Origin of the sequence: Streptomyces sp. NPDC059743, assembly GCF_042732975.1 — a bacterium.
Lineage (GTDB): Bacteria > Actinomycetota > Actinomycetes > Streptomycetales > Streptomycetaceae > Streptomyces.
The window spans coordinates 1299-58969 of sequence record NZ_JBHWGS010000008.1; the positions used below are offsets into that span (position 1 = coordinate 1299).

39 protein-coding genes and 1 pseudogene (1 of these 40 only partly in view) are annotated in these 57671 nt (G+C 68.6%); 21 read left to right on the forward strand and 19 right to left on the reverse strand.

Annotated elements, in window-relative coordinates:
• Window positions 1–51 precede the first annotated feature (51 nt).
• From ACFV6H_RS16310 to ACFV6H_RS16335, 6 genes are all read right to left on the reverse strand, one after another.
• A complete protein-coding gene (locus tag ACFV6H_RS16310) occupies window positions 52–3171 on the reverse strand; it encodes a ThuA domain-containing protein (RefSeq protein ID WP_385542157.1) in 3120 nt (1039 codons plus the stop codon).
• A gap of 112 nt (window positions 3172–3283) precedes the next feature.
• Entirely contained in the window at window positions 3284–4150 is an 867-nt protein-coding gene (locus ACFV6H_RS16315) for a sugar phosphate isomerase/epimerase family protein (protein WP_385542159.1), read from the reverse strand.
• Window positions 4147–5391, reverse strand: coding sequence for an ABC transporter substrate-binding protein (locus ACFV6H_RS16320; RefSeq protein WP_385542161.1), 1245 nt, complete (start codon window positions 5389–5391; stop codon window positions 4147–4149). The genes ACFV6H_RS16315 and ACFV6H_RS16320 overlap by 4 nt, the downstream gene beginning before the upstream one ends.
• Entirely contained in the window at window positions 5388–6395 is a 1008-nt protein-coding gene (locus tag ACFV6H_RS16325; RefSeq protein WP_385542163.1) for an ABC transporter permease, read from the reverse strand. The genes ACFV6H_RS16320 and ACFV6H_RS16325 overlap by 4 nt, the downstream gene beginning before the upstream one ends.
• On the reverse strand, window positions 6392–7408 hold the full coding sequence (locus ACFV6H_RS16330) for an ABC transporter permease (RefSeq protein WP_385542165.1): 1017 nt from the start codon (window positions 7406–7408) through the stop codon (window positions 6392–6394). The genes ACFV6H_RS16325 and ACFV6H_RS16330 overlap by 4 nt, the downstream gene beginning before the upstream one ends.
• Window positions 7405–8895 carry a sugar ABC transporter ATP-binding protein gene (locus tag ACFV6H_RS16335; protein ID WP_385542167.1) on the reverse strand — a complete coding sequence of 497 codons (1491 nt, stop codon included), beginning with the start codon at window positions 8893–8895 and terminating at the stop codon, window positions 7405–7407. The genes ACFV6H_RS16330 and ACFV6H_RS16335 overlap by 4 nt, the downstream gene beginning before the upstream one ends.
• A gap of 165 nt (window positions 8896–9060) precedes the next feature.
• On the opposite strand from ACFV6H_RS16335, the gene ACFV6H_RS16340 reads away from it, so the two are divergent.
• Window positions 9061–10275, forward strand: coding sequence for an ROK family transcriptional regulator (locus tag ACFV6H_RS16340; RefSeq protein ID WP_385542169.1), 1215 nt, complete (start codon window positions 9061–9063; stop codon window positions 10273–10275).
• 72 nt (window positions 10276–10347) lie between these two features.
• Here the strand turns inward: ACFV6H_RS16340 and ACFV6H_RS16345 are convergent, their stop codons facing one another.
• Window positions 10348–13407, reverse strand: coding sequence for a family 16 glycoside hydrolase (locus ACFV6H_RS16345; RefSeq protein ID WP_385542171.1), 3060 nt, complete (start codon window positions 13405–13407; stop codon window positions 10348–10350).
• 336 nt (window positions 13408–13743) lie between these two features.
• Between ACFV6H_RS16345 and ACFV6H_RS16350 the strand changes: the two genes are divergently transcribed.
• The 6 genes from ACFV6H_RS16350 (at window position 13744) to ACFV6H_RS16375 (ending at window position 29342) form a co-directional block, all read left to right on the forward strand.
• On the forward strand, window positions 13744–14826 hold the full coding sequence (locus ACFV6H_RS16350) for a pyridoxal phosphate-dependent aminotransferase (protein WP_385542173.1): 1083 nt from the start codon (window positions 13744–13746) through the stop codon (window positions 14824–14826).
• Entirely contained in the window at window positions 14823–15896 is a 1074-nt protein-coding gene (locus ACFV6H_RS16355; RefSeq protein WP_385542175.1) for a methyltransferase domain-containing protein, read from the forward strand. The genes ACFV6H_RS16350 and ACFV6H_RS16355 overlap by 4 nt, the downstream gene beginning before the upstream one ends.
• 154 nt (window positions 15897–16050) lie before the next feature.
• Entirely contained in the window at window positions 16051–25047 is an 8997-nt protein-coding gene (locus tag ACFV6H_RS16360; RefSeq protein ID WP_385542177.1) for an amino acid adenylation domain-containing protein, read from the forward strand.
• A 431-nt stretch (window positions 25048–25478) separates the two neighbouring features.
• Window positions 25479–26681: a 3-deoxy-7-phosphoheptulonate synthase gene (locus ACFV6H_RS16365; RefSeq protein ID WP_384977774.1), complete on the forward strand. Its 1203-nt coding sequence runs from the start codon at window positions 25479–25481 to the stop codon at window positions 26679–26681.
• A gap of 58 nt (window positions 26682–26739) precedes the next feature.
• A complete protein-coding gene (locus ACFV6H_RS16370; RefSeq protein ID WP_385542179.1) occupies window positions 26740–27417 on the forward strand; it encodes an isochorismatase family protein in 678 nt (225 codons plus the stop codon).
• Window positions 27414–29342 carry an anthranilate synthase family protein gene (locus ACFV6H_RS16375; protein ID WP_385542181.1) on the forward strand — a complete coding sequence of 643 codons (1929 nt, stop codon included), beginning with the start codon at window positions 27414–27416 and terminating at the stop codon, window positions 29340–29342. The genes ACFV6H_RS16370 and ACFV6H_RS16375 overlap by 4 nt, the downstream gene beginning before the upstream one ends.
• A gap of 84 nt (window positions 29343–29426) precedes the next feature.
• Here ACFV6H_RS16375 and ACFV6H_RS16380 read toward each other — a convergent pair whose 3' ends face one another.
• On the reverse strand, window positions 29427–30818 hold the full coding sequence (locus tag ACFV6H_RS16380; RefSeq protein WP_384977783.1) for an MFS transporter: 1392 nt from the start codon (window positions 30816–30818) through the stop codon (window positions 29427–29429).
• Window positions 30819–30999: 181 nt separating this feature from the next.
• Here ACFV6H_RS16380 and ACFV6H_RS16385 point away from each other — a divergent pair, with 181 nt between their 5' ends.
• Complete coding sequence (locus tag ACFV6H_RS16385; RefSeq protein WP_385542183.1) at window positions 31000–31449, forward strand: MarR family winged helix-turn-helix transcriptional regulator; 450 nt, start codon at window positions 31000–31002, stop codon at window positions 31447–31449.
• Window positions 31450–31516: 67 nt separating this feature from the next.
• On the opposite strand, the gene ACFV6H_RS16390 is transcribed toward ACFV6H_RS16385, so the two are convergent.
• Window positions 31517–32227 carry a methyltransferase domain-containing protein gene (locus tag ACFV6H_RS16390; protein ID WP_385542185.1) on the reverse strand — a complete coding sequence of 237 codons (711 nt, stop codon included), beginning with the start codon at window positions 32225–32227 and terminating at the stop codon, window positions 31517–31519.
• Window positions 32228–32287: 60 nt separating this feature from the next.
• Window positions 32288–35710 (reverse strand): carboxylic acid reductase, encoded by a 3423-nt coding sequence (gene car / locus ACFV6H_RS16395; protein WP_385542187.1) that lies wholly within the window; start codon window positions 35708–35710, stop codon window positions 32288–32290.
• A 620-nt stretch (window positions 35711–36330) separates the two neighbouring features.
• Here car and ACFV6H_RS16400 point away from each other — a divergent pair.
• Window positions 36331–37038, forward strand: a complete 708-nt coding sequence (locus tag ACFV6H_RS16400; RefSeq protein WP_385542189.1) for a ScbR family autoregulator-binding transcription factor — start codon at window positions 36331–36333, stop codon at window positions 37036–37038.
• 118 nt (window positions 37039–37156) lie between these two features.
• Complete coding sequence (locus ACFV6H_RS16405) at window positions 37157–37921, forward strand: SDR family NAD(P)-dependent oxidoreductase (protein ID WP_384977793.1); 765 nt, start codon at window positions 37157–37159, stop codon at window positions 37919–37921.
• A gap of 101 nt (window positions 37922–38022) precedes the next feature.
• On the opposite strand, the gene ACFV6H_RS16410 is transcribed toward ACFV6H_RS16405, so the two are convergent.
• Entirely contained in the window at window positions 38023–38958 is a 936-nt protein-coding gene (locus tag ACFV6H_RS16410; RefSeq protein ID WP_385542191.1) for a ScbA/BarX family gamma-butyrolactone biosynthesis protein, read from the reverse strand.
• A gap of 134 nt (window positions 38959–39092) precedes the next feature.
• Here ACFV6H_RS16410 and ACFV6H_RS16415 point away from each other — a divergent pair, with 134 nt between their 5' ends.
• The 4 genes from ACFV6H_RS16415 to ACFV6H_RS16430 all read left to right on the forward strand — a co-directional run bounded on the left by ACFV6H_RS16415 (window position 39093) and on the right by ACFV6H_RS16430 (window position 44492).
• Window positions 39093–39746 (forward strand): ScbR family autoregulator-binding transcription factor, encoded by a 654-nt coding sequence (locus ACFV6H_RS16415; RefSeq protein WP_385542193.1) that lies wholly within the window; start codon window positions 39093–39095, stop codon window positions 39744–39746.
• 314 nt (window positions 39747–40060) lie between these two features.
• The gene (locus tag ACFV6H_RS16420) at window positions 40061–41197 is read left to right on the forward strand and encodes an IS701 family transposase (protein WP_385542195.1); all 1137 of its coding nucleotides are present in this window, start codon (window positions 40061–40063) and stop codon (window positions 41195–41197) included.
• Between the two features lie 214 nt (window positions 41198–41411).
• Window positions 41412–42617 carry an IS701 family transposase gene (locus ACFV6H_RS16425; RefSeq protein WP_385542197.1) on the forward strand — a complete coding sequence of 402 codons (1206 nt, stop codon included), beginning with the start codon at window positions 41412–41414 and terminating at the stop codon, window positions 42615–42617.
• A 213-nt stretch (window positions 42618–42830) separates the two neighbouring features.
• Window positions 42831–44492 carry a phosphodiester glycosidase family protein gene (locus tag ACFV6H_RS16430; protein ID WP_385542199.1) on the forward strand — a complete coding sequence of 554 codons (1662 nt, stop codon included), beginning with the start codon at window positions 42831–42833 and terminating at the stop codon, window positions 44490–44492.
• Between the two features lie 77 nt (window positions 44493–44569).
• Here the strand turns inward: ACFV6H_RS16430 and ACFV6H_RS16435 are convergent, their stop codons facing one another.
• Complete coding sequence (locus tag ACFV6H_RS16435; protein ID WP_385542201.1) at window positions 44570–45505, reverse strand: ion transporter; 936 nt, start codon at window positions 45503–45505, stop codon at window positions 44570–44572.
• Window positions 45506–45741: 236 nt separating this feature from the next.
• Here ACFV6H_RS16435 and ACFV6H_RS16440 point away from each other — a divergent pair, with 236 nt between their 5' ends.
• From ACFV6H_RS16440 to ACFV6H_RS16455, 4 genes are all read left to right on the forward strand, one after another.
• Entirely contained in the window at window positions 45742–46821 is a 1080-nt protein-coding gene (locus ACFV6H_RS16440; protein ID WP_385542203.1) for a sporulation protein, read from the forward strand.
• 119 nt (window positions 46822–46940) lie between these two features.
• Window positions 46941–47396, forward strand: a complete 456-nt coding sequence (locus ACFV6H_RS16445; RefSeq protein ID WP_093595679.1) for a tellurite resistance TerB family protein — start codon at window positions 46941–46943, stop codon at window positions 47394–47396.
• A gap of 242 nt (window positions 47397–47638) precedes the next feature.
• Window positions 47639–48214 carry a TerD family protein gene (locus tag ACFV6H_RS16450; protein WP_093595682.1) on the forward strand — a complete coding sequence of 192 codons (576 nt, stop codon included), beginning with the start codon at window positions 47639–47641 and terminating at the stop codon, window positions 48212–48214.
• Between the two features lie 95 nt (window positions 48215–48309).
• Window positions 48310–49083, forward strand: a complete 774-nt coding sequence (locus tag ACFV6H_RS16455; RefSeq protein ID WP_385542205.1) for a methyltransferase domain-containing protein — start codon at window positions 48310–48312, stop codon at window positions 49081–49083.
• A gap of 63 nt (window positions 49084–49146) precedes the next feature.
• Here the strand turns inward: ACFV6H_RS16455 and ACFV6H_RS16460 are convergent, their stop codons facing one another.
• Together ACFV6H_RS16460 and ACFV6H_RS16465 are read right to left on the reverse strand one after the other, a co-directional pair.
• The gene (locus ACFV6H_RS16460) at window positions 49147–49425 is read right to left on the reverse strand and encodes a hypothetical protein (RefSeq protein WP_385542594.1); all 279 of its coding nucleotides are present in this window, start codon (window positions 49423–49425) and stop codon (window positions 49147–49149) included.
• Window positions 49426–49477: 52 nt separating this feature from the next.
• Window positions 49478–49717 (reverse strand): annotated as a pseudogene (locus ACFV6H_RS16465) (SDR family NAD(P)-dependent oxidoreductase); the annotation flags it as partial.
• On the opposite strand from ACFV6H_RS16465, the gene ACFV6H_RS16470 reads away from it, so the two are divergent.
• Entirely contained in the window at window positions 49652–50227 is a 576-nt protein-coding gene (locus tag ACFV6H_RS16470) for a hypothetical protein (protein ID WP_385542207.1), read from the forward strand. The pseudogene ACFV6H_RS16465 and the gene ACFV6H_RS16470 overlap by 66 nt on opposite strands.
• Here the strand turns inward: ACFV6H_RS16470 and ACFV6H_RS16475 are convergent.
• The 3 genes from ACFV6H_RS16475 to ACFV6H_RS16485 all read right to left on the reverse strand — a co-directional run bounded on the left by ACFV6H_RS16475 (window position 50178) and on the right by ACFV6H_RS16485 (window position 53296).
• Window positions 50178–50873 (reverse strand): epimerase, encoded by a 696-nt coding sequence (locus ACFV6H_RS16475; RefSeq protein WP_385542209.1) that lies wholly within the window; start codon window positions 50871–50873, stop codon window positions 50178–50180. The two genes, ACFV6H_RS16470 and ACFV6H_RS16475, sit on opposite strands and share 50 nt — an antisense overlap.
• Window positions 50874–50952: 79 nt before the next feature.
• Entirely contained in the window at window positions 50953–51507 is a 555-nt protein-coding gene (locus ACFV6H_RS16480) for a TetR family transcriptional regulator (RefSeq protein WP_093595693.1), read from the reverse strand.
• 139 nt (window positions 51508–51646) lie between these two features.
• Window positions 51647–53296: a thiamine pyrophosphate-binding protein gene (locus tag ACFV6H_RS16485; RefSeq protein ID WP_385542211.1), complete on the reverse strand. Its 1650-nt coding sequence runs from the start codon at window positions 53294–53296 to the stop codon at window positions 51647–51649.
• A 596-nt stretch (window positions 53297–53892) separates the two neighbouring features.
• Between ACFV6H_RS16485 and ACFV6H_RS16490 the strand changes: the two genes are divergently transcribed.
• Together ACFV6H_RS16490 and ACFV6H_RS16495 are read left to right on the forward strand one after the other, a co-directional pair.
• A complete protein-coding gene (locus ACFV6H_RS16490) occupies window positions 53893–55227 on the forward strand; it encodes an FAD-dependent oxidoreductase (protein ID WP_385542213.1) in 1335 nt (444 codons plus the stop codon).
• Window positions 55228–55352: 125 nt separating this feature from the next.
• Window positions 55353–56192 carry an alpha/beta fold hydrolase gene (locus tag ACFV6H_RS16495; protein WP_385542215.1) on the forward strand — a complete coding sequence of 280 codons (840 nt, stop codon included), beginning with the start codon at window positions 55353–55355 and terminating at the stop codon, window positions 56190–56192.
• Between the two features lie 70 nt (window positions 56193–56262).
• Here the strand turns inward: ACFV6H_RS16495 and ACFV6H_RS16500 are convergent, their stop codons facing one another.
• A complete protein-coding gene (locus ACFV6H_RS16500; RefSeq protein WP_385542217.1) occupies window positions 56263–57108 on the reverse strand; it encodes an NAD(P)H-binding protein in 846 nt (281 codons plus the stop codon).
• Window positions 57109–57294: 186 nt separating this feature from the next.
• Window positions 57295–57671: the final stretch of a BTAD domain-containing putative transcriptional regulator gene (locus tag ACFV6H_RS16505; RefSeq protein WP_385542219.1), read on the reverse strand. Its footprint extends 2890 nt past the window's final position; the window shows 377 of its 3267 coding nt (coding positions 2891–3267); the start codon falls outside the window, past its right edge; it ends in the stop codon at window positions 57295–57297.

Genomic DNA, 57671 nt, shown 5'->3' on the forward strand with positions numbered 1-57671 from the left:
CGCCCGGTGTGCTCACCGGGCGCGCGACGCGTGCGGTACCGCTGTGCGGGGCTACGAGGTGGTGAACTCGATCGCGTCCACGTCGAACGAATTGTTCTGCGAGGAGGTGAAGACCAGATACAGCTTGTGAGTGCCCGCGAGGGCCTCGACCGGGACGGGCGGCGTGGGCCGGTAGGTGTCCCAGCCACCGGTGTTGGGGACGGGTGTGGTGGCGAGGAGTGCGCCGTCGGGAGCGTCCGCGCGGAGTTCGATCGCGCCGACGCCGTACGGGGACGACAGTGTGTAGCTGACGCCGCCGATGCCCTCGACGCTCATCGGATCGAAGGCGATCCAGTCGCCGTCGCTGATGTCGCCGATGCGCTTGCCGTTCTCGGCGCCGGCCTGCGAGACCACCCGGGTGCCGGACTGCGCGTCGTAGTACTCGGCCTGCTTGTGCCTGGGCTGGAGGACGGCGCGGCCGTAGCCGGTGAGAGCGGAGGCTCCCGCGGCTCCCTTGTCCGTGTACTTGGCGTTGAGTACGTAGGTGAGGTCCGCGCCTTCGGGATGGCCGCCCAGATCACCGGTGTCGACGGTGCCTTCGCAGCCCGGGATGTCGGTGGTCGGATGCTCGTGGTCGTCGTGTCCGAGAGCCGGATTGACCGTGACCTTGGAGCAGTCGACCGGCCCGTCCTCCGGATCGGTGACCGTGACCTTGTAGGGAATCCTGTCCCCGAAGGTGATGAGCTTGCCGTTGACCGGGAAGTCGATGGTCACCTCCGGCGCGGTGTTGCCCGCGGTGACCGGGATATTGGCGTAGCCCGATCTGCCGGTGGAGTCGGTGACCTTGAGCTGGGCGGTGAAGTCCCCGGCGGTGGTGTACGTATGAGTGGGCGCCGCCTCGGTGGAGTCATAGGTGCCGTCACCGTCGAAGTCCCACGCGTAGCTCAGCGCGTCACCGTCCGGGTCCGTGCTGCCCTCGCTGGAGAAGGCGACTTCTAGCGGAAGTGGCCCGTTCGTGGCGGAGGCCGTGGCCTTGGCGACCGGGATGCGCTGCCCTTGGGCGTAGTCGACGCGGTACAGGCCCGAGTCGTTGTTGCCGCCGCCGAAGGAGCTGCCCCATTCGAGGACGTACAGCGAGCCGTCGGGCCCGAAGGTCATGTCCATCGGCTTGTTGAACGGCACCGAGGACAGAAAGTCGTTGATCTTGAGGAGCTTTCCGTCGGTGTCGAACCGGATCTCCTTGACATAGTTGCGCGACCACTCGTAGAAGAAGCTCGCTCCCTCGAAGTAGGCGGGAAACTTCGTCGTGGACGGGTTCGCGGGGTCGTAGTGGTAGACCGGGCCGCTCATCGGGGCCGAGCCGCCCGAGCCCATCTCCGGGAACTCCTCGGAGGCGCCGTAGCCGTACCAGAGCTCCGGCAGTGTCAGATCCGGCAGATCGGTGAGCCCGGTGTTGTTGGGCGAGGGATTCGTCGGGTTCGCGCAGTCGAACTTGGCGCCGACCTCACCGGTGTCCGGGTTGTACGGGGCGTACGCCTGGTTGTCGCCATGACAGAACGGCCAGCCGAAATTGCCCGGCTTCTTGATGACGTTGTACTCGACGAGGCCCTCGGGCCCTCTGTCGGTGGCCGGGGCTCCTCGGTCGGGGCCGTAGTCGGACACATGGACGTATCCGGTCTTCTGGTCGACGGTGAAGCGGAACGGATTGCGGAAGCCCATCGCGTAGATCTCCGGGCGGGTCTTCTTGGTGCCCGGCTTGAAGAGGTTGCCCTTGGGGATGGTGTAACCGCCGCTCCGTGTGGGCTTGATACGCAGGATCTTGCCGCGCAGATCGTTGGTGTTGCCCGCGGTACGCGCGGCGTCGAGCATCTGCTTGCCCGGGCGCCAGTCGATCGGCGCGTAGCCCTGCCAGTCGGGATCGAGGTTGGGCGGAACATCGTCGCCGACACCGAGATAGAGGGTGCCGTCCGGGCCGAACTCGACGGCGCCGCCGGTGTGTCCGGGTTCGGGGAAGGTACGGTCCCGGTACGCCGGAACATCGAGGAGCTTCTTCTCGCTGGCCGGATCGAGTGTGCCGTTCTTGATGGTGAAGCGGGAGAGACGGTTGATGTCCTGTGTGGCTCCGGCCGGCGAGTGGTACAGGTAGATCCAGCCGTTCCTGGCGAAGTCCGGATCGAGCTCCATGCCGATCAGACCGTCCTCGCCGCCGGTGTAGACGTCGAGCGTGCCCGCGGTGACGGTGGAGTGGGCCTCGGGATCGAAGATCTTCACTTCGCCGCTGCGCTGGATGTAGAGGACACGGTCGTCCTCGGCGACGTCGAGCTCCATCGGATCGGCGGTGTTGTCATCGAGGGTGACCTTCTCGTAGCCGCTCCAGACGGTGCCGCCGCAGTCGCCCGCCTCGTTGCCCGCCGCCCACTTCAGTCCGCCGATCACATGGTCCCGGAAGAAGGCCTCGCTGTAGGCCGGAGTGTCATGGCCCATCGCGGTGGCCCAGACCTTGCCGCCCTGGGTGGTGCGGCACCAGGAGATGGGATGGTCGGCGCCCATCGCGGAGCCGCCCGGATCGTACGTAGTCTCGTCGGCGGTGACCAGGACATGCACATCGCCACGGGGATTGCGGTCGAAGTTGTACCACTCCTCCGGGCGCTCCCAGCGCTCGGGCAGGCCCTTGGTGGACGGGTGGACACGGTCGGCGACCTTGGCCGTTCCCTGGAGCACGCCGGGGGAGTGGGCCGGCATATGCACACCGCCGTTGATGGTCTCGTCCCACCACGGGAACTGTTCCTCGACGCCCATGTCGAGTGTGTTGTGGATGGCGACGACGCCCTTCCCACTGCGTACGTAGCTCTCCATCGCGTCGCGCTGTGCGTCGGTGTCCCAGACCATGCCGGAGTTCTGCAGCATGACGATGGCGTCGAAGTCCTTCAGCGTCTCGTCGTCGAAGACGGCCGGATCGGCACTCTGGACGATCTCGAAGCCGTTCTCGGCCGCTTCCTCCTCGAACATCTCGATGCCCGCGGGGATGGAACCGTGGACGTATCCCACGGCGCGGGTGAAGAGCAGAGCACGGAAGGCGGGTTCGTCGCTGTCGGCGGTGGCGGCGCCGGCGGGAATCGCGGCGAGCGCGAGGAGTAACGCGCTCGCCGAGGCGACGACCGCCCTTCTTATGCCGCGAGCATGACGGCTCATTACCGGTCCTCTCTGGAGGGAGTTCGGTGTGCGGGTGCGGGTGCGGGTGCGGGTACGGCAGAGGCCAAGGCGGCTACCGGCCAAGGCAGTTACCGATCAAGGCAGTTACCGATCAGTGGGCGTCGAGAGCCCGTCGGAGGAAGGCGAGGCCCTCGGTGGCGATCCCGTCCTGAGTGGGAGCGAGAGGGCGCCAGACGGACGCGGCGACGGCGATCGCGTCGTTGTGCGCGGTGAACGACTCGATGCACAGAGCACCTCGGTAGTCGCTCACGTCCAGCGCGGTGAGAAAGCCGGCCCAGTCGAGATGGTCGGCACCGGGAGTGCCACGGTCGTTGGCACACACCTGGACGTGGACGATACGGGAGCCGGCCTCGTGGACGGCGGCGGGCAGACCGCGCTCCTCGATGTTCTGGTGGTACGTGTCGAGAGCGATACCGATGACCGAGGCGTCGAGGCCGTCGAGGGCCGCGAGAGTCTGGCCGACGGTGTTGAACAGGGAGGTCTCGTACCGGTTGAGCGGTTCGACGCCGATCCGTACTCCCGCGGCGCGCGCGTGGCCGACGACGGGCGCGAGGTTCTCCCTCAACTCTGCGCAGGCGCCAGCCCGTTCCGCGGCGGTCATCCGCCACGTACGCCCGACGGCCGTGTACACCGGGCCGGCGACGACCGGAGCCGCCACCGCGTGAGCCGCGTCGACACACCGCAGCAGATAGTCCTGGGTGGCCCGTACGGTGCCGGGATCGGTCCGTACGAGATTCCGTCCGGGCGGCATGACCGCGATCACGGCCGCCGGAGCGAGCCCGGTCGTCTCCAGCAGTTTGGCGGTGGCCGCGGGATCCCAGTCGTCGGCCTGCTCCAGCGGCAGTTCCACACAGTCGAAACCCCAGCCGGCCAGCCTCGGCAGGACCTCGGCGAGGGCGGCGTTCCCGACGGGAGAGTGCCAGATCCACGGATTGGCGCCGAGCGGGAACCGCGTCATCCCTTGCCTCCCCATGCCTCGGGGAACCCGGGCAGACCGGCACAGCCGCACATCGCGTAGTGCAGTGGCGGCATGCCTGGCTGGAGATACTCGTCAAGATTGTCCTCGGTGACGGAGGGCTGCGGGAGCTTCCACTCCTTGGGGACCTGCTGCCCTTGAAGGATCTTCAGAGCGGCTATGACCGGTGTACGCCACTGGAAGGTCGGATACGCCGGAGCGATCGCGGTGAGCTTCTTGTCCTTCCACGCCTGGAGGAAGTCCTGCTGGTCCTCACCGGTGATGGGCGGTACGTCCTGGCCCGCGTCCTCGAACGCCTCCACCGCGGCCACGGCGGTCGCGCCGGAGTCCATCCACACACCGTCGACGGAGCCGTGCCGCGTCAGCGCGTCGCTGACGACCGCCTTGGTCCTGGCCGGATCACCATCGGTGAACTTCACGTCCACGACGTCGAGTTCACTCTTGTCGAAGGCGACCTCCGCGGCCGACCAGCGGGTCTCCAGCACATCCACACCGGGCGAGATACGCAGGGCGAGGATCTTGCCTCCGGGCCTGACCTTCTCGACGAGGAAGTCGGCGGCGACCGCGCCGTACGCGTAGCCGCCGACCGGATTGATGAAGGTGACCGCGCAGTCCGTCTCCACACCGCGGTCGAAGACGATGACCGGCACCTCGGCGCAGGCCTGCTCGACGGCGGGAGTGAGCGTGGCGGTGGTGTTCGGGGAGACGATCAGGGCGTCGCAGCCCTTGCCGGTGAGCTCCTGGATGTCGGAGATCTGCTTGTCGTCCTTGCCCTGCGCGTCGAGGACGGTGAACTCGGTGATCTCCTCGTGCAGCCCGACCTCCGCCTTCATGTTCTTCAGGCCGACCTGGCGCCAGGGATTGAAGACACCGGCGTTGGAGAAGCAGAGGTGGACACCGCCCGCCTTCTCCTTCTTGTATCGCGCGGTGTCGATGAACTCCGGGCTGAGCATCTGTTCCCACGGCTTGTCGGCGGGTCCCTGCGGCTTCTCCTTCGCGAGGGCCAACTGACGCTCGTACTCGGCCTGTTCGAAGAACTCCGACCGCTTTCCGCCGCCCGATCCGTCCGCCGTGGCGGAAGAGCCGCCGGTGGCGGCTGGTGTGTCCGGTGGTGTGTCGCTCGTACAGGACGCGAGGAGGCCCGTCGCGAGCAGGGCGGCGGCGGCCGAGGTGAGGGCGCGGACGCGGAGCGGCCTTCCGCGCGGAGGGCGGGACGCTGTCATAACGGTTGTCCTTCCGAGGGGTTCGTACGTCGGCGGCGCAGCCGGGACCAGTCGGCGGCTCCCAGCCCGACGGCGGCGATGACGATGCATCCTTGGACGGTGGACTCCAGCGCGCCGGAGACGCCCTGGAGATTGAGCAGGGTGAACAGCGCCTGCAACGAGAAGGCGCCGGCCATGGCGGCGACGATGGAGCCGCGCCCGCCGCCGAGTACGACTCCGCCGAGGACCACGGCCGTGATGGCCTCGAACTCATAGCCTCTGCCGGCCTGGGCGGAGACGCCCGAGAAGCCGCCGACGAGGACCGCGGCGGTCGCCGCGGCGATCCCGGAGAGGACGAAGGCGATGATCCGGGCCCGGGCGACACGCACTCCGGCGAGGGCCGCGGCGCGTTCGCTGTCGCCGGTGGCGAGGAGCGTACGGCCGAAGTCCGAGCGCATCAGCAGCACGGCGGCGGCGCCGGCGACAAGACAGACGATCACCGCCCAGGGCAGCCAGCCGAACGCGGAGCCGCGCCCGAGCTGGCGGAAGGCGGCCGGCAGGGCGCCCTGCGGAGAGCCGCCGGTCCAGAAGAAGACCGCGCCTTCGAGGATCAGCATCATGCCGAGCGTGGTGATGAACGACGGCACACGCAGGGCCGTGGTGATCAGCCCGTTGACAAGGCCGGCCGCTCCGCCCGCGACGAGCAGCAGGGCGGTGACGAGCGGCCAGGGCGCATCCGGGAACGAGGCGTACAGTTCGGCGGCGACCACGACACCCGCGGTGACGACCGCTCCCACGGACAGGTCGAACTCGCCGCAGACGATGACCAGATACTGGCCGGCGGCGAGGATCACGAGAGGCGCGGCGCGTTTGACGAAGGAGAGGAAGCGGTCGGGCTCGTAGAAGCCCGGATCGGTGAAAGCCAGCGCGGCCAGTAGCACGGCGAGGAGTACGTAGACGGGGGCGCCGGTGCCCAGCGCCCGTACGACACGCCTGCCGTGGTGGGTGACGGTTGCCGTGGTCATGCGGTCGGCGCTCCCTTCGTGGCACGGCGGGGCCGGGCGTAGACGGCCACGGCCGCGATGATGACGACACCGCGGAGCACGTTCTTGAAGAACGGGTCGACGGCGAGCTGGTTGAAGACACTGTCGAGAACGGCGAGGACGAGAACACCGCCGAGCGTTCCCGCCACTCCGCCGCGACCGCCGGCCAGCGCGGTGCCGCCGAGGACCACCGCGGCGATCGATTCGAGGTCGTAGCGGGCTTCCGTACCCGCCCAGGGCGCTCCCGCGCCGAGGCGCGCCGCGAGGAAGAGCGCCGCCGCGCCGACGCACAGCGAGCAGATGACATGCGCGACGACGACGGTACGGCGGGTGCGGACGCCCGAGAGCCGGGCGGTGTGCTCGTCGCCGCCGGTCGCGTACATGTGATGGCCCAGACGGGTACGGCGGGTGATGAACCACACCGCGCCGGCCACCGCCGCGAGGAGGAACACCGAGACGGGCACCGGACCGACGCGGTCGTAGCCGAGATGCTGGAAGGAGGCCGGTACCTTCCCGGCGGGCCCGGTGTAGTTGTCCTCGATCCAGCCGCGCAGGATGAACGCCGTGCCCAGCGTCGCGATGAACGCGTTGACCTTCAAGCCGGTGACGACAAGTCCGTTGGCAAGCCCGACGGCGGCCGACAGGGCGAGGACGGCGATCACGGCCGTCACGACGCCGCCGCTCGCCATGGTCTCGGCGGCGACGAGTGTGCCGAGGCTGATGAGATAGGCGACCGACAGGTCCAGCGAGCCGGTGAGGATGACGGCGGACTGGCCGACGGCGACGAGGCCGAGCGCGACGCTGTTCTGGAGGATCGTGACCACATTGGTGGTGGTGAGGAAGTCTCCGCCGCGGGCGGCGACGACGATCCAGCCGAGGACGGTGACGGACAGCGCCGCGAGCCAGACTCCGACGACGGGATCGCCGAGCCGTGACCGGCGCGGGCGGGCGGCGGCTCGGGGCGCGGCGAGCGGCCTGGGATCGGTCGCGGTCACGCGGCGTCCTCCTGTCCGCCGCGGCGGCCACCGGTGGCGAGCCGCATGATGCTCTCCTCGTCCGCGCCGGCGGGTAACTCGCCCACGAGACGGCCCTCGGACATCACCAGGATCCGGTCGCTCATACCGATCAGCTCGGGGAGTTCGGAGGAGATGATCAGTACGGCGAGTCCTTCACGGGCGAGTTCCCGTACGAGCGTGTGGATGGCGGCCTTGGCGCCGATGTCGACACCGCGTGTCGGCTCGTCGAACAGGAGTACCTGGGGCCGGGCCGCGAGCCACTTGGCGATGACGACCTTCTGCTGGTTGCCGCCCGAGAGATACAGCGCCTGCTGGTCCTCGCCACGGGCCTGGAGGCGTACGCGTTCGAGGAGCGCCGTGATCTCCCGGCCTGTCGGCGGTCCGCCGCGCGGAGGGACGGCCCGGGTGACGAGCAGCGCGTTGTCCCGCACGGACTGGTGCAGCGCGAGGCCCTCCGTCTTGCGGTCCTCGGTGACCAGCGCGACACCGGCGCGGATGGCCTGGCGCGGGCGGCGGGGCCGCAGCGGGCTGCCGCCGACGGTCATGGTGCCCGTGGTGAAGGGAGCCGCGCCGAACAGGGCGCGCGCCAGTGACGTCCGTCCGGATCCCTGGAGGCCGGCGACGCCGACGACCTCTCCCGCCCGCAGGGTCAGGTCGATGTCATGGATGCGGGCATTGCCGCCGCCGGTGACCGTGAGCCGCTCCGCTCCGATCTCCTCCGGGCGGGCACGCGGCGGATAGTAGGCGGTCAGCTCCCGCCCGACCATGCTCCGTACCACCTGGCCGGCGTCGGTGTCGGCGGTACGCAGTGTGGTGACGCGGTGGCCGTCCTTGAGGATGGTGATACGCCGCGCGAGGCCGAAGACCTCCGGCAGGCGGTGCGAGATATAGAGAACGCCGAGGCCGCGCGCGGTGAGTCGGCGTACGAGCGCCGCGAGGAGTTCGCTCTCGTGGTCGGCGAGAGGCGCGGTGGGTTCGTCCATGACAAGGATCCGGACATCGGAGGCGAGGGCCTTGGCGATCTCGACGGTCTGCCTGCGTGCAACTGTCAGGTCCCTGACAAGCATACGCGCGGTGATACCGGTTTCGTCGATCTCGGCGAGGAGCTCACCGGTGCGGCGCTCCATGGCCTTGCGGTCCACGAGTCCACGGCGGACCGGTTCACGGCCGAGGAAGACGTTCTCGGCGACGGTGCGGTGCGGAAGGAGCGCGAACTCCTGGTGGATGATGCCGATTCCGGCGGCCTGCGCCTGCGCCGGGTGCGTGAAGGTGTGCGCGGTGCCGTCGATCGTGATGGCGCCGGAGTCGGGGACGTGCTCGCCGGCGAGGATCTTCATCAAGGTGGACTTGCCGGCGCCGTTCTCGCCCACCAGGGCGTGGACTTCACCCGGTTCGAGGTCGAGGTCCACATCGTGGAGCACCCGTACTCCCAGGAAGCTCTTGGACACGCCTTGCATGGTCAGCATCGGCCGGCTCCTCGGTCAGCGGTCTGCTGTGCAGAGTTGTGACTCACCTTTGGCCTGTCAAGAGTCCAAGAGGCAGTATTCCCAAGGGAGTTGACGGTGACTTAGGACGGCAGACGAACAGCGGACGCCTTGTGAGCAGCGAAAGTCGTCCCTAGGGTGACTGTCATGCCTGTGCCGTCGGATCACAGCGGTTCCGCTCACAGCGGTTCCGCCGCCCACTCGCCCGGCGAGGTGCTGGCGCTGATCAGTTCCGGAGCCGTGACGACGCGCGCGGACATCGCGCGGATCACCGGGCTGGCCCGCTCCACGGTCTCCCAGCGGGTGGACGCCCTGATCGCGCACGGCCTGGTCGATGAATCGGCCCCGGCGCCCGGCGACTCGACCGGAGGCCGCCCGCCGCGCCGGCTCCAACTGCGCACCGCCGGACACCTGGTGGCCGGTGTGGACCTCGGTGCCTCGCACTGCGCGGTGGCTCTGACGGACATCGCGGGAGCGATGCTGGCCACGCACAAGGAGCCGCTGTCGATCGCGGACGGTCCGGAATCGGTACTGCGCCGGGTGGAGCGGGCGCTCCAGGCGCTGCTGAAGGAGACGGGACGGGATCCGCGGACGCTGCGCTCGATCGGTGTCGGCGTACCGGGACCTGTCGAGTTCTCGACCGGCCGTCCCATCGATCCGCCGATCATGCCGGGCTGGCACCAGTATCCGATCCCGGACTTCTTCGCCTCGCGCTTCGGAGTGCGGGCGCTGGTCGACAACGATGTGAATGTGATGGCGCTGGCCGAGCAGCGCCGCGCGTTTCCCGACACCCGCTTTCTCCTCTACATCAAGGTCGGTACGGGCATCGGCTGCGGCATCGTGGCCGACGGCCGGCTCCACCGCGGCGCCCAGGGCAGCGCCGGCGACATCGGACATATCCAGGTCGGGGACCAGACGGAGCCGTGCCGGTGCGGCAATACCGGCTGTCTGGAGGCGGTGGCGGGCGGGGCCGCGCTCGCGGCGAAACTGGCCGGTCTCGGGCTGGACGCGGCCTCGGGCAGCGATGTGGTGCGGCTGGTGACCTCCGGCAACCGGGACGCCGTACGCATGGTGCGTGAAGCGGGCCGGGCCGTCGGCGAGGTCCTGGCGGGACTGGTGAACTTCTTCAATCCGGACACGGTGGTGCTCGGCGGCGCCCTGGCCGCCGTGCACGACCAACTCCTCGCCGGAGTACGGGAGGCGGTGTACCGGCGCTCGCATCCGCTGGCCACCCGGGTGCTGCGGATCGAGCCGAGCCGTACGGGCGAGAACGCCGCGGTCATCGGCGCCGGGATACTCGCGGCCGAGCAGGCCATGTCACCGTCCCAGGTGGACCGCAGACTGGCGCGGGCGATGGCCTGACCGGGCCGGCCATCGCCCACGCGACGGTCGGCCCAGGTCAGGTCGGTCCGAGCCGGTTCAGGTCAGTCCACGTCAGTCCAGCGGTTCGATCCACAGGTTCCTGAAGCGGACCTTGTTGCCGTGGTCCTGGAGCCGGATCGCTCCCGTCGCGGCCGATTCGGCGTCACCGCTGCCGGTCGGGCCGTCCACGGCCACGTTGTCGTGAACCTTTGTGCCGTTCCACACCACGGTGATTCTGGCGTCCTCCGTCTTGTTCCCCGCGGCGTCGAAACGGGCCGCGCGGAAGACGATGTCGTACGTCTGCCAGGTCTCGGGCGCGGTGCCGGCGTTCAGGTCCGCGGCCTTCTTGTTGTAGATCGACGCGGCCTCGTTCGCGGCGAGTTTTTCCACACCGAACGAGTCCAGGATCTGGATCTCGTACCGCTCCTGGAGATAGATACCGCTGTTGCCGCGGTCCTGGCCGGTGACGTCCGGCGGCAGCTTCGGCACCCGGAACTCGGCGTGCAGCCTGAAGTCGCCGAAGGACTGCTTGGTGCGGATGTCGCCGCAGCACACCTCGACGGAGTTCTCGGCGGTGCGCGGCCATTCGACACCGCGGCCGTCGGTGTGCTGCCAGGCGGAGGAGATGCTGCCGCCGGAGAACAGGTCGATACGGCTGCCGAGCCGGCGTACCTCGATCATGTCGAGGTTGACATGGCCGGTGTCCTCGGGCCGGTAGGTGTACGTGATGGTGTTACGGCCTTTGCGCAGGTCGAACCGTTCAGTCTGCGTGGACCAGCGGTTCCAGGCGCCGGTGGAAGGAAGGCTGATCTGCCGCGTCTGCTCGCCGTTGACGCCTGCGCCGATCGTCTTGGTGCCGGTGAAGGGATGAGGGCCGTTGGCGTAGCGCAGACCCACGTCGTAGGTGCCCTTGGCCGGGACCTCTACCTCGAAGGTGGCGGTGGCGCCCTGGGTGCCGAAGCCGTCGACAAAGCCGCCGCCCGTGTAGCCGGCGTGCTCGGTGTCGATGTCCGCGCCGCCGGAAAGACGCGCGGACTCGGCGTCGTACGACGTGACGGGCTCCTCGGGTCCTGGCCGCGCGTTCAGGGTGTACCAGGCCTCGGTGGACCACAGTTGCTCGCCGTCGGCCGAGGCGAACGGGCGCGGCGAGCGCACATGCACCACCCGGTCGGTCTTCAGCCCGGGGATGGAGAGCCGGACCGTACGGCGGTCCTTGGAAATCCGGGCGTTCGCTACGGGCAGGCTCTCCTCGTCCACCTTGGGACCGCCGTACGCCGGCGTGGGAACGTAGCGCCACTGCTCCACGGAGTAGCCTCCGCTCGTCAAGGTGGCGGCGGTCTCCTCCGACAGAGGCTTCGTATAGGTGAGTTCGAAGCCGTCGCGGGTGGCGCGCATGGTCTTGATGTCGAAGACGTTCGTGCCGTTCGGAGCGAGTTTCTGAAGGCCGAAGCGGAGTTTCCCTTCCTGGCCCCAGTTCCCGTCCGCGCCGAGGCCGCCGGCGTAGATCGCACCGTCCGGTCCCGTGCTGATACGGGTGATACCGGCCTCCAGGCCCTGCGTATGGCGGAACACCGCGCCCTGGTACTCGCCGTCCACCTTCTCCAGATCGGCGCGCTGGATTCCGCCGTAGGTGACATCGCCGAAGAGCATCTGACCGGCGAAGATGCCCTTCTTGACCACCATCGGTGTGCTCGGCGAGTTCGCGATCTCGTTCTGCGGCAGCCAGAGCACCGGCTTGGTGGCCGCGCGGTCGTCGAACGGCCCGTCCGGATTGGTGTAGTGGTTGAAGAACCGGCCCTGTTTCACCTGGACGAGCTTGGAGGCGGGCAGCCAGCCGCCCTGGTTGTCGGTGACGAAGAGCTCGCCCTCCGGGCCCCACCCGATCCCGTTCGGCGTACGGAGACCGCCCGCCAGATAAGTGACCTTTCCGGTCTTCCTGTTGACCTTGAGGGTGGTGCCACGGTTCGCGGCCGGCTGCGGATCGGTCGTCGCGCCACCGTAGTTGATGGCGACCGAGAGATTCAGATAGAAGTCTCCGCCTTTGTAGAGCAGCCCGAAGGCGAATTCATGGAAGTTGCCTCCGTACGGCCAGGACGCGACCTTGCGGGTGGTGTCGGTGATGTCGTCGCCATCGGTGTCGGTCAGCTCGGTCAGCTGGTGTTTCTCCGACACATACAGCTTTCCGTCGACGTATTTGATGCCCATCGGCTCTTTCAGCCCGTCGGCGATCTTCTTGTACGTGACCTTCTCCGGTCCGGTGTCACCCGTGACACCGTCGAGGAGGTAGACCTCTCCTACGGTGTTGTCACTGCCGCCCCAGGTCGTGACGGCGAGCCGGCCGTCCGGCAGCCAGTCCATGGCGGAGACCTGCGGCTCGAAGCCCTCGGGACGCAGATCGCTCAGCGTGTAGCCGGGATTGACGGATGTCAGCGGGAGGCCGTCGCCCGGCGTGTCGTAGCGGCCCTCGCACTCCTTGCGGCCGGGAGCGGTGACACGGACCACGCCGGCGTCGGTGCTGAGCACGGAGTTCGGGACGAGAGTGAATTCGGTGGCGCCCGGCGGCTTCCACTGGAGCGTCACCTGCTGCTCGCCGCCACGGTCGAAGTGATCGATGTGGAGCGCGTGGTAGCCGGAGGTGAGAGTGATCTCGCCGTCCTTGGGCTCGGCGCCGTGCAGTCCGTCGTGGTCGATGACCTGCTGGTCGCCGATGAGGAGACGGGAGCCGTCATCGCTGATCAGACGGAAGGCGTATGTGCCGTCGGCGGGGATCTCGACGTTGCCGATGATCTGCGACATGAAGTTGTCGGTGAAGCCGAAGCCCTCGGTGGAGGACCAGTCGACCGTGGGAATCAGCTTGTCGACATTGGGCGTCTGGGCCGGCTTCAGGTCGCAGAGCTCGCTGAGCGGCGACTGGACGTCGAAGACGCGGAGGGTGACGCCGGGTTCCTGAGGCGGCAGTTCCGCGGGAGCCCTCGACTCCGCCGCGGCTCTCGTCTCCGCGGAGGCGCTCGTCCCGGCGCCGGCCGCGGGCGCGGCGAGACCTCCGGTGATGAGGGCGGCGAGGAGTAAACCGGTGATGGTCCGTGGTCCGCGTCGGCTGTGTCGGGCGCTCTGGTACTCGTGTGGCTGCACTCGTCCTCCTGCTGGTGTGCTGCGAGTGGGCGGGGCCTGGGCGGCCCGCGTCCGCGGAGTGGAGTTCGTACACGTACCGGCGGTGCGGTGGCGGAGTTCCGCCGCGCTCCACGCAGACTTCTGCGCGAGAACGACGACCAGAGTAGGGACGGCGCACCGGACCGTCCATACTTTGTCCTCAACGAGGAAAAACTGACCGGGCGTTGACACCGGCACTCGGCCGAAACATTTGATCTTCGTGCCGTGGTCGTCAATTCATCCGTCCCCGCAGGGGAGTTCACCTGGAGCCGAAACTCTCCGGTGGCTGCGGAAATACCCCCATGGGACGGAATGAGTATGCAAAGCGCTGTTCACGGAGGGACCTCCGGTCTCCGTCTCGACTGGAACGAGTGCGCCACAGGTCCCTCTCCGGCGGCGGTCGCCCGTGTCGTCGCGGGCGCGGGCGAACTGCACCGGTATCCGCGCGGGCTGCTGGGTGAGGTGACCGAGGCCGTTGCCCGGGAGAACGGCGTGGAGGCGGAGTCCGTACTCCTGACGAACGGTGTGGACGAGGCCGTCGACCTCGCGCTGTCCCTGGTCGACACCGCGTATTTCGTCTCGCCCGGCTTCGACGGCTATCTGGACCGGGCCCTGGTGCTCGGTCGTACGGCTCGGGCGATCCCGCTGGACGAGCAGTGGGAACCCGTACTCGATCCCGCCGAACTCGGCCATGGGAGCGCGCTGTTCCTCGCCCAGCCGCACAACCCGACCGGCCATCTGTTCCGTTCCGAGTGGGTCGACGCGGCGGTCGCCGGCGCGGAGGTGGCCTTCCTCGACACGACATACGCCGACTTCGCCGCACCGGACGTACGCGGTGTGCTGACCGATCCGTATCCACTCGGCAGCCATCCCGGGCTGCTGCTGTTCCGCAGCTTCTCCAAGAGCCACGGCCTGGCCGGTGTACGGCTCGGCGCGCTGATCGGCGCGCCCGGGCTCATCTCCCGGCTGCGGTCCCGGCAGCGCTTCCACTCCGTCAACTCCATCGCTCTGCACGCCCTGGCCGGTTCCCTCGAAGATCCCGGGCACCGGCTGCGGCTGTGTGCCCAGGTGCTGGCGGACCGTCCTCGGTACGTCGAAGTGCTCGGCGCGCACCCGGTGTTCGCCGAGGTGCGCGACACGCACACCAACTTCGTCGTCGCCCGCTGCCGGGACGGACTGTCCTCGGCCGACGTCGCCGGGCGACTGGCCGACCGGGACGTATGGATAAAGGACTGCGGGCCGCTCGGCCTGCCCGGATGGCTGCGTATCTCCGTCGGCACCCTCGATGACCTCGATCGGCTCGTCCACGAGCTGAGCGCGATCGATCCCGCGCACACACCGCCGCACACCACGTCCCCCGCTCCCGACCTCGCCACCAGCACGTTGGAGAACGTTTCATGAACGACGCCACCGCCGTACCGACCGACTTCGAGCACCGGCTGGTCGAGGCGATCCAGCCCATCCGCCAACTCGCGCTCGCCCACGCGCTGTACACCGTGATGGACAGCGGAGTGTACGAGACGCTCACCGCGGAGCCCGGCCTCACCTCCGCCGCCCTCGCCGAACGGCACGGATTCGACGCCGAGCGGTTCGCCGGTCTCTGCCTCTACCTCGCCAACGAGGGCTATCTCGCCCGGCGGACCGGAGGCGCGGACGAAGGCTGGCATCTCACCGACAAGGCGGCGGCCCTCGCGCCGTTCCAGCCCTGGTACACGCTTCTGGTCGGCGGGTACGCGCAGACGTTCGGCCAGCTCGGCGACGTACTGAAGAAGGGCGCTCCGTTCGCGAGCCGTGACGGCGCCAAGGTGGGCGCCGGATCGTGCGGGATGAGCATGTTCGACGCGCTGCCGCTGGCCGACCGGCTGCTGGACACACTGCCCGGCGAAGGCCTCACCGTGGTCGACCTCGGCTGCGGGGACGCGGCGTTCCTGACCGAGCTGGTCCGCCGGCGTCCCGGCCTGCGCGGTGTGGGCATCGAGCCCGACGAGGTGGGCAGCCGGCTGGCGGCCGAGCGCGTCGAGGCCGAGGGACTGTCCGACCGGATCACCATCCACCGGGGCCGGGCGGCCGACGCCGCGAGCCTCGAACTGCCCACCGACGGCGCCATCTGCTTCCTGACCGCCTTCGTACTGCAGGAGATGCTGGAGCAGGAGAGCGAGGCGGCGGTCGAGGAGCTGCTGCGCAAGACCATGGAGAACCACCCGGGCGCCCACTGGCTGGTCATCGAGGTGGACCACCAGCTTGACGATCCGGGCACCATGGCCCACGCGCTCGGGCTCTCGTACTACAACCCGTACTTCCTGCTGCATGTCATCACCGAACAGCGGCTGGAGAAGCGCGCGTTCTGGGACGAGCTCTTCGGCCGGGCGCAGCTGGCGGTGGTCGACTTCGCGCATCCGGACCGGCGCGTCGATTCCACCGCGCTCGAACTGGGCTATCTGCTGGCCGCCCGGAACACCGACGCCGGCTGACGGCTGAGCCCTGCCCGCCGGGCATTGGCCGTTGGCCTTTGACGCCGGCCGCTTGTTGCGGCGTCCGCCCGCCTGCCTGGCCGCGCCCCGCACCGTCCCACCTCGCGTTTCGAGCCCTGCTCCGCCCATCACGTCCCGAAGCCAAGGAACCGCCGTGCCCGTCCCACCGTCCTCCACCCTGCTGCCTCCTCCCGGACCTGTTCCTCCTCCTCCCGGACCTGATGGCCCGTCGGCCGTTCCCGGCGTGCTGGCGGCCGTCGCCCGGCACGCGCACGGTCGTCCCGACGACATAGCGGTCACCGACGGTACGGACGAGCTCTCGTACGGGCGGCTGTACGCACTGGTCCGCCGCTACGCCGAGGAGCTGCGGCGCTCGGGCGTCCGGCCGGGCGACAGCGTCGGTCTGTGTGCCCGGCGCGGCCCGGCCACCGTGGTGGCCATGCTGGCTCTGCTGCGGGCCGGCGCCGCGTTCGTACCGCTCGATCCGGACGACCCGGCCGAGCGGCTGCGGTCGATCGCCGAGCGTGGCGGTGTCGGCGCGGCCGTCTCTCCCGGGCGCTGGGCGGCGGAGTTCGAGCGGGCCGGGCTGCGTGTGCTGCCGCCCGTACCGCCGCTCGGTACGGACACGGCGCGGCCGGACGACGACGGCGGCGGTGGGCCGGGAGACGGCGGCGGTGGGCCGGGAGACGGCGGCGGGCCCGCGGTCGTGGCGGACGCCGATCCGGACGATCTCGCGTACATCATCCACACCTCGGGAAGCACCGGACAGCCCAAGGGCGTCGCGATCCCGCGACGGGCCCTGGACCACTTCAGCCGGGAGATCGCCGCCGGGTACGGTCTGTCGCCCGGTGACCGGGTGCTCCAGTTCTCCTCGATCTCCTTCGACGGCAGCATCGAGGAGATCTTCCCGCCGCTGTACGCGGGCGCCACCGTCGTCGTACGGGACGAAGGGACGCTCGCGTCGCCGGGCGCGTTCCTCGACCGGTGCGGTGAACTGGGCCTCACCGTCCTGCACATACCGACCGCGTACTGGCACGAGGTTGTCGACGCCATGGTCCACGACGGTCTGCGGCTGCCCGGCCCGGCCCGTATCGTCAGTGTCGGCGGTGAGGAGATCCGGCAGGACCGCGTTGCCGACTGGCGGCGGCTGCACGCCGGCTCTCCGGTACGCCTCGTCAATGTCTACGGTCCGACCGAGACCACCGTCGTCGCGACCTGGGACGATCTGGCCGGACCGCTCGCGGCGGTCCGCGCCGTGGACGCGTCGGCGACGATCGGCCGCCCGCTGCCGGGCGTGCGGATACGGATCGTCGGAAGCGACGGTCCCGTCGCCCAGGGCGAGGAGGGCGAGCTGCACATCGGCGGCCCGACCGTCGCCGCCGGATATGTGAATCTGCCCGAGCTGACCGCCGAGCGGTTCGGCACCGGCCCGGACGGCGTCCGTTACTACCACACCGGTGACCGGGTACGGCAGTTGTCCGACGGCAGCCTTGTCTATCTGGGCCGGATGGACCGGCAGATCAAGGTGCGCGGCTTCCGCGTCGAGCCCACCGAGGTCGAGCAGGTGCTTCTCGCGGATTCCCGGGTCCGCGACGCCGTCGTACGGTACGACGCCCGACGGGCCACGCTCGTCGGCTATCTGCTGCCCGCCGCAGAAGCCTCGCCCGTGCCGTCCGCCTCGTCCGCGTCGTCCGCGCTGACGGATCTGGATCTGGCCGAGCTGACCGCGTACCTCTCGGACCGGCTGCCCGCGTACGCGGTCCCGTCCCGGCTCGTACCGGTCGAGGCGTTCCCGCTCAACTCCCGTGGGAAGGTGGACGCCGAGGCGCTGGCCGCGCTTCCTTTCCGCCCAGCCGGTGCCGCCTCCGGCTCCGGGACGCCGGAGGCCCTGACCGGTACCGAAGGGACGCTCGCGGACCTGATCGCCGATGTGCTGGGCGTGGAGTCGGTCGGTGCGGACGACTCCGTGTTCTCGCTCGGCGCGAACTCGCTGACCGCGATCCGTATCGTCACCAGGATCGAGCGCGCGTTCCGCGTCCGGTTCACTCTCGCGGACCTGTACGCGAATCCCACGGTGGCGGCGCTGTCGGCCCTTCTGGCGGAGGCCGAGCCGAACACCGCTCCGGACCTCGGGGAGTCCGGCACCGGCACCGGAGCGGACACTGACGACCGGCTGCCGCTCACGCCGTTCCAGCAGGACGCCTGGCTCGCCGAACAACTGCACCCGGGCACGCCCATGCACACGCTCGGGCTGCGCTACCGCGTCACCGGCCCCGTGGACGCCGCCGCCGTCACCGCCGCACTTCGGCAACTGGCCGAGCGGCACGAGGCGTTGCGCGCGGTCTTCGACCAGTCGGACGACAGACCGCTGATGGCGTTCGGCGGACGGACGCCGGACATCGAGGTCTCCGTCCACGATCTGAGGGAACTGCCCGCCGGTCAGCGCGAGATCCGGCGCGGCGAACTCGCCGGCGCGCGCGGCCGTACCGTACTGGACCTCGCTACCGGCCCGCTGCTGGCGGCCACTTTGCTGCGGCTGGACAACGATGTCTGGGAACTCGTCGTCGCCGTGCACCACTTGGTCTTCGACGGCTGGTCCGCCTCCGTCCTCGCCGACGACCTCGCACACCTCCTCGCCGGTGCCCGGCCCGCCCCGGCCGGCCGCTTCTCGCCGCATCTGCGCCGGGCACGGCGGTCCGCGTCGGACCCGGCCCGGCGGGCCGCCCTGCTGAGCCACTGGACCGACCGGCTCGACGGGATCGACACGGACGTGGAGGTACCGGCCGACCGGCCTCGTCCCGCCGTGCGGTCCTTCACCGGTGCCAAGATCGAACACCGGCTGGACCCGGCACTGCTGAGCCGCGTGGACGAAGCGGCCCGCGCGTCCGGGACCACGACGCACACCTTCGTCCTTGCCGCTCTCCAGACGCTCGTCGCCCGGCTGACGGGCCGCACCGACATCACCGTGCTCGCGCCGGTCGCACACCGCGACGATCCGGACAGCGAGCGCGGTGTGGGCGCCTTCATCAACATCCTTCCGCTGCGCACCGATCTCTCCGGTGATCCCGACTTCCGGACGGCGCTGCGCCGCGCGACCGAAACGGTCGTGGACGCGCTCAGCCATCCGGACCAGTCACTGTCCGAGCTGGTACGCGCCCTGCCGGTGACGCCTCGCGCCGACCGCGGACCGCTCACCCAGGTGATGCTGATCGTCGTCAACACACCCGCCTCGGTGGCCCGGCACGGCGCGATGACCGTGGAACACCTCGGCGACACCTTCCCGGGAACCACGAAGCTCGACCTCACCGTCACCCTGGACTTTCCGGCCTCCGGCCCGGTGCTGTCGGTGGAATACGCCACCGAGCTGTTCGACCGCACCACCGCACAGCGGCTGCTCGAAAACCTGCTGACGCTGCTGGCGAGCGCGCTGGACGAGCCCACCGCCGCGATCAGCCGCCTTACGCTGCTGTCGCCGGAGCGGCGCCAGGAGGTGCTGGCCGCGGGCCACGCGGCGACGGCCTCGGCGGACGGGCGGCAGGGCGCTTCGGCCGTACCCGGGCAGGGCGGTGTGCACACCTTGTTCGAGGAACACGCCCGCCGCACTCCGGACGCACCGGCCGTCACCCACGGCGGTCCGCACTGGAGCTACGCCCGGCTGGACCGGGAGGCCGACCGGCTCGCCCGCCGGCTGCGCGCCGCCGGAGTCACCACCCGCGACCGGGTCGGTATCCATCTGCCACAGGGCCCGGCGGTGTACGCGGCGGTGCTCGCGGTCTGGAAGGCGGGCGCGGCGTACGTACCGCTCGATCCCCGCTATCCGGCCGAGCGACTACGCCACATGTTCACGGACAGCGGTGCGCGCGCCCTGCTCACCGACGGGCCGGGCGATCCGGCCGGATTCGCCGCACCGGACGGCGTCCCGGTCATCCTCACCACTGGAGCCGAAACCGAAACCGAAACCGAAACCGGAGCCGAGGCCGAGGCCGACGCCAGAGCTGGAGCCGAGGCCGCCGACCTGGACGCCGACGTGGACACGGACGCCCCGGGGACACCGGCCGCCCTGGCCGGACAGCAGGTCACGGCAGCCGACCCGGCGTACGTCCTCTACACCTCCGGCACCACCGGCCTGCCCAAGGGTGTCGTCGTCTCGCACGGCAACCTCCACCACGCCGTCGCCATGTGGCGGGAGGCGTACGGGCTGACGCCCGGGATGTCCCATCTCCAGGCCGCCAACTCCTCGTTCGACGTCTTCGTCGGCGAGACTTTGCGCGCCCTCGGCACCGGCGGCCGGATCGTCGTCTGCCCGCACGAGACACTGCTCGACCCGGACGCGCTGTACGGGCTGCTGCGCGACGAGAAGGTCAATGTCGCCGAGCTCGTACCGACCGTGCTGCGCGGCCTCCTCGATCACGCCGAGTCCCGGCCGGGCGCCGGGCAAGGAGCGCCGGAACCGCTGCCCGAGCTGCGGCTGCTCGCCGGCGGCGCCGAGAAGTGGTACGTCCACGAGTACCGTCGCGCCCTCGCCCTGGTCGGCCCGGGCGGACGGGTCGTCAACTCGTACGGTGTCACCGAGGCCACCGTCGACAACGCCTACTTCGAGGGCGACGTCAGCGGCGAACCGGCGCAGGCGCCGCTGCCGATCGGCCGTCCGTACCCGGGCAACCGGCTGTACGTCCTCGACGCGCACGGCCGTCCGCTGCCCTTCGGCGTCCCGGGCGAGCTGTGGATCGGCGGCCCGGGTGTGGCCACCGGCTACCACGACCGGCCCGGCCTCACCGAGGAGCGCTTCCGTCCCGACCCGTTCGATCCGGTTCCCGGCAGCCGGATGTACCGGACCGGTGACGGCGCGCGGCTGCGCGCCGACGGCGTGATGGCGTTCCTCGGCCGCCTGGACGACCAGGTCAAGATCAACGGTCATCGCATCGAACTGGACGAGGTGGAAGCGGCGCTGGCCGCCCAGCCCGGTGTGCGCGCGGCGGCGGTCGCGGTCCGTCCCGACAGCCGGGGCATCGCCCGGCTCGTGGGCTACGCCGTCCCGGTGGACCCGGCGCAGCCGCCGACCGCGGAGGCGCTGCGCCGAGGAGTCCAGGAGATCCTTCCGCACTACGCGATACCCGCCAGGACGGTGATCCTGTCCGCGCTGCCGCTCAGCGCGAACGGCAAGGTGGACCGCAAGGCGCTGCCGCAGCCTCCCGAGGAGCTCGACAGCGGCGCCCGGACCGAGCCGCGTACCGGCACCGAGAAGGAACTCGCCGCCCTCTGGGGCGAGGTGCTGGGCCGCGAGCGGATCGCGTTGAACGACGGCTTCTTCGATCTCGGCGGCGACTCCTTCGCCGCCCTGCGCCTGGTCCGCCTGGTCGAGCAGCGGTGCGGTGTCCGGGTCGCGCTGCTGGACCTGTACCGCAACGCGACGGTCGAGCGGCTCGCCGAGCACATCGCTCAGCGCACCGGCGCCATGACCGGCGCCATGAACCCGGTGGATCCGACGCGGGCCGGGACAGCCGGCGTCGGCGGCGAGGGATCGCTGCTCCAGCGGCTCACGCCGGACCGCGCACGCCCAGCGACGGCCACTCTCGTCTGTATCCCGTACTCGGGCGGCCAGGCGCTCGCCTTCGAGCCGGTCGCCAAGGCGCTGCCGGACGACTGGTCGCTGTACGCGCTCCAGAGCCCGGGCCGCGACTGGAGCCGTCCGGACGAGGAGGCGCTGCCGTTCGACGAACTGATCGACCGCTGTCTGGACGAGATGCGTGAACTGCCGGGCCCGGTCTATCTGTACGGGCACTGTCACGGCTCGGCGATCACTCTCGAACTGGGTATGCGGGCCGAGGCCGCCGGCCTGCCGCTGGCGGGTGTGGCGATCGGCGCGATGTTCCCGATGGCCCGGCTGCCCGGACGGTTCTTCGACTGGGTGTACCGGCACTTCCCGGTCGACCGGCTGGTGTCGGACCGCGCCATCCTGGAGGAGATCCGCGCGCTGGGCGGCGGGATGTCGGAATTCGAGGATCCGGCGGAGTACGCCTTCGCGATGCGCTCGGTACGTCACGACGAGCGCGGCTCCGAGCACTACTACGCCCGGACGCTCAGCCGGGGCCGGGACCAGGTGCTGAAGGCTCCGCTGCTGAGCGTGGTCGGCTCCAAGGACCGTGTCACCGAGCTGTACACCGAACGCTTCCGCGAGTGGGAGCACTACGCGGACGACGTCGAACTGGCGGTGATCCCGAAGGCGGGCCACGGCTTCCTCAAGCACCAGGCGGTGGAACTGGCGGAGGAGCTGGCGACCTGGGCCGGGCGCAGAGCCGAACCGGACGTCTCTTCGGAGGCTCCCGCAGATCCCGACTCAGGGACGCAGGACCTCGCGGATCCCGGCTCACGGACGCAGGACCCCGCAGCGGTGGAGACCGCGCGGATGCCGCGTACCGCGCGGATGCCGCGTACCTCACGGATGCCGCGTACCTCACGGACAGCACCGCTTCCGGCCGCCGCCCGTCCGGAGCCGGCCGGGCCCGAACCGAGCCTCGGCCGGTTCTCGGCCGTCGCGGCCGGGCAGTTCGTGTCGACCGTCGGCAGCGCGCTGAGCCAGCTCGTCATGAGCCTGTGGGTGTATCAACGGACCGGCCAGGTAACCGCCTTCGCGTTTGTCGCCGCGGTCTCGCTGCTGCCCGGCCTGCTGGTCGGACCGCTCGCCGGTGTGGTGGCCGACCGCTACGACCGCCGGAAGGTGATGCTCTTCAGCGATCTGGCCGCCGGACTCTCCGTACTGGCGATGATCGGGCTGATCACCGGTGACCGCGTGAGCATGCCCTATGTGTATCTGCTCTGCGGACTGACCTCCGTCACCAGCGCCTTCCAACGGCCCGCGTATCTGGCCGCCGTGGCCCAGCTCGTACCGAAACCGTTCCTCGGACACGCGGGCGGTATCACCCAGCTCGGTACGGGAGCGGGCGCGCTGTTCGCGCCGATGCTCGGCGCCGGTCTGCTGAGCGTCGTCTCGTTGCCCGTGATCCTCCTGATCGACCTGGCCACCTTTGTGGTGGCCGTGGCCACGCTGCTGCTGGTCCGCTTCCCGGACCGGCTGTTCCGCCGCCGCGAGGAGCCCGTTCGCTCGGAGATGCTGAACGGCTGGCGCTACATCACCCGGCGGCCCGGACTGAAGTCCGTCCTCTGGTACTTCGTGGTCGACCACTCCCTGTACGCCGTCGGGTTCGCGCTGATCACTCCGCTGGTGCTGATCGAGTACGACACCGCCACTCTCGGCGTGGTGCTCAGCGGCGGCGGCCTCGGCGCGCTGCTCGGCTCCCTCGCCATGAGCGTGTGGGGCGGTACGCGCCGCCGTACCGACGGCATGCTCCTGTTCATGGGCGCCAACAACCTCGGGCTGCTGGTGATCGGGCTGGCCGGCCGGCCGTGGCTGCTGGTCGCGGGCATGTTCGGCATGGCGTTCACCGAGTCGCTCATCAACGGCCACTGGATCGCGCTGCTCCAGCGGAAGGTCGGCCTTGAACTCCAGGGCCGGGTACTGGCGATCTTCATCACGGTCGTCACGGCCACCATGCCGCTCGGCTATCTGGTCGTCGGGCCGCTGGCCGACCATGTCTTCCGTCCGATGCTCATGCCGGACGGCGCGCTGGCCGGCTCCTTCGGAACCGTGCTGGGCACGGGCCCGGGCCGTGGCCTCGCCCTGGTCATCGTCGTCAGCGGTCTGCTGCTCACGCTCTGGACCGTACGGGCCTGGTTCAACCGCAAGCTGCGCTTTGTCGAGGACGTTCTGCCGGACGCGGTCCCGGACCCGGAGATCGAGGACCGCGACACCGAGCAACGGCGCGCGGACGAGAGGCTGCTGCGGGCGGTCGGCGGCCTTCCGCCGACCGGGCCGACTGCCGTAACGGCTCCCGCTGCCGCTTCGACGACGGCGGAGGAGGAGTGGCTCGACACCTGGCGTACGGTGTACGACACCTCGTACGCCGGCTCTTGGGACGCGATGGGAGAGGACTTCACCGGCTGGGACAGCAGCTACGACGGATCGGCCATCCCCGTCGCGGAGATGCGTGAGTGGCGGGACGCCACCGTCGACCGCATCCTGGAGACCCGCCCGCGCCGGGTGCTGGAGATCGGCGTCGGCAGTGGAGTGTTCCTGGCGCGTATCGCGCCGCACTGCGAGAAGTACGTGGGCACCGACCTGTCGCCGGTCGCCGTCGAGACTCTCGACAGACAGCTCGAAGCGCATCCCGCGCTCCAGCAGCGCGTGGAGCTGCGAGCCCAGCCCGCGCATATCACCACCGGGCTGCCGGACGGCTACTTCGACACCGTGGTCATCAACTCGGTGGTCCAGTACTTCCCGAGCGGCGACTATCTGACCGGTGTGCTGACGGGCGTGCTGCGCCTGCTGGCTCCGGGCGGCCGGGTCTTCATCGGCGATGTCCGCAATCTGCGGCTCCAGGAGTGCTTCACCAGCGCGGTGCAGCAGCGGCGGGCACTGGCAGGAACGGACGCGGCGACGCGGCGCGCCCTGGTCGACCAGGCGATGGAGACGGAGAACGAACTGCTCCTGGATCCCGCGTACTTCACGGCCTTCGCCGAGCGCTCCGGCGGTGTGGTCGCCGTTGACGTACGCACCAAGCGAGGCGCGGCCCACAACGAACTGAACCGCTACCGCTACGACGTACTGCTGGCCACGGCCCCGGCCGATGTCGTCCCGATGGCCTCCGTGCCGACGCTCGCCTGGGGCACCGAGGTGACGAGCCTGGACGACCTCGCGGCTTGTCTCGCGCGGACGCTTCCGCTCCGTGTCACGGGAGTGCCCAATGCCCGCCTGCGGGAGGACCTCGCCGCGCTGGACGAGCTGTCCGCCACCGGCACCGGCACCGACATCGGGACCGGCGCCAGGACCAGGCCGTCGGCCCCGGATCCGGAGGAGTTCCACCGCCTGGGCGACCGCCTCGGCCACTGGTCGGCGACCACCTGGTCGCCGACGGACGACGACTGCCTGGACGTGGTGTTCGCACCGCGCGCCGACATCGAGGGCCGCTGCGTCACGGGCCTCTTCACGCCGTCGTTCACAGCGTCGTCCACGCCGTCGACGGAGACGGACCGGGCAAGCCGCCCGCTCACCAACATCCCAGGCGGCACACCGGTTCCGGCGGGAGCCCGCTAGGCCGTGTCTGACAAATAGCGTCGTCCGCCCGCAGGGCGGGGCTCACGGCGTCTGGTGCGTGCGATCGCAAGGCGGAGGGTCATCCTCGTACTGGACGTACTTGGATGAGCCCGACAACGCGGCGAGCGTGCGTGCCAGGCGTCGTGAGCCAGACGGGATTTGTCAGACACGGCCTAGAGCCTCAACGTTGCGCCGCCCTTGCGGCAACTTGATGGAGTGAGTGGTCACCTGACGAAGTATTCGTCACCTGACGGAGTACGCCGCCGAATGTTGGCGGCGTACTCGTTTCGTCACATGATTTAGGCCGCTGCGGAGATCCGCCGGTGTGTGGGCGCGATTCGGTCCGGCGCTGCGGGCGATTACTTTTTTGTCTATGCGGATTTAACTTTTCGCTTCGATTGCTCATCGCCCATTCGCGATTGGAGAAGTCAGTGGACAACGCTCTGGTCGATATTCGACTGAGAAGGGCGCTCCAGCAGCCACCGTGGGAAGACCCGTTACAGGTTGAGCAGGTCAGGAAGGAACTGGCGGCTCGTCCCGCGCTCGTCGACGCCCGGGACGTACGTACGCTGCGGTCCCTGCTGGCCCGGGTCGCCGCGGGTAAGGCTCATGTGGTGCAGGCGGGCGACTGCGCGGAGGATCCCGCGGAGTGCACTCCGGGCTATGTCGCGCGCAAGGCGGGACTGCTGGACATGCTCGCGGGCGCGCTCCAGATGGACACCTGCAAGCCGGTGGTGCGCGCCGGGCGGATGGCCGGTCAGTTCGCCAAGCCACGCTCCAAGCCCACCGAATGGATCGGCGACCTCGAACTGCCCGTCTATCGCGGTCATATGGTCAACAGCCCGGAACCCGATCCCGAGCTCCGACGCGCCGATCCGGAGCGGCTGCTGGCGGGCTATCGGTCCGCCCGTGACGTCATAGGTCATCTGGGCTGGCCGAACCAGGGCGGACGGACACGTATGGGCGCGCCCATCTGGACAAGCCACGAGGCGCTGCTGCTCGACTACGAACTCCCCATGGTGCGCCGGGACGAACAGGGCCGGCTGCTGCTCACCTCCACACACTGGCCCTGGATCGGCGAGCGGACACGGCAGGTCGACGGCGCCCATGTCGCTCTGCTCGCCGAGGTCGGCAACCCGGTGGCCTGCAAGGTCGGCCCGAGCATGACGGCCGACGAGCTGCTGGCCCTGTGCGAACGGCTCGATCCCGGGCGGGAGAAGGGCAGGCTCACCCTGATCGCCCGGATGGGCGCCGAGGCGGTGACCGAGCGGTTGCCCGCGCTTGTCGAGGCCGTCCGCGCCGCGGGACATCCGGTGATCTGGCTCACCGACCCGATGCACGGCAACACCGTCAGCACTCCGGACGGGCTCAAGACCCGTTTTCTGCAAGCGATCACGCGAGAGGTCACGGAATTCCAGTACGCGGTCAGGAACGCAGGCGGAATAGCAGGTGGACTGCATCTGGAGACCACTCCCGACGATGTGACGGAATGCGTCCGGAGCGAGTCCCAGATCGATCAGGTCGGGGCCAAATACACGACCTTCTGTGATCCTCGGCTGAACCCGGGCCAGGCCCTTTCTGTGATATCGGCCTGGTGGATGACCGGCCGGTCGACGCCGGTGGGCGCCGCATAGCTTCGACGCTTCGATCCATTCGCCACACTTGATCCATTCGATACAGGAGAGGAAGGTCATGGCGGGGATACCCCCGATCGAGCCGTATCCGATGCCGGCAGCGGGCGACTTGCCCGGCAACACCGCTCAGTGGACCGTGGACCCGGACCGCGCGGTGCTGCTCGTGCATGACATGCAGCGCTACTTCTTACGGCCGCTCCCCGGGACCGTCCGCGATCAGCTCGTACGGAACGCCGTCCTGCTCCGCGAGCGCGCCGTCGCGCTGGGCATGCCCGTGGCGTACACGGCGCAGCCCGGCGGTATGACCGACGAACAACGCGGTCTGCTCAAGGACTTCTGGGGACCGGGCATGCGTGTGGACCCGGCGGACCGGCAGGTTGTCGAGCCGCTGGCCCCGGCGCCGGACGACGGTGTGTTCACCAAATGGCGCTACAGCGCCTTCTTCCGTTCCGGTCTGCTCGAATGGATGCGTGAGCGCGGGCGCGATCAGCTCGTCATCTGCGGTGTGTACGCCCATGTCGGTGTACTGATGAGCGCGGTCGAGGCGTTCACCAACGACATCCAGCCCTTCCTGGTGGCCGACGCCGTCGCGGACTTCTCCGAGGAGTACCACCGGCTGGCCGTCGAGTACGCGGCGCAGCGCTGCGCCGTGGTCGCCACCACGGACGGAATCCTCGCCCAACTCGACACGTCCACCAGCCTGGCCGGCCTCGGCGCACACGAGGCCGGCGGATGACCGGGACCGAGAGAACCGAAGCGCCCGAGGCAGCGGTGCCGGTGGCCGCGGATCTCCTCGACCGGGTGCTGGCGCCGAGGCCTCCCGCCTTCGCTCTGCTCCACCGCCCGGAGGCGACCGGCCCGGGAGCGCTGGATGTCCTGGTCGGTGAGATCTCGACGCCGAAGACGCTGGCGGACCTTCCCGTACCCGAGGAGTTCCCGCACACCGGCGGCCCTCGCCACGAGGTGCTGGCGATCGTTCCCTACCGGCAGATCGCCGAGCGCGGCTTCACCTGCGCCGACGACGGTGAGCCACTGATCGCGATGACCGTCACCGGCCAGAGCCTGCTGCCGGTGGCCGAGGCGCTGCGGCGGCTACCGGACGTACCGATCGCCCTGGCCGACGGCCACTTCGACGTGGACGACGACACCTACGCCGATACGGTCCGCAGTGTCATCGCCGACGAGATCGGTGAGGGCGAGGGCGCGAACTTCGTCATCAAGCGCTCGTTCGTCGCCGACATCACCGGCTACACACCGCACAGCGCGCTGTCGTTCTTCCGGCGCCTCATGCGAGGAGAGTCGGGCGCCTACTGGACGTTCATCGTCCACACCGGCACCCGTACCTTCGTCGGCGCCACACCCGAGCGGCACATCAGTCTCTCCGGCGGCAACGCCGTCATGAATCCCATCAGCGGCACCTACCGTTATCCGCCGTCCGGGCCCACTCTGCCGGAGGTGATGGACTTCCTCGCCGACCGCAAGGAAGCCGACGAGCTGTACATGGTCGTCGACGAGGAACTCAAGATGATGGCCCGGATCTGCGACTCCGGCGGCCGGGTGGTGGGCCCTTATCTCAAGGAGATGGCCCGGCTCGCGCACACCGAGTACTTCATCGAGGGACGCAGCACCCGTGATCCGCGTGAGATCCTGCACGAGACGATGTTCGCGCCGACCGTCACCGGGAGCCCGCTGGAGAGCGCCTGCCGGGTCATCAACAAGTACGAGCCGCAGGGCCGTGGTTACTACAGCGGAGTGGTGGCCCTCATCGGCCGTGACGCACACGGCGGTTCCACACTGGACTCGTCCATTCTCATCCGTACGGCCGACATCGACAGCGGCGGGCGGGTACGGATCGGTGTGGGCGCCACGCTCGTACGCCACTCCGATCCCGCCTCCGAGGTCTACGAGACCCGGGCGAAGGCGGCCGGGCTGCTCGCGGCGCTGGAAGCGGACGGTCCCGTACGGTTCGGTGAGCATCCGAACGTACGGGCCGCCCTGGAGCGGCGCAACGCGACCATCGCCGGCTTCTGGCTGGCGGAGGACGCGGCGCGGCTCCGGCCGGAGCCGGTGCTGGCGGGCCGCCGCGTGCTCGTCGTGGACGCCGAGGACACCTTCACCTCGATGATCGGCCACCAACTCCGCTCCATGGGACTGACGGTGACGGTCCGTCGCTTTGACGAGCCGTACGTCCTGGACGGTTACGATCTCGTCATCATGGGCCCGGGACCGGGCGATCCGCGCGAGACGAGCCACCCGAAGATCGCCCATCTGCGGTCCACGATCGGCACACTGCTCGAAGAGCGGCGGCCGTTCCTCGCGGTGTGTCTGAGCCACCAGGTGCTCAGCACGCGGCTTGGCTTCCCGCTGGTCCGCAGGGAGGTTCCGAACCAGGGCGTACAGCGGGAGATCGACCTCTTCGGGGCCCGGGAGCGGGTCGGCTTCTACAACACGTTCGCCGCCCGCAGCGCCGAGGACCGGGCCGAGTGCGAGAGCGTGGGCACCGTGGAGGTGAGCCGGGATCCGGAGACCGGTGAGGTGCACGCGCTGCGCGGCCCGCACTTCGCCTCGCTGCAATTCCACGCCGAGTCGGTGCTCACCGAGGACGGTGTACGCCTTGTCGGCGCACTCATGACCGAGGTGCTGGGCGGACGAAGGCCCTGAGCGCGGCAGCACAGCAACAGCACACCAACAGCACAGAACGAAACGGTCGCCATCGTGATCACGATGGCGACCGTTCCTTTGTGGTCAGCTCTGCTTGGGTGCGAGCTGTGCCAGGAGCGTCAGCACCGCGAAGGCCAGGATGACCACCAGACCCGGATAGAGCATGGACAACTCCGTACCGGGCAGGATCGCCGCGGTGACCACGGCGAGACCGAAGGCACCGCCCACCTGGAGCGAGCTGTTGAGCAGCCCGGCGGCGAGGCCCTGCTCGTCGTCGGACACCCCGTTGGTGCCGGCGACCATCAGTGTGGCGATGCTGAGCGCGAAGCCCACGCCCCACAGCACCGAGGCGGGCAGCAGAATCAACCACAGATTCGGTTCGGGGCCGATGAGCAGCATCAGCAAGTAGCACGGAAGGAAGGCCACGAGACCGACCATCAGCACCTTGGTCACACCGAACCGGTCCATCAAGGCGCCGAGTTTGGGCCCGATGATGACCACCATGAGTCCCGCCGGCAGCAGCACCAGCGCCATCTGCCACGGCTGCCAGCCTTCCAGGTCCTGCAAGTACAGGGCGAGCAGGAACTGGAAGCCCATGGCGCCGCCGTACAGCAGGCCGATGCTGATGTTGGCGGTCACCAGGCCGCGGTTACGGAACACGCCCAGCCGGATCAGCGGGTCCTTCACGGTGCGCTCGATCACCACGAAAGCGGCGAGCAGCAGCACGGACAGGACGTATCCGCCGATCGTCCGCAGCGAACTCCAGCCGACCTCCGCCGCGGAGACCGTGGTGAAGACGAGGAGCAGCATGCCGGCGAGCAGGGTCGCGGCGCCGCCGATGTCGAGCCGCGGCCGTTCGGTGCGCGGTGGATCCGGCGGCAGGAAGCGCAGTGCGCCGAACAGCAGCAGCAAGGAGAGCGGGATCGGCAGGATGAAGATGGACCGCCAGTTCAGCCCTGCGAGCAGGCCGCCCACCAGCAGCCCGGAGGAGTATCCCGAGGCTTCGAAGACATTGAAGATTCCGAACGCCTTGTTCCGCTGCGGGCCTTCGGGGAATGTCGTGGTCAGCAGCGACATGGCCGCCGGTGCGGCGAAGCCCGCCGCCATGCCCTTGACGAAGCGCGAGATGATCAGCAGGACCGCGTCATCGGCGATCGCGCCGAACAGCGACACGATCGCGAACGCGGCCATGGCGATCACCAGGACGCGCCGTCGGCCGAACAGGTCGGCGACCCGGCCGCCCAGCAGCAGGAAACTGCCGAACGCCAGGATATAGGCGCCCACCAGCCACTGCCCGGTGGCGGCGGTCATCCCGAGCTCGTTCTGGATCTCCGGAATCGCCACGACGATCATCGAGACGTCGAGCCCGTCGAGCAGGATCACGCCGCTGAAGATGAGGATCGATACCCATAATCGCGCTGACCAACGCAGCGGATCCTTCTGCACCTCGGGTGCCGGCGCCTCGGGCGCTGCCAAGGCGTCGCCTCCCGGCCGGTGTTCACTCGGAGTCGAGCTGCCTGACATGAGGCACGTCCCCTCCCAATAGACTGTCTGAAGCGCGTTCAACCAGCGTCCGCGATAGTTGTACACGCGCTATATTGCACGAGCCTGATAGTGCCTCAAGCAAGCAGCCGTTCGCAAGGGGGGTGTGGTGCCCGTGTCGATCAGTGACGACTCCGCCGAGGCCCGCGCGCAGGGTTGGCGCACTCTGGCCGCTCTGTACGCGCGGATCGAGGACGCGCTCGAACGGGCGCTGCAACGTGAACACGGCCTGTCGGTGAGCGAGTACGGCGTGCTCGACGTGCTCTCCCGGGAGGGCGGCTCCTGTCTGAGGATGAATCAGCTCTCCAGGGCCGTGGTGCTGAGCCAGTCGGCCACCACCCGGCTGGTGGGCCGACTGGAACAGCGCGGGCTGCTCCAGCGCTATCTCTGTCCCGACGACCGACGAGGCGTGTACACGGAGGTCACCGCCGAAGGCCGGGCCGCGCTGGAACGGGCGCGGCCGACCCACGACGACTCGCTCGCCGGCGCGCTGCGAGAGGCGGAGGAGCAGTTGGAACTGGCGCCTCTGGTCGACGCGCTCGGCGCTCTTCCTCCTGCGGGCTAGCGTGCCTATCAGTCCCATCCGGTCCGATCCGGTACGGTCCCGTTCTCGGCTCCGGGACGGTCCTCGGTCAGCGGCCGTTCCGGACAATCTCGAAGACCTTGTAGGTGACGTCCACGCCCTCCAGCCGCCGGTCGGCGCTGTCCAGCAGCGTCAGCGAGGTGCCGGCCTCGGCGGCGAGCTGGGCGATACGGTCGGCGTCACCGAGGGTGTTGAAGGTGACCAGGGCGCGCCCGCCGGGCAGCAGCCAGTTGTGCACCTCGGCGAGATAGCGGCCGAGGGCGGTGTAGCCGCGGTCGAAGATCGCCCACTCGAAGTCCTGAGTGAACTCGAAGTTCGGCGGCGCCTCGATGACACTGCAGTTCCAGAAGACCGTGTCGAAGCGGTCGTCCGGGTCGAGCTGCGCGAACACATCGCTGCGCAGCACGCGGACCCGGTCTTCGACACCATGCCGTTTGGCGTTGCGGACGGCGCTGTCGACCGCGGTGTCGGTGATGTCGGTCGCGGTCACCTGCGCACAGCCGTGCAGCGCCGCCCAGACGGCGGTGACGCCCGCTCCGCAGCCGATCTCCAGGAAACGGCCGCCCGACGGATAGGGAATGGCGCCGGTGTACCACTCGGTGCCGGTGCCCGGGCGGGGAGCGTAGGTCCCTGGGACCAAGTCCCACTCCTTGCCGAGGAGTTCGAAGGTGGAGGGATCGGTCCCGACGGTGCCCAGCTGCTCGACGAGTTTCTGCCCGAGGCGGTAGCGCTCCTCGAACTTCTCGGATGTCTGATCCATGATTCTCCTTGGGCAGGTGTCGGTGTCGGTGTTCGTGTCGGTGGTCGCGGTGGTTGCGGTTCACACGGACATGAGCCGCTTCAGGTCGGTGGCGTACTTCCTGATGAGGGACGGCGAGAGCCGCGGAATGTCCTCGGCCGGGCCGATCTTGGCCGCCTGAACCGCGGCACGGAATCGACCGGACGGTATGAAGGATCCGCGGATCACGTTCTCCGGCTGCTCGAATCCATGGATGAGCGGCAGTGCGGAATGCTGCCGCTGTCCTTCAGGCAGTGCGCGCATGGCCGCCTCGAACCGGGCGAGCCAGTCTCCGTAGTCGTCCACCCGCTCGATCCGATGGCCCGTGTCGTTCAGCCAGTCGACGAAGACATCGAGCGATATTCCGTCGTCGTGCGGATTCACCAGGCTGAAGGTCCGGTATCCGTCCGTGGTCTGTCCGCCCAGTGCCACGACGGACGCGGCGGTGAAATCCACGGGCAGGCCGTCGTAGTGAGCCCGCTGACGGTTTCCTTCGCTGTCGGTGCGGTAGAAGGAATACGGCGCGATACCGGTGGCGATGACGCTGAACAGCAGGCGGGTGAAGAGATCGGGAACGTTGAGCTGGCCGCCGTACCGGCTGTGCGCGAGAATCATGTTCGACCGGAAGGCGGTGACCGGGAGGCCGCATGTGTCGTGCGCTTCCCGGAGCAGAACTTCCCCGGCCCACTTACTCGTCGCGTAACCGCCGGCATAGCCTTCGTCGGTCTGCTGGACGGGAATGGCGACTCGTACGTCGGAGTCCTCGTCCAGGGCCGGCTGTCCGGCGCGGGAGGTGGCGACGGCCACGCTGGAGATATACGTGAACGGCTTGATCCGGCTGGTGAGTCCCAGCCGGATGAGCTCGGCGGTTCCCACGACATTGGCTTCGAAGAGATGGTTGTACGGAAGGACATGGTTCACCAGGGCGCCGGCGTGGACGATCAGATCCACATCGTCGGACAGCCGCTTCCAGGTCGTGTCGTCCAGTCCCAACTGCGGCTCCGCGATATCGCCCGCCACGACTTCCAGATGACCGGCGGCCAGCTCCTGGAATGTGCGGACCAGGTCGGCATCGCCACTGCTGAACGCCTCGTCCAGTCGCTTTCTGGCCGCTGCCGTATCTCTTCCGCGTACTACACAGATCAGTTTCCCGCCCGCCGGAGCCAGCTTCTCCAGCCATTCCAGGCACAGGAAGCGGCCGAGATAGCCGCTCGCGCCCGTCAGCAGCACGGTCCTGGGTGCTCCGTCCGGACGGGGAAGTGACCGGGCGTCGGCGATCGTCTGCGGATCGATGAATTTGCCCAGAGTGAGGTCCTTGGCATGGACCTCGGTACTGTCCTGGCCGTGTACCGAAGCGAAGCTGGGCTGATTCAGTCCGCTCGCACGCTTCGCCTCGATGTAGTCGGCCACATGTTGCAGGTCGTACGCCGGGCTGATGACCATGTCCACAGGAACGCGGATTCCGAAGATGTCATGGAGCAGATTGGAGAAAGAGACCGCGGACAGGGAGTCTCCGCCCAGATCCCTGAAGTGTGCGGTGGGGCTCACCTCGACCATGGAGCCTGCGAGCAGCGCCCGGGTGGCCCGCTGGATTGTCTCCAGCACCGGCCCGTCATTACCCGTGCGGCGCACTTCGAGCAATTCCTCGGTCTCTCGTGCGGTGATGTCGGAGTACAGCTCTTCGAGGCGCTTGCCGTACCGGTCCAGGAGCTGAGGCCACAGCAGCTTTCGATGGTCCGAGAGCAGGCCGTTCGCCTGGCTGAAGGGCTCGGTCTCGATCAGGAAGTCACGCGGAATCTCATAGGAGTTGAGCTCCGCTTCTTTCGCGATCTCCTGGAAGGACTCGCTGAGAAGCTGCTTCAGGGTCTCCGTCCGATGACCGAACTGCTCAAGAGCGTCCGGAGTGGGCACGACCACGGCGAGCAGGTAGGACCGTTCGCTGTTGCCGTACACGAAGATCTGCCGGACCAGCGGACTGACGGCGAGGATGGCTTCCAGACGCGAGGTCGCCACGAACTCGCCCTGCGACAGCTTGAGGACGCTCTTACGGCGGTTCAGGATGATCAGCTCGTCCGGTCCGAGCTCCGCGACGATGTCGCCCGTCTTGTAGAAGCCGTCCTCGTCCATGATCTCTGTCGTCAGCTCGGGCTGTTTGTAGTACCCGGGAATGATGGCTTCGGTCTTCAGCAGAAGCTCTCCTCGCGGATGAGGAGAGTCGGTCCGGTAGTAGCCGAGCTCAGGCACATCAACGAGCTTGTAATCGATCACCGGCGGGCGCAGCAGCTTGTTCTCGACCGAGATGGCCGCGGCCTCCGTGGAACCGTAGATGATATGCAGCTTGAAATCCAGCAAGGACTCCACGAACGCGCGCAGTTCGGCGGACAGCGGCGCGGAACCGCAACTGGCCCAGGTGAGTCGGCCGCCGAGGAGATTCTTGCGCATCTCCGCCTTGACTTCGGACTCGATGGTATTCCGGTCGACACCGTCCGTCGCACGCCGGTCGAGTTCGCTCTGGTACTTCTGGAAAAGCATTTCGCATACGCGTGGCACCAGCGACAGTTCCGTAGGACGCGCCAGTGCGATGTCCTCGAAGAAGGTCGACAGATCGCTGCTCGCCGTGAAGTAGCTGATCCCGCCGCGCGCCAGCGTGTTCTTCAGCGAGGAGTGGCCGGCGACATGGCTCATCGGCATGTAATTGATGTTGATCGCATGCGTGTCGGAGAACAGCTTCGACCAGGCGCCGCCCCACATCGCACTCGTCAGCCGCTCGGTGTACATGGCGCCCTTCGGCGTCCCGGTACTTCCCGACGTATAGATGAGCATGGCCAGCGGATCTTCATCGTCGCCGGCCGTGAACAACGGCGCTCTGGGCAGCGCGGATCCTCGTTCGAGAATCTCGGACAAGGACTCGAAAACCACATCGCGGCCGACCTGTGCCAGACGATCGCGGGCGGATATGAAAGTCTCAAGCTGACCGCTGACTTCCGGATGGTAGTCGAAGACCACCAGACGCCGGGCCGAAGAATTCCGCAGTATCAATTCGACTGCGACATCAAGACGTTCAATGCTCGCGGCGACCGTGAACGGCTCCGTCTCGCTGACGATCGACTCCAGTTGAGAGACCGGAGAGCTGGTCTGGAGCGGTACGCTGACCGCGCCGAGATGGGCGCAGGCCAGATCGACCGTCGCGTAGTCACGGCTTGCGAAACCGAGGATGGCGACCCGCTCGCCCGCGCTCAACGCATGTGCTGGATTGTGGTGCCATTCATTCGCCACCGCACGGACGCGATCCCACAGTTCGCTGAAGCTGGTCGTCTCGTATCGTGGCAGCAGACGGAGTGAAACGCGGCCCGTGTCCGGGTCCCGTGTGAATTCCTTTGCGCGCTCGCCGACGGCGGGCCGGTCCGCGTAGCGTTCCATGACATGTGCCAACGTTTGCGCAAGCCGCATTCTGGGTCTCCGCATCGCATCACTGGCCGACTTTTATGGCAGGGAATGACGGACTGGCGCGTCGGCATACACGCCGACGACGGCACGCTCTTCTTCAGGACGGTCCGTTTCAGGACCGCCCTTTCCTTCCCGCCAACTTTTCGCCCGATGCTACCCAGAGCCCAACCAGGTTCCGGAATAAACAATCGACGATCTGTCATGTCGGCCGGATGAGGCCCACCGCTCCTCAACCGTCCAGGGCCGCCGCAAACTCCTTTGATCTTGGTGTAGTCGCTGGTCGGACCGGTCGGCCCAGGACAAGGACCGCCGCATACGGCGGCGCGGTCGTCAAAGGCCGGTGCGCCGGGCGCGATATCGCGCCAGGATCGGTAATGGTCCGTACCGATTAGTTGGTGCCGTGGTAACATTTGCACGATGCATGTGCATATGCCTATGCCGATTTCAAGGCCGAGTGTGTAGGCCGCGGTGGCCTCGGCGGCGCCCTCCGCGGCGCCGGTCCGTGCAGGGCGCGATCCAGCCAGGCCGTGTGGCGGCCGACCCGGAGTCAGGTTCCTCCGTCGTCTCTCTGTGGCATTTTCTTGTGGGCATGTTCTCGTGCGTTTCACCCATCGCTCACCACCCTCCCGGAGCGCCTCATGGCCAAGCAGGACCGTGCCGTACGTACGCGTCGAGAACTGATCCGTTCCGCCGCGGAGGTTTTCGACCGGGCCGGATTCGCGGATTCCTCCGTCACGCAGATCTGCGCCCGGGCCGGTGTCAGCCACGGTGCGTTGCACTTCCACTTCGGGAACAAGCGGGCGCTGGGGGAGGCGGTCGAGTCCGCCGCGGCACAGACACTGCTGTACATCACCGGAAACGTTCCGCTCAGGCACCCGGCGCCGCTCCAGCTGCTGGTCGACACCTCGCACACGCTGGCACAGCGGCTCTCCTGCGATCCGGTGCTGAGGGCCGGGTTCGGCCTCGGCAGCGACGCGACCTGGCAGGGCGGTGTGAATCTGTGGCAGCAGTGGCAGGACTGGGTCCAGCTCATGCTGACCGTCGCCAGGGACCAGGGCAGTCTGGCCGCCGATGTCGTGCTCGACGATGCCGTTTCCGCCATTACGGCCGTGATAGCGGGGCTTGAGGTGCTGGGACGCAGCGACGCCCAGTGGCACTCACGCCAGGCGGTCACACCGTTCTGGCGGCTGATGCTGCCTCAGCTGTCGGCGGAGGCAGTACGGGCCCAGATCGACGCGACGGGCAGCGGCGCGGCGCCCTTGAGGAAGCGCGAGTGGCCCATGGACGAAGTCCGGGCCGGTGGCAAGGACATGGCGCGGACCTGCGACGCACTGTCGGGCTGCTGACAGCCGGCACGGTCCTCGCGGACGACGTGGCGGGCGACGCGACGTACAACGTGGCGGACGACGCGGCGGGCGGACCGAATCCCGCTTGTGCCGGGAACGGGCCTGCCACACTTCGCCCATGAGTAAAGATCTCCTCTCCGGCAAAGTCGCCCTCATCACGGGCGCGAGCAGCGGCATAGGTGCCGCAGCGGCACGAGTGTTCGCCGAGGAAGGCGCCGCGGTGGTCCTCACCGCCCGCCGGAAAGACCGCCTGGCCGACCTGACCGATGAGTTACGGGACAAGGGAGCGCGAGCGGCGTATGTGGTGAGCGATGTCTCCGTACCCGAAGAGGCCGCCAGGGCGGTGGACTTCGCTCTGGCCGAGTACGGACGCCTGGACTCGGCCTTCAACAACGCGGGCATCGGCGGCGACCGTACTCCGCTGCATCTGATGTCGGACGACGTCTACGACAGCATCATGGACACCAATGTCCGTGGCGTCTTCAACTGCCTGCGGTACGAGCTGGCGGCGATGCTGGAGCACGGCGGAGGCTCCATCGTCAACAACAGCAGTGTGGGCGGCCTGGTGGCCATCCCCGCCGCCGCTCCGTACATCGCCTCGAAGCACGCGGTCATCGGCTTCACCAGGGCCGCCGCCGACGAGTACGCCAAGCAGGGCATCCGTGTGAACGCCGTGGCTCCCGGCACCACACGGAGCGAGATCACCACCGACTGGTTCGGCCGCAATCCCGGCCTCCAGGAGCTGGCCAACTCGCTGACTCCTCAAGGACGTACGGCGGAACCGGAGGAGATCGCGGCGGCGGTGGCCTGGCTGCTCAGTGACCGATGCCCGTTCCTGACCGGCACCGTACTGCCGGTGGACGGAGGCTTCGTCAACCAGTGAGCCGGCCGGCCCGGACCGCGCGCTCTCCTCCACCGCCTCACCTCACCGGAACTTCACCACCTCAGCCCACCGGACCTTGACCACGTCAGCCCGTCGAACCCTCACCGCTCCACCTCACCGAACATGACCCGGAACGCCGGTTCCTCGCCCTGTGTGCCGCTGACCTGGACGGCACACCGGTCGGGGCCGGGCGCCGGCAGTGACTCGGCCTCGATCCAGCACGGCCGGTCGAACTCGACGTACCGGTCGTACGTGATGGCGACCCGGCCGGCCATGAAGGGCGCCGCCGGGGCCAGCAGCGCATGCGCGGCCTGGTAGGCGGCCTGCAGCGCATGCGCGGCCTGGTAGGCGGCCTCCAGCAGGGCCAGTCCCGGCACATGGTCCACGGGATGGTCGAAGAGCAGATGGTTGCTTGGGTCGTTCCGCAGCAGCCAGCGGTGCGGCCGGTCCCCGGGCGCGAGCACCACATCGGCGGCGGAGGCCCGACCGGCGAGCTTCGCGTCCATGGGCGCCGGCAGCGGCCAGGATCCCCAGTCGACAGAGAGATGGGCGCCGCGCACCCGACGGTAGACCGCCGGTGAGATCCAGCGGAATTCGGAGGCCGCCCGGGCCACCGTGACACCGCTCCGGAGGATATGGAAGCTCAACTGCAGAGACCTGCTGGTGCGTCGGCTGCTTCCGGTCGCCGCCACGGTGATCCGGACATCCAGCGTCGCGGTCCGGTCGCGCGGAACCCGAAAGCCCGGTGTGACCGTGAAGTCGAGGCTGCCCAGCATGGTTTGGTGCGTCAGCGGAACCTCGTACGCGGCATGCGCGATGACCAGGCCGCTCTGTCTGATGGTCTGGGTGAGTAATCGTGGATCGTACGGCAGGTCTCCCTGGGCGGCCGGCCATCTGACGCCCACCGTGAACTCATGGGCGCCGACGCGCTCCCAGCCTGTGACGAGTACGGATTCGGCGCGCTTCAGATGAGCGTAGGCGCCGAGGAGAGTCGACGGCGGTGTGGACGGACGCGGTGCGAGAGCGAAGTAGTGCAAGGTCCCCCCTTGAACTGACCGGTCTGCGCAGGTCAATGAATTGTGCTGTTAAAGTACCGGCACTCCGTCCGGTTTCTACCCAAGGTAAATGTGAGTTCACGCAGTGGTAAAGAAAGTGTTGGGGGAGGCCTGAGGTGGTGAGGCAGGAGCGGGCGATCCACACCCGCAGGATCATCCTTGAGGCCGCGGCCGAGATGTTCAACGAGCTCGGATATGACGCCACCACCATCGGCGGCCTCATCGAACGGATTCAACTCACCCGCGGTGGCCTGTACTTCCACTTCACCACAAAGGAGCAGCTCGCACGCGGTGTGCTGGACGAGGCGGTGACCATGGAAGGACTCGCCCCGCAGGACTTCAAGCTCCAGGAGTGGGTGGACCTGGCACTGCTCCTCGCCTACCGCCTGCCCAGGGAGCCACTGCTCGGAGCCGCGATCCGGCTGTCCGTCGACATCAAGGCCCGCGGACTCCTCGGCACCCGCTGGCCCGACTGGATCAGCCTGGGGCAGGAGCTGCTCACCCAGGCCAAGGAGCGGGGCGAGTTGCTCGTGCATGTCGACCCGGGCGACACCGCGCGGCTGCTCGTCGGGGCGTGGACCGGCGTACAGCAGATCACCGAGACTCTGCCGGACCGCGACTTGTCCGAGGAGATCTCGTGCCTCTTCGAGCTCGTTCTGCCCAATATCGCCAGCGCCGGTGTGCTGGCGAAGCTGGACACCTCGCCGCAGCGCGCCGAGCGCCTGCTCAAGGCGGCGGAGAGCTCCGCGGAGCCTTCCCGGCCGGCGTGAGGACTTAGAAAACCTTCAACGCGACCTGTTTTTCGCGTGGTTCCTGATGCGCCGGGGATCTGTGCCGTCCTGCCGAAAATAGTGTGCGGCTCTGCCGGGCGGAGATTCGTGCACGTCGCAACGGATCTCGTGGCTGCCGCAGGGCGGCCGTTGTCCGCGCGGACCTGTATAAAGAAACGGGACAACTGTCCTCTTTTTTGCGAGGTTCGAGGTTGGCGGCGGCACCGGTGCGGCGCGGTGCTTCGCTCCGGCTGGGCGGAGTGGCGGGTGAGCAGGGGGGATCCACGATGCGAGATCTTCATCAGCATGCGTATATGAACGAGGAGTTGACCACCTCGGCGGCGCCGGCGGCCCTGGACGCCGAGCTCAGTGAGTGGCTGTTCGGCTCGCTTCAGCGCAGCGGGCAGCGGATCAAGGCGGAGCAGTACGTCCGCGGCCTTTTGTCGGTGCAAGGGCGCAAGACATTGCGGAGCATCGCGGCACAGTTGGACGGCGCCGCGGCGCAACAGAGCGTGCACCACTTCATCAGCGAGTCGCCCTGGGAGTGGATGCCGGTACGGCGCGCCCTCGCTCGGCATGTGCAGCGGACGCTGGCACCGGACGCCTGGGTGATCAGGCCCACGCTGATTCCCAAGGCCGGGTCCCACTCCGTCGGCGTCGACCAGCAGTCCCTGCCGCTGGGACGGACCGTCAACGGCCAGCACGCGGTGGGGGCATGGTTGGTGTCCGGGCGGTCCGCCGTACCTGTCGACTGGCAACTGCGTCTGTCCGCCCGCTGGATGGTGGATCCGTTGCGGCGACGCGCGAGCGTTCCCGCCGATGCCACGGTCGGCACCATCGAGGAGTGCGTACGTGTAGCGGTGGCCAATGTCCTGGGCATGAAGGATGTGCCGCGCGGGCCGGTCGTCGTGGATGTCGCGGACGTGGACGCCGCGTCGATCGCGCGCTTCCTCTCGTCGATGGGGATCGCGTTCATCGTCCGGGTGAGTCCGGAGGCGCAGTTGCGGCTCGACCGGTCCGAACTGCCCAAGTACGGCGGTCGGGAGCGCACGGCCGGCGAGCTCGCCGAGTCCCTTCCGCGTCTTCGGCGGCAGGTCAATCCGGGCGACGGCCCGACGACGGCCGTGGCGATCCCTGTGGTGGCATCGCCTTCGCGGAGCGACAGAATGCTGCTGCTGGGCGAATGGGGCCCGGTCGGGCACCCACGCCGCCGGCTCTGGCTCACCAACGCCGATGTTCCCTCCGCCGTCCCTGCCCTGCGGCTCACCCGGCTGCCGGGCGTCGTTGTGCGCGACTTCGCCACGATCTCCGAGAGCGTGGGAGTACGGGACTTCGCCGGGCGGTCGTTTCCGGGCTGGCACCGCCACATCACGCTGGCTTCCGTCGCCCATCTCGTCGCCGCCCTGGAACTACGAGGACTGACGGCGAGTACGGGCCCGAGCCGAGGGTGACGTGAGCCACACCAACGGGACTACCGTCCGGTAACTTGACACTCTCTCCCCGCATGTGATGGCTCCGCCTCGTCCGATCCTTACTGTCTCGTCCAGGACAGCAAGCACCGTCACCGGACGCGTCACCGTACGGACTTCTCCCGTATCCCGTTCTGGGCATCCGCAGTCGCCAGCTGACGGGAACGACCGGACCGAACAGAAACGGGGCCACCTCATGATGAATTCCTCCACCCGCCCGATTGTGCGGGGCGCACGCGCGCCATTTCACTCCAGCTCCCATGATGTGCTGTTCACCGAACTCTGCTCGATATTGTTCACCTCACTGTCCCGCAGCGACCAGTGCAGAAAAGGCATGCAGTACTTACGTGGCTTACTGGAGACCCAGGGACGCAAGTCAATACGTAATATCGCGGCGCTGCTCGGCGAGCAGGCTTCGGAGCAGAACCTTCATCACTTCATCTGTGACTCCACCTGGGACTGGACCCCGATTCGCAGGGCACTTGCCACCTATTGGGTAGGTATCTCACCTCCGCAGGCCTGGGTGGTACAGCCGATGATCATCCCCAAGACCGGACAGCACTCGGTGGGAGTGGACAAGCATTTCTTTCCGACCTTGGGGCAGGTGCTGAACGCGCAACGCGCCATCGGAGTCTGGGCGGTCTCGGAGGAGATGAGCACTCCGGTGAACTGGCGCCTTCATTTACCCCGGGCCTGGATCAAGGACGATCTCCGGCGGAGTCAGGTGTCGATTCCGGATGGAGTGGACGTGGAGACTCTGAGTGAATGCATGATCGAGGCGAGCCTTGAGACCACGAGGCGATGGGGGCTGCCCGTCCGGCCCGTGGTGCTCGACATCGGCGAGGCGAACGCGATAACGATCTTCGAGAAACTCGGCGCCACGGGCACACCGCTCCTCGCGAGAGTCGGCGGTGACCTTCGTCTTGCCGTGGCGGATTCCATTCTTCCGGGCTGTGGAGGCAAGTTACTGCCCGCTTACCAGATCATGAGCCTGGCCAAGGACATGCGGCGGCCGGTCCTGGGAAAGGACTCCGGTCCGGAGCCGACGAGACGGCTGAACCTGGCCGCCACCGTCCGCGTCGGCCTGCCTTCCCTGCCTTTCCCGTCATCCGTACAGGCCGCGGAGGCAGGACACACCGCGGGACGCGGGGAGTTGCTGCTGCTGGGCGTGGGCAAGGACGGCGGGCGCTGGCCCGCGGAGCTGTGGCTGACCAATTTGACGACCACGCCACCGGCTTCCTTGCTGAGACTGAGCAAGCTCACCGCCAAGGTCGACCGGGACTTCACGGAGATCGCGGACCAGGTGGGTATCCGGGACTTCACGGGCCGTTCCTTCGGCGGATGGCACCGTCATGTCACACTCGCCTCGGCCGCTCATGCGGTGGTCGCGCTGGCCAACTAGGGCTAACTAGGGCCAACTAGGGCCTGCTAGGGCCTGCTCCAAAAGACCGGCCCTGGGCCCGTTAATCGTGACGCCACTTCATCGGGCCTTCCGCATGGCGCCCCTGGTTGTTATCGTCCCGGCCCCCGTGCGCGGCTGGGATGGCCTCCGCATCTTGTGGACGGCGTGCCGTGAGGCCGGGCCGTGTCGAGCACCAACCTGCTAGGGGAAACCATGTACGACGAAGACGGAAAGCCGCCGAAGCATCCGCGTGGAGCCGGCGCGGCCCGGCGTATTCTGCGGACACGCGTCGCGCTCGGTGCGGCCGTCGTGCTCGCGGCTGTCAATCCCCTGACGCTGTCCGGATCGGCGCAGGCTCTCGCTCCGGCAGCACCTGTCGCGCTCTCCGCTTCTCAGCAGGTGCAGTGGAAGACGGACACCGTGGCGCCCGGCGTGCAGGTGCGCACCGGCGTCATCCAGAACAAGGGCGTCACGCCCGTCTGGACGATCACGCTCCAGGCTCCGGCCGTCAACCGGCTGACGGGCGCGGCGACATGGGCTCCGCTGGGCGACCGTACCTGGGCCGACACCGCCGAGCGGCAGCTCCGCGCCGCCGGGTTCGAGCCGCGCGTGGAGCGAGTCGTCTGGGACGAGTACGCGGACACACCGCGCGGCACGATGGGCTGGCAGGTACGGGTGGGCTCGTACGCGACGCAGGCCGAGGCCCAGAGCGCCAACCAGGCGGTCGCGGCGGGCGGTTTCCGTACGGCCGTGGAGTGGACCGGCTACGACGGCCGACAGCTCGCCGACCGGGAGAGCATCCATGTCGCGGTCATCGACCCGACCCGGTTCCGCGGCACGGTGGCGAGCACCCACGACGGCAATGTCGCGGACCGTGAGACGACCTCTTCCGTGGCCGTGAAGAACGGTTCCCTGCTCGCCGTCAACGGCGGCTTCTTCATCACCTCCAACGCGGACGGCGTACAGGGCACGGTGGCCGGTATCGCCGCCTACGACGGCGAGCTGGAGTCGATGGCCGCCGGCTCCCGCGCCGCGCTGATCCTGGCGGACGGCGGACGGCATCCTCGTATCGCCGATCTGTCCACCACGGTCACCGCCCGGGCGAAGTCCTCCACGTACGCGGTGCAGGGCATCAACCGGCTTCCCGGAAAGGTGCGCAACTGCGGCCGTCCCGGCGGCGCGCCCACCGAACTGGCCCGCCACGACACCACCTGCTCGCTCCCCGACGACCTGGTGAAGTTCACCCCGAGGTTCGGCGCCGCTCTGCCTCAGGGCGCCGGCACCCAGGTCGTGCTCGACTCCAAGGACCGTGTGGTCTCCGCGGGCCCGCGCGGCGGTACGGTCCCGGCCGGCGGTTCCGTCCTCCAGGGCATCGGCGGCGCGGCCGACTGGCTGACGGCCCACGGCCGTCAGGGCGAGCGGATCCCGGTACGGGAGGTCATCCGCGACTCCGCGGGACGTCAGGTCGAGCTCGGCGCCCACGACAGCATCGTCAGCGCCGCGCCGACGCTGGTGAAGAACGGCCGGATCGCCATCGACGCCGCCACCGAGGGCACGCTCGATCCGCTGGACCTCTCGTTCGGTTTCGCGTGGTCGAATGTGCGCCAGCCGCGCACGATGGCCGGTATCGACGGGCACGGGCGGCTGCTCCTGGTCACCGTCGACGGGCGTCAGCCGGGTGTCAGCGAGGGCTTCACGCTGGGCGAGGCCGCGCGCTTCATGCGCTCCCTGGGCGCGAAGCAGGCCCTCAATCTGGACGGCGGCGGCTCCAGCGCGATGGTGGTCGGCGGCAAGCTCGTCAACATCACCTCCGACGCGACCGGTGAGCGCGCCGTGGGCGACACCGTCCAGATCCTGCCGGCCCGCCGAGGCTGACCGGACAACCGGTCACCCGCTCAACTGCGCAGCCGCCCGGCCGGGTCTCTTCCCGGCCGGGCGGCTGACGTTCAACTTCAATTGCGCCGGGACGGTGTCGAAGTCGTCAGGCCGGCTTCGATGGCGTCCAGCGTCCGGCGCGCGTCGGCGATCCGGGCCCGTAGCACCGCGTTGGAGTCGTCCGCAGACGATGGCTGCCCGGGTGCGGCGGCGGCTACGGCGGCGGGTGCGGGTACGGAGGCGGGTGCCGGTGCCGATGCCGGAACCGGACGGTCCTGTTCGGTTTCGAGTTCGCGTGCCTCCTGAAGGGAGTTGATGACAACGCCGATCAGGAGGTTGACGAGGACGAACGAGCCGAGCAGGACGAAGGAGGCGAAGTAGACGATGGTCCAGCGCGAGATCTCCAGTCCGGCCCGGACCGCGTCACCGAGGCCGTCCAGAGTCACGAGGAGGAAGAGCGTGAGGGCCGCGCGGCCGAAGGATCCGTAGTGCTCGGGATCGTCGTCGGCGAAGACCATCCAGCCGACCATGGCGTACACGTACAGCAGGAGCGCGCCGACGAGCAGGAAACTCAGTGTGCCGGGCAGGCTCTTGCCGACGGCGACGATCACGATACGCAGCTGTGGCAGGAACCGCGCGGCGCGCAGCACCCGCGCCAGGCGCAGCAGCCGGAGCACGGTGGCGTTCTCACGGGCGAACGGCATGAAGGCCAGAGCGACGACGAGCAGGTCGAAGACGTTCCACGGATCGCGGAAGAAGTCCCTGGGACGGTCCGCGTGGGCGGCGGCGCGCAGCAGTATCTCCGCCGTGAAGGCGGCGAGGAAGAGATGTTCCACGGCCTTCAGGACCTCGTGCCATTGGTGTACGACACCCGCGTAGGTCTCGACACCCAGCAGAACGGCGTTGGCCGCGATGAGGCAGAACACGGTGGTGGCGAACGCACCGGAGTCCACGATGCGGCGGCTGCGGTCGGCGAGGGCGCGCCGTAAGGGCGCGGCGGTCCGTTCGGACATGGGTGAGTGGTTTCCTCGCAGGCGTGTCTCTTGCTCTCCAACAGGTGTGGATCTTAGAGGCTGTTGGTGTCGGGACTCTTTTCGGACTTTCGCCGCCGGGCCGACGGGATACGGCGTCGGCCCGGTGTGCCGCCTCTATGCTTCTACACGAGTGTAGAGAAAGCGGGCGGCGGTCCGTGACCAAAGCCACACGCCACACGTACAAGCCACACGTACAAGAAGGAGTGAACGCCACGATGGTGTTCAAACGGCTGCTCGGCTCGCTCGGTGTGGGCGGCCCCACGGTGGACACGGTCCTCGACACGGGCGCGGTGCTGCCCGGAGGCAGCCTCACCGGTCAGGTCCATCTCAAGGGCGGCAGCGCCGCATTCGACATCGAGCAGATCACCCTGGAGCTGGTCGCGCGCGTCGAGGTGGAGCATGACGAGGGCGAGAGCGACGGCGTTCTCACTTTCGACCGGTTCACCGTGGGCGGAGGCTTTCGTCTCGCCGAGGACCAGCTGTTCAGCGTTCCGTTCTCCGTGGCGCTGCCGTGGGAGACTCCCGTCACCGAACTGCACGGCCAGGGCCTGGGCATCGTCCTCGGAGTACGTACCGAACTCGCGGTGGCCGGAGCCAAGGACAAGGGCGACCTCGACGCGCTCGCGGTGCGTCCGCTGCCGGTCCAGGAGGCCGTCCTCGAAGCCCTCGGGCAGCTCGGCTTCGGCTTCAAGTCCGCAGACCTCGAATACGGCCGTATCGGCGGCACCGGACAGCAGTTGCCGTTCTACCAGGAGATCGAGCTCACTCCCGCTCCGCAGTACGCCCATGCCATGCGGGAGATCGAGGTGACCTTCCTGGCGAACCCGGGCGGCATGGAGGTGGTGCTGGAAGCCGACAAGCCCGGTGGTTTCTTCTCGTCCGGGCATGACGCGCTGACCCGGTTCACGGTCGGCCACCACGGTGTCGACCAGCGTGACTGGGCCGCCGAAGTCGACGGCTGGGTACGCCAGTTGGCCGACCGCCACGGCTCCCACGCCGTTCCTGCCGCTCCGTACGGACACGGCGGTGACCCGTACGGACACGGCGGTGGGTACGGCGGATACGCGCACAAGGACGAGCACGGCCATGGTCACGGTCACGGGGGGCACCACCATGACAGCCACCACGACGACCACCAGCGCTCCGGACCCGGGATGGGCACCGTCATCGCCGCCGGCGCGGCGGGACTGGCGGTCGGAGTCGTCGGCGGGATGGTGGCCGCCGAGGTCGTGGACGAGGTCGGCGACTTCTTCGAAGGAGATGACGAGGAAGAGGAAGGCGGCGACGAGGGTTGAGGCGAGGGCTGAGACGCCTTCGCCACTGTCCCTGCTAGCTTCTACAGCATTGTAGAAGAAGTGGTGGTCCGGGCCGCTCCTCGTGCGGTCCGGGCAGCCCCTGACCGTACGGAGTTTTCATGGCCCTGTGGGATCGCATCAAGGAGTCCGCATCAACGATGCAGACCCAGCTCAACGCCAAGAAGAACGACCTCAAGAGCGGCGCGTTCCGCGATGCGAGCATGGCGATGTGCGCGCTGGTCGCCGCCGCCGACGGCACGATCGATCCGCAAGAACGACGCAAGGTCGCCCAGCTCATCATGAGCAACGAGGTGCTCCAGAACTTCCCCGCCGATGATCTGCAGCGCCGCTTCGACGGCTACCTCGACAAGCTCACCGCCGACTTCGACTTCGGCAAGGTCAGCGTCCTCCAGGAGGTCGCCAAGGCGAAGAAGAAGCCCACCGAGGCCCGTGCCGTCATCCAGATCGGCATCGTCATCGGCGGCGCCGACGGCGACTTCGACAAGACCGAGCAGGCGGTCGTCCGCGAGGCGTGTTACGCGCTCGACCTGCCGCCGCACGAGTTCGACCTGTAATCCCAGATATGCGTGTGAGGGCGTCCCGTCCTGATGTGACGGGGCGCCCTCACGCGCGTGTGCGGCGTGGAGTGGGATCGCATGGGCGAGGAGCTCGCCCGGTCGGGGAGCTCGCCCGGTCGAGGGGCTCTCCGTAACTTCTACAGTGCTGTAGATTTAGCTGTAGATCCAAGGGACCGGGATTCCCGGAACCGGCCCTCTGCCTGGGGCTCGGTGCGGGAACACGTGAAGGGAACAGCGACATGGGTGTGAGTCTGGCCAAGGGCGGCAACGTCTCGCTCAGCAAGGAGGCTCCGGGACTGACCGCGGTCCTCGTCGGGCTGGGCTGGGACGCGCGCAGCACCACCGGCCTCGACTACGACCTCGACGCCAGCGCGTTGCTGGTGGACAGCAGCGGCAAGGTGCTCTCCGACCAGCACTTCATCTTCTACAACAACCTGAAGAGCCCCGACGGTTCGGTGGAGCACACCGGCGACAACCTGACCGGTGAGGGCGAGGGCGACGACGAGTCCCTCAAGGTCGATCTGAGTGCCGTCCCCGCCGAGGTGTCGAAGATCGTCTTCCCGGTCTCCATCCACGACGCCGAGAGCCGCGGCCAGAGCTTCGGCCAGGTCCGCAACGCCTTCATCCGCGTGGTCAACCAGACGGGCGGCGCCGAACTCGCCCGCTACGACCTCAGCGAGGACGCGGCGACCGAGACCGCGATGGTCTTCGGCGAGCTGTACCGGCACGGCGAGGAGTGGAAGTTCCGCGCGGTGGGCCAGGGCTACGCCTCCGGACTGGCCGGAATCGCGGCCGACTTCGGCGTAGGCGTCTGACGCCACCACACCGGCACCCCGACCATCGGCCTGGGGTGCCGGGGTTGGGGTGCCGCCTTGCCCGTGCGGACGAGCGGAGTGATTGACTTGCCCGTATGCCGATGAACCTTGGTGTGTCCCGTCCTGACCAGGCGGCCTATATGTTGCGTACCGCCGCCGACCGTGCTGGTCGTGAGTACAAGCAGGAGTTGATCGACCTGCTGGACATTCAGCAGGGCCAGACCGCGCTGGATGTGGGATGCGGTCCGGGCACCGATCTGGCGGCGCTGGCGGAACGCGTCGGTGTGAGTGGCTCGGTGATCGGTGTGGACCGTGATCCGGCCATGCTCGCCGAGGCCCGTCGGCGTACGGAACATCTGCCTGGTGTGGAGCTCCGCGAGGGAGACGTCCATGCCCTTCCCGTCGAGCCGGGAACCGTGGACCGGGCCAAGATCGACCGGGTCCTTATGCACGTCGCCGAACCCGCCGACGTTCTCGCGCAACTGCACCGCGCCACCCGGCCAGGCGCTCTGATCGGTCTTGTCGAACCCGACTGGGACACCCTGGTCGTCGACGCGGAAGATCTTGAGACAAGCCGCGCCTTCACCCGTTACACCACCGCGGAAGTGGTACGTCACGCCACCATCGGCCGCAGCCTCGCCCGCCTCGCAGAGCGGGCGGGCTTCAGCGTGGAGACGGTCCGCGTCACGGCACCGGTCTTCCGCGAGTTCCAGGACGCCGACCACACGCTGGGACTCGGCCGCAACATGCAACAGGCAATCGAGGCCGGCCATATCGACCGGGACCGCGGCCACCGCTGGTTCGCAGGCCTCTCACAGGGAACGTTCTTCGCGTCGTTCTCCCTGGTCAGTGTGGTCTGCTCACGCTGATCTGCCTGCTCTCGGCCCGGCCCGGTTCCGTGGCGCCGCTCAAGTGACGGTCACGGGTGCCGGTCATGCCCCCAGCATTGCGAGAGAGACCTCCCACAGGCGGGCGGCGTCCTGTTCGTCCAGTGCGTGCGCGGCGACGCCGGACGGTTCTGTGCTGTCCGTGCTCTGCGGATTGTGGGGCAGGGCCTCGCCGCGGTTCTCGAAGATGGTCCGGATCTCCGGCGTCATGGCCTCGCCTTGCTGATGGCGCTGCAACGCGGTCCGGATTCCGCCCGGCGTGATCGCGTTCGCGGTGATGCCGTCGGCTGCCCATCGCTTGCTCGCCTCGACGGCGAACAGCAACGATCCTCGCGCCACCGGCCCGGGCCAGTGCCTGGTGCAGGCCTAGGGCGAGACGGAAGTGCCCGAGGCGGTTGGTCGCGAACTGCTGCTCGAAGCCCTCGCGGGTACGGCGCAGCTCGGGCAGGGCCATGATCCCGGCGTTGTTGACCAGGATGTGCAGTGGACCGGACCACTGAGCGGTGAAATCCTCGACGGAGGCACGATCGGTCAGCTCCAGCGACGCGACATGCACGCGCGTGCCGGTCCTGGTGCCGGTAGCGGTGCCGACGCCGTGGCTCTCTCGTCGGCCCACACACCGGGCGAGAACGCGCTGCGAGCCGCGTTCCTCGCCCCAGAGGTGCGGTCCCTGTACGAGGACGACTGGGACCGGATCGCCGCCGGACTCGTCGCCGGCCTCCGGGCACTGGCCGGTCCCGAGAGCCGGGATCCGCAGCCGGCCGAGCTGGTGGGTGAACTGTCTGTCCGGAGCGAGGAGTTCCGCCGTCTGTGGGCCCGCCACGATGTGGCACCACGTACGAGCGGCTCCACGGTACTGAACCATCCACAGCTCGGAGCAGTGGAGCTCAGCTACAAGAAACTCGCCGTCACCGGAACGGACGGGCAGGTGCTGGTCCTCTTCCATGCCGTGCCCGGCAGCGAGGCGGCCCGGTCGATAGCGCTTCTCGCCCAGATCGCCGCGCCGGGTCCCGGCTCCGAGCCGCGCTCCATTCGACCGGGCCCCGCGCGGTTGCGTCAGCACCGCCGCCACGGCATCAGACCGACGGAGGCGAGCCCGGTGCGTTCGAGGCGCCGAGGCGGTTGATGTCCGGGCTGTACAGCACGGTCGGACCTGTGCCCGCGAGGCCCACGACCTTGATCATCGCCCGTCCCAGGTGGTCGGTCGTCGTCACATGGCGTGGGATCACTCGGCGCAGGACCGGATAGAGCCATGAGGTCAGGCGGTACAGCACGCGGTACGTGGCCGTTCTGGAGACGGCGCCGTGGCGGGGCTGAATATAGCCGGGCCGGAACATATAGGCGTGGAAGGGCATGGCGAGCAGTTCGTTCTCCGTGCGGCCCTTGACCCGGGCCCACATGGAGCGGCCCTTCTCCGTGCTGTCGGTTCCCTCTCCCGATACATAGGTGAAGGTGAGGGCGGGATTCTCGGCGTACACCGCACGTGCGGCGGCCAAGGTGTAGTCGTAGGTGATCCGCGTGTACTCCGCCTCCGACAGGCCGGCGGAGCTGACGCCGAGACAGAAGAAGCAGGCATCGAGCCCGACGAGCTCGTCCCGGATCGCGGTGAGATCGGTGAAGTCCGAGTGGACGATCTCGCGCAGCTTCGGATGGCTCACCGCCAGCGGAGTGCGTACGACGACGAGGACACTTCTGATCCGCTCGTCCCGCAGACAGGCGTGGAGGACACCCTGTCCCACCATGCCGGACACTCCGAAGATGACCACATTCACGTGCTGAGCTCCCTGTCGACGGTTGATGCCATGTGTCGGCCGCGGTTGTTGTAGTCGTTGTATCGGCCGCAGTCGCCGGTCACGCGTTCAGAACCGCCGCGGCGGCGGCCACGATCGTGGCGCGGCGGCGCTTCCGGTCCACGGCCGCGTCCATGGCCGGATTCAACGGCAGACCGCCGAGGGACAGCAGTACGAGAAGATCACGCAGCTCCTCGGCGGGCAGCCGGGATGTGACGAGACCGTCCTTCTGCGCCTGGGCGATGAGGGCGGCCTTCTCCTCCTGCGCCTTGAGCACGGCGTCGGGCACCTCGTGATGCGGGCGTTCCAGCTCGCGCCAGGCGGCAAAACGTACGACCTCGGGATGGGCCTCGTAGTAGTCGTGCAGGCGTCCCGCGTAACCCGGCAGATCGGTGGGATCCATCGGAACGGCTGTCACGATCTCCACGACCAGACGGCTGTAAACCGTGTCGAACAGGTCCGTTTTGCTGCCGAAGTAGCGGTAGAGCAGGGCATTGTTCACGCCCGCGGTCGTGGTGATGCGGTCGACGCGAGCCCCGGCGATCCCGTGGCGGGCGAACTCCTCCGTGGCGGCGGCCAGGATCTTGCGCCGTGTCTCGTCTGCGTTGCGGACCATGGTCCCAGCCTATGTAGGTAAGTCCTTACTTGCCAAGTGGTCCAGCCCGTCCTAACGACTCGCCCTACGGGCTGGGAGGCGCCGTATGGGGCGCCGACCCGGAACGCGCGATGAACGTCGCCCGACGACCCGGAGCGGCCTAGCTCAGGTGCTTGGCGATTTCCCAGCTTGCTGCCAGTTCGACGTCGCCGTTGATCCGTACGTCGATCAGGACCGGGCCGTTCTCGACAGAGAGTGCTCGGTCGATCTCGCCGAGGTCGTCGGGGTTGCGTACGGTGAAGCCCTTGGCGCCGAAGCCCGCCGCCAGTTTCGCGAAGTCGGGCTCGGGCATGTCGGCGTAGGACGGGTTCAGCTTCTTGTGGATCAGGTCGTGCTTCTCTTGGCCCACCGCGTTGTCATTGAAGACGACCACCGTGAGTGGCAGCTTGTGGCGTACGGCCGTATGGAAGTCGGCGACGTTCATCATGAACGAGGCGTCTCCGGTCGCGTGGGTGACGCGCTGTCCGGGACGTGCGAAGCAGGCGCCGATCGCGAGGGCCAGGCCCTGGCCGATGGCGCCGAAGTCCCAGCCGACCGCCCAGTTCTCCGCGCGCGGCACGGTGAGGATCTTCGCGCAGACCATGGCCGCGTGGCCGCCGTCGAGCACCAGGACACGGTCGTCCTTCGGCAGCGCGTCCTCAAGATGCCGTACCGCACGGCGTGGATCCGTCGCGTCTCCGTCGTTGTACTGCACGGCCGTCGGCTTCCGGTCGTCCTGGAGACGCTGTACGAGTCCGGCGTCGGGCCGGCGCGCGTCCACCGTCTCGGCGAGCCGGTCCGCCAGGGCCGACACGGCCGTTCTGGCGTCGGCCGTCATACCGACGGCCACCCGGGCGAACCAGCCGAAGGCATCCGGCCGGTCGTCGATCTGGATGATCTTCTTCCCGTTTGCCAGGAGCTTGCCGAAGTCGGTCGTCCACTCGTTCAGGCTGGCGCCGACCACCACCATCACATCGCTCTCGGCGAGCGTTTCCACAGTCAGCTTCGAGCCCAGTCCGCCGCTGACTCCCAGATACAGCGGATAATTCGCGCAGAATCCGGCGGCGAGAATGGATACTCCGACCGGTGCGCCAAGACGCTCGGCCAGTCTGCGCACCTCGGATTCCGCCCCGGAATTTCTCGCGCCGAGTCCGCAGAGAATCGTCGGGCGCCGGGCCGAGGCGAGCAGTTTGACCGCTTCCTCGACATCCTGAGTACGCGGCGGCTGGAGGGTGTTGGGCGCGTACATGGGCCGGTATGTCCAACCGGGATCCGGAATCTCCGTCTGCTGGATGTCCTGCGGAATATTCAGAATGAACGGCCCTTTCCGCACCTTGATCTGACGGAATGCCTCCCCGAGGCAGTAGTCCACATTGTGCACGGATTCCATTCGGACGGTGGCCTCGGTGGTGAGTCTGGCGAGCGCCGGCTGGTCCACCATTCCCTGCGGGTTGTACGGGTCACGGAGGGAGGCGTGTCCGGCGATCACCATCAGCGGTGTGCGGTGCAGCCGTGCCGCCACCAGCGAGGTCGTGGCATTGGTGTAACCGGGTCCTTGGGTGACCGACGCGAGACCGGGCCTGCCGCTGAACCGGGCATAACCGTCGGCCATGCCGACGGCGCCGGCTTCATGGTGGGCGTGGACGAATGTCGCGCCGTGCCGTTCGCCCAGGTCCACGATCATGTCCTGGTTCGCGTCGCCCATCACGGCGAACAAGTGGTCGAGCCCTTCGGCGGCGATCGCGTCGGTGACAGCCTGGAATGCCTTCATCGGAGATTTCCTTCGGGTTCGGACGGGTTCGGACGGTCTCGGAGCAACGGGCGCCGATGCTTTCGGCGGAATACGGCGTTGTCGTGATACGCCGTTGCCGTTCCCCGCAGGCGCTTGACGGTGCGGCCGATCGGCTTTCTCGGCCGTCGCCGGAGAGCCAGAGCGTAATGCACCCTTATGCCACAGATCCCGACAACAGGGCGCGGTGAGTGCCACCGTCCTGACGCGGTACCGATTCGGCGTAACTCCGGTGAATTACGGCCTCTCATGGCGGCACGACTTCTCAACGCGCGAGCTTTTCATCGCACCGGACCCGCACCGGACCCGCACCAGACCCGCGCCGAGACCGTTCCGGACGCGTTCCGATACCGTCCGGCCGTCCGGTCGTTCGGGCGGGACGGATACGCCCTAGGACGGCTAAGCGCGGTTTGCCCCCGTTGTCAACGGAGCATCGACAGCGGGATTACCGCGCGATGAGTCATCGGTTACCGGGCGGAGTTAGCGTCCCTTAGTCCTGAGGGACGCGGCGTCCACCAGTGGCGGACGGCAGGGGTGGCAGATACGAGCGGTGACAGAGATTGAGGAGGCACCCCGCCATGACGGGTAAGACGGGTAAGAACGTGCGACGAGCCGTGGTGTTGGGCGGGAGCATCGCGGGTCTGCTCGCGGCGCGGGCACTGTCGGAGGCGTACGACGAGGTCGTCGTCGTGGACCGGGACGAGCTGACCGACCTCCCGGAGAACCGGCGCGGAGTGCCGCAGGGACGCCATGTGCACGGGATACTGGCCCGGGGCCAGCAGATCATCGAAGAGTATTTCCCCGGTATCACCGAGGAGTTGGAGGCGGCCGGCGCCGTCACGGGCGACGTGGCCGGGAATGTCCGCTGGATCATGGACGGCATTCCGATGAGCCAGGGCGACTCCGGGCTCCTCGCCGTATCCGTCGCCCGTCCCACGCTGGAGGCGCATATCCGCCACCGGGTACGGGCGCTGGCGAATGTCGAGATCCTGGACCGAAGAGAGGTCGTCGGACTGCGGTTCGCCCCGGTCGCGCACCATGTGACCGGCGTACGGACGGTGGACCGCCGGGATCCGGGCGGCACCTCCGTCGTCGACGCCGAGCTCGTGGTCGACACCATGGGCCGCGGCTCACAGGTCCCGCGGTGGCTGAAGGACCACGGCTGGCCGGGCGTTCCGGAGGACCGCACCCAGGTCGGCCTCACCTACACCACCCGGCACTACCGGGCCGGGCCCGAGCCGTCGCCCGGCGACATCTCCGTCGACATCGTCGCCACACCGGACAATCCTCGCGGTGCGATATGCGCGCGCATCGACGGCGAGCGTCAGATCGTGACCGCGTACGGAATCCTCGGCGATGTACCTCCCACCGATCCGGAGGGCTTTCTCGACTTCCTCAAGTCGCTCTCCTCGCCGGAGATCTACGAGGCGCTGGTGGTCGGCAGGGAGCCGCTCGACGCCCCGGTGTCCTACCGGTTCCCGGCCAGTCTGCGCCGCCGCTACGAGCGGGTGGACCGTTTCCCGGCCGGACTGCTCGCCATGGGCGACGCGGTGTGCAGCTTCAACCCGACGTACGGACAAGGGATGACGGTCGCGGCGCTCGGCTCCGTCGTACTGCGCGCGCACGCGACGGGCGACGGCCCGCCCGATCCGGTCGCCTACTTCCGTGATCTCGCCCGCGACGCGGTGGACGAGGCGTGGCGGCAGGCGCTCAGCAACGATCTGGGCTTTCCCGGAGTCGAGGGAGACAGAACACCGGAGATCCTCGCTGACCAGGAGTACATCGGCCTGGTGCTGGAGGCGGCGCAGCGGGACGGCGAGGTGGCGGCGGCCTACGCGCGTGTCATCGGTCTGGTCGATCCGCCCGAGGCGTTGCGCTCCCCGAGAGTGCGCGAGGCGCTGAAGGCGGACTGACATCCATCGACCTGCCCGGCCCGCTCCGTCCCGTCCGGCCCCGTCCAGAACAGAACGAGGCTGGGGCCTGTTGTCGCGAAAGTCCCGCCCAGCCAGCCCACTCCGCCCACGGACAGGCAGCCCTGATGCAGATCTCCCTGAACGAGCTGGTCTTCGACGTCGACGTGGCGGGACCCGAGGACGGTGATCCGGTCCTTCTGCTCCATGGCTTTCCGCACAACCGGCAGTCCTGGAGCGATATCGCGCCGGTCCTGCACCGGGCCGGACTGCGTACGGTCGCTCCCGACCAGCGCGGCTACTCGCCCGGTGCCCGTCCCGAACCGACGGCCGCGTACGCGCTTCCGGAGCTGGCGGGCGATGCCCTGGGCATCCTGGACGCCCTCGGCATCGCCTCGGCGCATATCGCAGGCCATGACTGGGGCGCGGTCGTCGGCTGGTATCTGGCGGCGCGGGTCCCGGAGCGGGTACGGAGCCTGACGGCGTCGGCGTTCCCGCATCTGGACGCCTACCAGCACGCGCTGCGGGTGGATCCCGAGCAGCGGGACAACTCGGGATATATCGAGACGCTCAGCGCCGAGGACGCGGCCGACTCCTTCCTCGCCGACGGCGCGGCCGGGCTCGACGGATGGTTCCGGCAGGCGGGCGAGGGCGTGCTGAGTGAGGAGCAGATCCAGCGGTACGTCCGCTTCCACACCGGTCCCGGCACACTGCGGGCCGCGCTCAAGTGGTACCGGGCGGGAACACTGCGGGACGACAACGGTCCGCTCGGGCCCGTAGCCGTGCCGACCACCCATATCTGGAGCGAACACGATCCGTCGGTCAGTGTCTTCGCCGCGGAGCACACCGCGGACCATATGACGGGCGACTACCGCTTCGTCCGTCTTCAGGGCGTCTCGCACTGGCAGCCGCAGCAGGTCCCGGAGACGATCGCCGCGGAGATCCTCCACCGGGTGGGCCGCGTCTGAGCGTCCGTGCACGGTCCGTCCGGGCGGTACGGGCGGTGCCGTCTGCGTGATTTACGTACCGTCCGTACGGTCAGTCGTCCCAGGCACCGGCCGCCGCGGCCCGACCGGCGAATTCGGTGAAGTCCCGGGGCGCCCGGCCCAGCACCCGCTGGACGCCGTCGGAGAGATAGGCGTCCTCGCCGTCCCGTATCCAGCGGTACAGCTTCGCCATGAAGTGGGCCGTGCCGGGCGGCATGCCCTGCGCGACGAGCCCGGCCATGTACTCCTCCTCGGAGACCGGTACGTAACGGATCGCGCGGCCGGTCACCTTGGCGATCGTGTCCACGGCCTCTCCCATGCTCAGGGCGCGCGGCCCGGAGAGGGCATAGACGCCGCCCTCGTGGCCGTCCCGGGTGAGGACCGCCGCCGCGACCTCGGCGATGTCCTCGGCGTCGATGAACGGCTCCACTCCGTCGCCGGACGGCAGCCGCACTTCTCCGGACCGTACCGGCCCGCGCAGTGTCTCGTCCTCGGTGAAGCCCTGCATGAACCAGGTCGGCCGGAGAATCGTCCAGGCGGCGCCGGATTCCGTCAACGCGTCCTCCGTCGCCAGCAGTTCCGGTTCACCGGAGTCGGCCCAGCCGCGCGCGGAGAGCAGGACCAGCCGTTCGACGCCGCGCTCGACGGCGAACGGAGCGAAGGCGCGCATCCGTTCGGCGGCGTACTCGTTCTGCGCGTCCACCAGATAGGCGGCCCGCGCTCCGGACACCGCGTACTCCCAGGTGGACTCGTCGAACCAGTCGAAGCGGACCGGTGTGGTGCGGGCCACTGCCCTGACGTCCTCGCCGAGCCGCCGCAGCCGGGCCGCCACATGCCGGCCGGTCTTGCCGGTGCTGCCGATGACCAGGATGGGACCGTGTCCGCTACCGCGTTCCATGGCGTCGAGTAGACCATGAACGACCATATGAACAGGGCGAGTTGGCCGAAGCGGCGAGTCGACGGACGGCCGTCGGCGGAGGGCCGCGAGGGACGGACGCGACGGACCGGCACGGTCCGGATACGGGAACGGTACGGTCCGGATACGGGAACGGTACGGTCCGGATACGGGAACGGCGCCCGCTCGTCAGGCCGTATGCCGCTGGTCCGTCAGGAACTTCTCCTCCTCGTCCGCCGCGGTCTCATGGTCCCTCGCCGCTCCGGCCTCCAGTCCGGCCCGGAACGCGTCCTCGCCGAGGCTCTCGCGGATCCGCGCGGAGATACGCTCCACATCACCGCGCTCCGCCGGTGGCAGCGGCGCGCCCGACAGCGTCCTGGTCTGTGCCGCGGTCCCCAGCAGCCGTGCCGCCCGGGTGTGCCGGCCCGCGAGCGAGTGCGCACCGGCGAGCCCTTCCAGCGCCAGCGCCACGGCCCGTGAATCACCTGTCACACGCGCGGTGGCCAGACAGTCCTGGTGCAGGGCGAGCGCGGCGGCGGCATCACCACGCTGCTCCGCGACGAATC

What these genes read in the sequence shown, in the direction of transcription:
- ACFV6H_RS16490 (WP_385542213.1), top strand. Translation starts at nt 53,893, where the DNA reads ATGACGGGTAAGACGGGTAAGAACGTGCGACGAGCCGTGGTGTTGGGC.
- ACFV6H_RS16350 (WP_385542173.1), top strand. Translation starts at nt 13,744, where the DNA reads ATGCAAAGCGCTGTTCACGGAGGGACCTCCGGTCTCCGTCTCGACTGG.
- ACFV6H_RS16400 (WP_385542189.1), top strand. Translation starts at nt 36,331, where the DNA reads ATGGCCAAGCAGGACCGTGCCGTACGTACGCGTCGAGAACTGATCCGT.
- ACFV6H_RS16315 (WP_385542159.1), bottom strand. Translation starts at nt 4,150, where the DNA reads ATGACGCGGTTCCCGCTCGGCGCCAATCCGTGGATCTGGCACTCTCCC.
- ACFV6H_RS16425 (WP_385542197.1), top strand. Translation starts at nt 41,412, where the DNA reads ATGATGAATTCCTCCACCCGCCCGATTGTGCGGGGCGCACGCGCGCCA.
- ACFV6H_RS16390 (WP_385542185.1), bottom strand. Translation starts at nt 32,227, where the DNA reads ATGGATCAGACATCCGAGAAGTTCGAGGAGCGCTACCGCCTCGGGCAG.
- ACFV6H_RS16455 (WP_385542205.1), top strand. Translation starts at nt 48,310, where the DNA reads ATGCCGATGAACCTTGGTGTGTCCCGTCCTGACCAGGCGGCCTATATG.
- car (WP_385542187.1), bottom strand. Translation starts at nt 35,710, where the DNA reads ATGCGGAGACCCAGAATGCGGCTTGCGCAAACGTTGGCACATGTCATG.
- ACFV6H_RS16445 (WP_093595679.1), top strand. Translation starts at nt 46,941, where the DNA reads ATGGCCCTGTGGGATCGCATCAAGGAGTCCGCATCAACGATGCAGACC.
- ACFV6H_RS16370 (WP_385542179.1), top strand. Translation starts at nt 26,740, where the DNA reads ATGGCGGGGATACCCCCGATCGAGCCGTATCCGATGCCGGCAGCGGGC.
- ACFV6H_RS16500 (WP_385542217.1), bottom strand. Translation starts at nt 57,108, where the DNA reads ATGGAACGCGGTAGCGGACACGGTCCCATCCTGGTCATCGGCAGCACC.
- ACFV6H_RS16335 (WP_385542167.1), bottom strand. Translation starts at nt 8,895, where the DNA reads ATGCTGACCATGCAAGGCGTGTCCAAGAGCTTCCTGGGAGTACGGGTG.
- ACFV6H_RS16435 (WP_385542201.1), bottom strand. Translation starts at nt 45,505, where the DNA reads ATGTCCGAACGGACCGCCGCGCCCTTACGGCGCGCCCTCGCCGACCGC.
- ACFV6H_RS16320 (WP_385542161.1), bottom strand. Translation starts at nt 5,391, where the DNA reads ATGACAGCGTCCCGCCCTCCGCGCGGAAGGCCGCTCCGCGTCCGCGCC.
- ACFV6H_RS16310 (WP_385542157.1), bottom strand. Translation starts at nt 3,171, where the DNA reads ATGAGCCGTCATGCTCGCGGCATAAGAAGGGCGGTCGTCGCCTCGGCG.
- ACFV6H_RS16485 (WP_385542211.1), bottom strand. Translation starts at nt 53,296, where the DNA reads ATGAAGGCATTCCAGGCTGTCACCGACGCGATCGCCGCCGAAGGGCTC.
- ACFV6H_RS16405 (WP_384977793.1), top strand. Translation starts at nt 37,157, where the DNA reads ATGAGTAAAGATCTCCTCTCCGGCAAAGTCGCCCTCATCACGGGCGCG.
- ACFV6H_RS16440 (WP_385542203.1), top strand. Translation starts at nt 45,742, where the DNA reads ATGGTGTTCAAACGGCTGCTCGGCTCGCTCGGTGTGGGCGGCCCCACG.
- ACFV6H_RS16495 (WP_385542215.1), top strand. Translation starts at nt 55,353, where the DNA reads ATGCAGATCTCCCTGAACGAGCTGGTCTTCGACGTCGACGTGGCGGGA.
- ACFV6H_RS16340 (WP_385542169.1), top strand. Translation starts at nt 9,061, where the DNA reads ATGCCTGTGCCGTCGGATCACAGCGGTTCCGCTCACAGCGGTTCCGCC.
- ACFV6H_RS16355 (WP_385542175.1), top strand. Translation starts at nt 14,823, where the DNA reads ATGAACGACGCCACCGCCGTACCGACCGACTTCGAGCACCGGCTGGTC.
- ACFV6H_RS16430 (WP_385542199.1), top strand. Translation starts at nt 42,831, where the DNA reads ATGTACGACGAAGACGGAAAGCCGCCGAAGCATCCGCGTGGAGCCGGC.
- ACFV6H_RS16450 (WP_093595682.1), top strand. Translation starts at nt 47,639, where the DNA reads ATGGGTGTGAGTCTGGCCAAGGGCGGCAACGTCTCGCTCAGCAAGGAG.
- ACFV6H_RS16420 (WP_385542195.1), top strand. Translation starts at nt 40,061, where the DNA reads ATGAACGAGGAGTTGACCACCTCGGCGGCGCCGGCGGCCCTGGACGCC.
- ACFV6H_RS16325 (WP_385542163.1), bottom strand. Translation starts at nt 6,395, where the DNA reads ATGACCACGGCAACCGTCACCCACCACGGCAGGCGTGTCGTACGGGCG.
- ACFV6H_RS16470 (WP_385542207.1), top strand. Translation starts at nt 49,652, where the DNA reads ATGCACGCGCGTGCCGGTCCTGGTGCCGGTAGCGGTGCCGACGCCGTG.
- ACFV6H_RS16375 (WP_385542181.1), top strand. Translation starts at nt 27,414, where the DNA reads ATGACCGGGACCGAGAGAACCGAAGCGCCCGAGGCAGCGGTGCCGGTG.
- ACFV6H_RS16480 (WP_093595693.1), bottom strand. Translation starts at nt 51,507, where the DNA reads ATGGTCCGCAACGCAGACGAGACACGGCGCAAGATCCTGGCCGCCGCC.